The organism is Pseudomonas sp. Irchel s3b5 (assembly GCF_900187435.1).
Lineage (GTDB): Bacteria > Pseudomonadota > Gammaproteobacteria > Pseudomonadales > Pseudomonadaceae > Aquipseudomonas.
This window is the reverse complement of sequence record NZ_FYDY01000019.1, coordinates 1-57323: the sequence shown is the minus strand read 5'-3', so window position 1 is coordinate 57323 and position 57323 is coordinate 1. Positions and strand designations below refer to the sequence as shown.

Below are 57323 nucleotides of genomic sequence, written 5' to 3'. Positions count from 1 at the left end.
GAATCAATTGCTCCACGGTAGGCTGTTGCGTCATGGTGTTGATGAACTTGTTGGACACCACGGACAGGCGGTCAATACGGCCGTCCAGGTAGGCATCCAGCATCACCTTGACGCTGCCGATCAGATCATTGATCGACGGCTCTTCACCCAGGTGGCTGATAGCTGCAACGACGTTACCGCCGAAGTTGCGGAAAAAGGCCGCACCCTTGCTACCAACGACACACAGATCGATCTCGACGCCGTTTTCGCGGTTTACCGCCATGTCCTTGACCAGGGCCTTGAACAGGTTGGTGTTCAAGCCGCCGCACAAACCACGGTCACTGCTCACTACGACATAACCAACGCGCTTGATTTCGCGGTCGATCATGAACGGGTGGCGGTATTCCGGGTTGGCGTTGGCCAGATGCCCAATTACCTGGCGGATACGCTCCGCATAAGGACGGCTAGCAGCCATGCGCATTTGTGCCTTGCGCATTTTGCTGACCGCCACTTTTTCCATGGCGCTGGTAATCTTTTGCGTGCTTTTGATGCTCGCAATCTTACTGCGAATCTCTTTTGCGCCTGCCATGTAACACCTATCAGGTTAGCAAGCGGGAGCCTTGCGGCTCCCGCTGCGGCTTACCAGGTTTGGGTGGCCTTGAACTTCTCGATACCGGCTTTCATGCCAGCGTCGATTTCGTCATTGAAGTCACCTTTCACGTTGATCTTCGCCATCAAATCGGCGTGATCGCGGTTGAAGAAAGCAATCAGCGCTTGCTCGAAGCTGCCGATTTTGGCGATTTCAACGTCAGTCAGGAACCCACGCTCAGCGGCATACAGCGACAGCGCCATGTCAGCGATCGACATTGGTGCGTATTGCTTCTGCTTCATCAGCTCGGTAACGCGCTGACCATGCTCAAGTTGCTTACGGGTCGCTTCGTCCAGGTCAGAAGCGAACTGGGCGAATGCCGCCAGTTCACGGTACTGAGCCAGAGCGGTACGGATACCACCGGACAGCTTCTTGATGATCTTGGTCTGAGCGGCACCACCCACACGGGATACCGAAACACCGGCGTTCACTGCAGGGCGGATGCCCGAGTTGAACATGGCCGATTCCAGGAAGATCTGACCGTCGGTGATGGAAATCACGTTGGTCGGAACGAACGCGGAAACGTCGCCAGCCTGGGTTTCGATGATCGGCAGTGCGGTCAGGGAACCGGTTTTGCCGGTCACTGCGCCGTTGGTGAACTTCTCTACGTATTCTTCCGAAACGCGGGATGCGCGCTCCAGCAGACGGGAGTGGAGATAGAACACGTCGCCTGGGTAAGCTTCACGGCCTGGTGGACGGCGCAGCAGCAGGGAAATCTGGCGGTAAGCCACTGCTTGCTTGGACAGATCGTCATAAACGATCAGCGCGTCTTCACCGCGGTCGCGGAAGAATTCACCCATGGTGCAACCGGAGTACGGTGCCAGGAATTGCAGCGCAGGAGATTCCGAAGCACTGGCAGCCACGATGATCGTGTTGGCCAGGGCGCCGTTTTCTTCCAGCTTGCGAACCACGTTGGCGATGGTCGATTGTTTCTGACCGATGGCTACGTAGACGCAGAAAATGCCGCTGTTCTTCTGGTTGATGATCGCGTCGATCGCCAGAGCGGTTTTACCGATCTGACGGTCACCGATGATCAGCTCACGCTGGCCACGGCCGACAGGGATCATGGCATCGACAGCCTTGTAGCCAGTCTGTACAGGCTGGTCTACCGACTTACGCCAGATCACGCCTGGAGCAACTTTCTCGACCGCGTCGGTCTCGGTGTTGCCCAGTGGACCTTTGCCGTCAACAGGGTTACCCAGTGCGTCGACTACGCGACCCAGCAGTTCCTTACCAACCGGAACTTCCAGGATGCGGCCGGTGCACTTGGCGCTCATGCCTTCAGCCAAAGACTGGTATGCGCCCAATACAACGGCACCTACGGAGTCTTGCTCCAGGTTGAGTGCCATACCGAAGACGCCGCCCGGAAACTCGATCATCTCGCCGTACATTACGTCGGCCAGACCGTGAATCCGCACGATACCGTCAGATACGCTGACGACAGTGCCTTCGTTACGGGCTTGGGAGGTCACATCGAGCTTGTCGATGCGGCCCTTGATAATTTCACTTATTTCGGAAGGATTGAGTTGCTGCATTGCTCTGCTGCCCCTTCAAACTCAAGATTTCAATGCTTCGGCAAGTTTCGCGATTTTGCCGCGAATCGAGCCATCGATAACCAGGTCGCCGGCGCGGATGACGACACCACCAATAAGGGCAGCGTCCTCCGCAACTTGCAGGCGCACTTCCCGGTTGAGTCGTGCACTGAGAACCTTGGCGAGTTTGTCTTGCTGTTCTTGGTTCAATGCAAAAGCACTGGTGACTTCAACGTCTACCGACTTCTCTTGCTCGGCCTTGTACAGGTCGAAAAGAGCGGCAATCTCCGGCAACAGCGGGAGACGGTCGTTTTCGGCAACGACGTGGATGAAGTTCTGTGCCTTGGCATCAAACTTGTCGCCGCACACGTCAATAAACGTGGCGGCCTTTTCTGCGCTCGTCAGTCGCGGGGCCTTGAGCACGCGCTGCATGGTGTCGTCTTCCGACACCGCTGCAGCCAGGCCGAGCATGGCTGACCAATTGGCCAGTTGCTGGTGGGCCTGAGCGTGCTCGAAGGCCGCCTTAGCGTAAGGTCGGGCCAACGTGGTCAGTTCTGCCATGATCGCCCTCGCTTAGATTTCAGCAGCCAGTTGGTTAACCAGCTCTGCGTGCGCGTTTTGATCGATTGTGGCACCCAGGATCTTCTCGGCGCCGCCGACTGCCAGCAAGCCCACTTGGGCACGCAGCGCGTCTTTGACACTGTTCAGTTCCTGTTCGATCTCGGCTTGAGCCTGAACCTTCACACGGTCAGCGTCGACACGGGCTTTTTCAACAGCCTCTTCGACAATCTGGTTACCGCGTTTCTTGGCTTGCTCGATGATTTCAGCTGCCTGAGCTTTCGCTTCGCGCAGTTGGTGACCCGCTTTCTCTTGGGCCAACTCCAGGTCGCGAGCTGCACGGCTGGCAGCGTCCAGACCATCAGCGATCTTCTTTTGACGTTCGTGCAGTGCCGCAATGACCGGAGGCCATACGAACTTCATGCAGAACAGTACAAAAATCAGGAACGCAACGGACTGGCCAATCAGGGTCGCATTAATGTTCACGCCAACACCTCGCAGTTACGTTGTCCATCACACCAAATTACCCGGAAGATCCGAGTAATTAGCCAGCGATTTGACCAACGAACGGGTTCGCAAAGGTGAAGAACAGAGCGATACCAACACCGATCATGGTTACGGCGTCGAGCAGACCGGCAACGATGAACATTTTAACTTGCAGCATTGGGACCATTTCTGGCTGACGCGCTGCGCCTTCCAGGAACTTGCCGCCCAGCAGGCCGAAACCAATTGCGGTACCCAGTGCGCCCAGGCCGATCAACAGTGCAACAGCGATAGCGGTTAGACCAACTACAGTTTCCATCTTTCCTCCCGACTTTTACGTCGTATGGTTTAGGTTTTTTAGATTAAAGCGGTAAAACAAATCGTTTCAGATGCCCCGTAAGGAGCACCTTCCCGTTTTACCGGGAAGGACATCAGACTAGTCGAGACTGGTCTTAATGGTTTTCTTCGTGTGCCATCGACAGGTAAACGATGGTCAACATCATGAAGATGAACGCCTGCAGGGTGATGATCAGGATGTGGAACACAGCCCACGCCCACTGCAGAACAACGCCCAGGCCACTAAGCCAGAGCAGACCGCTGCCGAACATCACAGCAATCAGAATGAAGACCAGCTCGCCGGCATACATGTTGCCGAACAGACGCAGAGCCAGGGAGATCGGCTTGGCGATCAGGGTCACGAATTCCAGCAGGAAGTTCACCGGAATCAGCAGGGCCTGAACGAAGATGTTCTTGCTGCCGAACGGGTGCAGGGTCAGTTCGCCGATGAAGCCGCCGATGCCCTTGACCTTGATGCTATAGAAAATGATCAGTGCGAAAACCGAGATGGCCATGCCCAGAGTCGCGTTCGGGTCGGTGGTCGACACGGCGCGGAACGGGATGTGTGCATCGCCGGAGATCAGGATGGCCAGCTGAGGAATCCAGTCGACCGGTACCAGGTCGACGGCGTTCATCAGGAACACCCAGACGAAGATGGTCAGTGCCAGCGGTGCAATCACCGGGCTACGGCCATGGAAGCTGTCTTTCACGCTGCCATCGACGAATTCGACCAATACTTCAACGAAGTTCTGCAAAGCACCTGGCTGACCGGAGGTCGCTTTCTTCGCCGCCATGCGGAAAAGAAGAACGAAGATCAGACCCAATGCGACCGACCAGCCGAGGGTATCGACGTGGAAAGCCCAGAAGCCCATTTCCTTGGCTTCTGCTGCGGTGTGGGCAAAGCCCCAGCCGCCGGTAGGGTGCTGACCGAAGGTCAGGTTCTGCAAGTGGTGCTGGATATAGCCCGAAGCGGTTGTTTCTGCCATGGTTGCCTCAAACGCCCTAAGGTCTCGAAAGTCTTGTTCTCATCAGCAGGGGAGCGAACCAGCTGACCGACTGAGTCAGCACGAAGGCACCGAATACTGCAATCGGCGCCAGTGGCTTCACACCTGCAAACACCAGTGCAAACAGCACTGCCGTCAAAATCAGTTTGCCTGCCTCGCCGGCATAAAATGACCGGACGATGGACTGGGCTGCTCGGGCGCCGGAAAACCGAAATGCCCTGTGAGCAAAATAAACATTGGGTAGCAAGGCTATCAGGCCTCCGCAGAGTCCCGAGTACCCGGCAACGACTCCATATCGGTACCAGAGCGCCAAAGCGGCGATCAGCAACACGACAAATTGAGCCATTAACACCGGAAAAACTGCCAGACGATGGAAGGGCAAGCGGTTTGGCGTGCGGGTTTCCATCACTTTTACTCTCCAATGGTCGGCTGCCGAAATGCAATAACTTGGCATAATTTGTGCCGACAAAATGCGCGCAGAGTATAGGGGCGGTTCAGCCCCTATTCAACTGTCAGGTAGTGATTTCCGACTGCGCGCTACATGAGTAAATGTTTCAGCGAATATGTGCGAGTACGCCCTGGAGTTCATCCAGGGAGTTGTAGCCAATCACCAGTTGCCCTTTACCCTTCTTCCCATGGCGAATCTGCACCGCAGAGCCTAGGCGCTCGGCCAGACGCTGTTCGAGACGGGCGATATCCGGGTCCGGTTTTGTGGGTTCGACAGGCTCCGGTTTGCCACTCAACCACTGGCGAACCAGTGCTTCAGTCTGGCGCACGGTGAGCCCGCGTGCGACAACATGTCGCGCCCCTTCGACCTGTTGATTTTCCGGCAACCCGAGCAAAGCACGGGCATGGCCCATTTCCAGGTCACCGTGGGACAACATGGTCTTGATGACTTCCGGTAACGAAATCAGGCGCAACAGGTTCGCCACGGTAACCCGCGACTTGCCCACGGCTTCGGCCACCTGTTGCTGGGTCAGCTGGAACTCCTGCTGCAAACGCTGCAGGGCGACCGCTTCCTCGATCGGATTCAGGTCTTCACGCTGGATGTTTTCGATCAGTGCGATGGCGATCGCGGTTTCATCAGGCACATCGCGCACCATTGCCGGGATGGTTTCCTGCCCGGCTTGCTGGCTGGCGCGCCAGCGGCGCTCACCGGCGATGATCTCGAAACGACCGCCACCGATCGGGCGAACCACGATCGGTTGCATAACGCCTTGTGCCTTGATCGACTGCGCCAGCTCTTCGAGCGCCTGAGGATCCATATCACGGCGCGGTTGATACTTACCGCGCTGGAGCAGGTCCAGTGGCAGGTGCTGCAGCTCACGGTGGTCGGCATGCGCCGCCTGTTCTTCCAGCGAGCTGACTGTCGGACCACTCAGCAGTGCATCCAGTCCACGTCCGAGACCTCGTTTCTTGACGGCCATGGGGATTCCTTAAGTTGCCTGAGCGGCGGCGATGCGTGAGTTTTTGCGTTGGCGGCGAACCATCTCGCCAGCCAATGCCAGATAGGCGATGGCGCCCCGCGATGCTTTGTCGTATGCGAGCGCCGGCATACCGTAGCTCGGGGCTTCGGCCAGACGAATGTTGCGCGGGATGACGGTGTCGTAGAGCTGCTCGCCGAAGTGTTCCTTGAGCTGCGCGGACACGTCGTTCATCAGGCTCAGGCGCGGGTCGTACATCGTACGCAGCAAGCCTTCGACCTTGAGGTTCGGGTTCAGCAGTTCAGCGATGCGCTTGATGTTATCCACAAGGTCGCTCAAACCTTCCAGCGCGAAGTACTCGCACTGCATGGGGATAATCACCCCATCGGCGGCCACCAGCGCGTTCAATGTCAGCATCGACAGCGACGGCGGGCAGTCGATCAAAATGTAATCGTAGTTTTCCCGGATCGGCGCCAGCGCGCTGCGCAGACGGCTTTCCTTCATCTGCATTTCCAACAGAACCACTTCGGCCGCGGTCAGGTCGCGGTTGGCCGGCAATAGCTGGTAACCACCGTGTTCGGAGTAGTGCATGGCCTGGGCCAGGTCACATTCACCGATCAACAGGTCGTAGACCGAGTTTTCCAGGCCATGTTTATCCACACCGCTACCCATGGTGGCGTTGCCCTGTGGATCGAGATCGATCAACAACACCCGGCGCTTGGTTGCAACCAGGGATGCTGCGAGGTTGATGCAGGTGGTGGTCTTGCCCACACCACCCTTCTGGTTCGCTATCGCGAATACCTTAGCCATTCTTGCTTGTGTTCCCAATCATGCCGTGCGGCGCAGTATCAGCAGATGGCGTTGGCCTTGGCAACCGGGTACGGCCAGGGCGTGTTCGCTATCGAGGTGGAAGTCTGCCGGCAATGCTACCAGCTCATCGGCGGGATGAACGCCCTTCATTGCCAGCCAACGTGTTTCGGTATCGCCGAGGTGGCGAGTCCAGTTGCTGAAGTTCTCCATGCTGCTGAACGCCCGGGAAATAATCCCGTTGAATGGCAGTTCAGGCTGGAAGGCTTCGACGCGACTGTGGATAACTTGCAGGTTATCCAGTTTGAGTTCGAGTTTGACCTGGGTCAGGAAGCGGGTTTTCTTGCCGTTGCTGTCCAGGCAAGTCACCTGGGACTCTGGAAACAGGATGGCCAGCGGAATACCCGGCATGCCGCCACCGCTGCCAACATCCAGCCAGCGGCCATTTTCGATGAACGACATGACGCTCAGACTATCGAGCAAATGACGGGACACCATTTCGTCCGGATCACGCACGGCGGTGAGGTTGTAAGCCTTGTTCCATTTGATCAACAGGGCCAGGTAACCCAGCAGCTGCGCGTGCTGGGTTTCTGTCAGCGTGACACCAAGCTGGCGAGCACCTGTGGATAACTCTTCTGCGTGTTGCGAAGTGACCAACGAACTCAAGCGCTTTGCTCCAACTGACGGCCCGCGCCGCGTTTTTTCAAATGAATCATCAACAGCGAAATGGCTGCCGGCGTAACACCCGGGATACGTGACGCCTGGCCCAAAGTCTCTGGTCGGGTCGCGCCGAGTTTGCTCTGGATCTCTTTGGAGAGACCGGAAATATTCGTGTAATCGATATCCACAGGCAGTTTCGTGTCTTCGCTAGCGCGCAGACGGGCGATTTCATCCTGTTGACGATCGATGTAACCGGCGTACTTGGTCTTGATTTCGACCTGCTCGGCGACCTGTGGATCTTCTGCACCGCCACCGGTCACGGCGATCAGACCAGCGTAGTCGATTTCCGGACGGCTCAAGAGGTTGAGCAGGTTGTATTCGTGAGTCAGCGGCGTGCCGAATTTTTCGGCGATCGCATCGCCCTGTTCGGTGCCCGGGCGTACCCAGGTACTTTTCAGACGCTGCTCTTCCAGCTCAATGCTTTCGCGCTTTTTGCAGAAAGCCGCCCAACGCGCGTCATCCACCAGGCCCAGTTCGCGACCTTTTTCGGTCAAGCGCAGGTCGGCGTTGTCTTCGCGCAGAATCAGACGGTATTCGGCACGGGACGTGAACATCCGGTACGGCTCTTGGGTACCGAGCGTAATCAGGTCGTCGACCAACACGCCGATGTACGCTTCATCGCGACGCGGGCACCAGGCGTCTTTGCCCTGTGCACGCAGCGCCGCGTTGGTCCCGGCAAGCAAACCCTGGGCGCCGGCTTCTTCGTAACCGGTGGTGCCGTTGATTTGCCCGGCGAAGAACAAGCCGCCGATGACTTTGGTTTCCAGGCTGTATTTCAAATCCCGTGGATCGAAGTAGTCGTACTCGATCGCGTAGCCCGGACGCACGATATGCGCGTTTTCCATGCCGCGAATCGATTGCACGATCTGCAATTGCACGTCGAACGGCAAGCTTGTGGATATCCCGTTCGGATACAGCTCATGGGTGGTCAAACCTTCCGGTTCGATAAACACCTGATGGCTTTCCTTGTCGGCAAAGCGATGGATCTTGTCTTCAATCGACGGGCAGTAACGCGGGCCAATGCCTTCGATCTCACCGGCAGCGGAATACATCGGCGAACGGTCGAGGTTCGCGGCAATGATTTCGTGGGTGCGCGCATTCGTGTGGGTAATCCAGCAGCTGACTTGCTTCGGATGCTGCTCTTTGGACCCCATGAACGACATCACCGGGATCGGCGTATCGCCCGGTTGTTCGGACATCACCGAGAAATCCACAGACCGGCCGTCGATACGCGGTGGAGTACCGGTTTTCAAACGACCCACACGCAATGGCAGTTCACGCAGACGGTGAGCCAGGGCGATCGACGGCGGATCACCGGCGCGACCGCCGGAAAAATTCTGCAAACCGATGTGGATAAGTCCACCGAGGAACGTACCGGTGGTCAACACCACGGAATCGGCGAGGAAACGCAGACCCATTTGCGTGACAACACCACGGACTTGTTCCTGCTCGACGATCAGGTCATCAGCAGCCTGTTGAAATATCCACAGGTTCGGCTGGTTTTCCAGGATTTCGCGGACAGCGGCCTTGTACAGAATCCGGTCTGCCTGGGCGCGGGTTGCACGCACGGCGGGGCCTTTGCGGCTGTTCAATACGCGAAACTGGATGCCGCCCTTATCGGTAGCCATGGCCATCGCGCCGCCGAGGGCATCGATTTCCTTGACCAGGTGGCTTTTGCCGATCCCGCCAATGGCCGGGTTGCAACTCATGGCACCGAGGGTTTCCACGTTATGCGTCAGCAACAGGGTTTTGACCCCCATACGTGCTGAGGCCAGTGCTGCCTCGGTACCGGCATGACCGCCGCCGATGACGATCACTTCAAAACGGGAAGGGAAATCCACCACGCACCTCGTGCCTGCTTAAGTAGGTAATTCAGGAATAGTTTGAGCTCAGGTTTTTGGACCTGGTCGACAAGTATAGGGACTTCGCCGTTCCTAAAGAACCCTTTGCACAAAATTTAACCAGCTGTGGAAAAGTCGCGGTTATAGAAATTAAAAAGAGAGAAATTTATTAAATCTTTGTTTTTATGTTTATTTCTATGAAGCTACATTTCTGTGGATAGATTGACACAGCCCTTTATATTCAATGTGTACAGAGATTCAAAACCCTGTGTTCATGTACCAATGAGGCCCTTGGATAACCGGTGTAAGCCTGTGGATGAAAGGGGTGGTTATCCACAGAGGCAATTATATTCAGTTTTCGAGCCCTGTTATCAACTGACCTTAAGCGCTGTTATTCACAGGGCTTAATCCACAGAACAGCGTCGGAATGATCAAAATCCGGGCACACAAATGCCGCTCAAGCAGAAAGAATTCTCTCGGCACTCGGTGTTTGATCAAGAAAAGGAGAAAACAGACAGGCTCGAATGGCCTGTCTGTGGACAACGGAGGGCGTTATTTACCGATGCAGAAGCTGGAAAAAATCCTCCCCAACAGATCATCGGAGCTGAATGCGCCGGTAATTTCCCCCAGGGAATGCTGAGCCTGTCGCAAATCCTCCGCCAGCAACTCGCCGGCACCGGCCAGAGTCAGCTGAGCGCGACCATGTTCAAGGGCTGCACTGGCATGACGCAGTGCGTCCAGGTGACGCCTGCGTGCGCTGAAGCTGCTTTCCGATGTCTGTTCATAACCCATGCAGGCCTTGAGGTGATCACGCAATAGATCCAGGCCGTCACCGCCTGATTTTGCGCTCAGGCTGATAGTGACGTGCCCGTCATCGCTGACTTCCAGGGCGATGGCTTCGCCGGTCAGGTCAGCCTTGTTGCGGATCAGGGTGACTTTCGCAGGATCCGGGCGGGTTTCGAGAAACTCCGGCCACAATGCGAAGGGATCGAGCGCTTCAGGAGCCGTGGCATCAACGACCAGCAGCACGCGATCCGCCTCACTGATGGCTTTCAATGCACGTTCGACGCCGATTTTTTCCACATGATCATCGGTATCGCGCAGACCGGCGGTATCAACCACGTGCAACGGCATGCCGTCGATGTGGATATGTTCGCGAAGTACATCCCGGGTAGTCCCGGCAATTTCTGTCACGATCGCCGCTTCGCGCCCGGCCAGGGCATTGAGCAGGCTGGATTTCCCGGCATTCGGACGACCGGCAATCACTACCGTCATACCGTCACGTAGCAAGGCGCCCTGTCCGGCTTCACGCATCACGGTGGATAACTCGTCGTGTACTTTGTCGAGCATGCTCAGGACATGGCCATCGGCGAGGAAGTCGATTTCTTCTTCCGGGAAGTCGATCGCTGCTTCGACATAGATGCGCAGACCGATCAGTTGTTCGGTGAGGTTATGCACACGTGTCGAGAATGCACCCTGCAGAGAACGCAGCGCATTGCGCGCAGCCTGTGCAGAACTGGCTTCGATCAAGTCGGCGATGGCTTCGGCCTGGGCAAGGTCGAGCTTGTCATTCAGGAAGGCGCGTTCACTGAATTCACCGGGCCGGGCCAGACGGCAACCCAGTTCCAGGCAACGCTTGAGCAACATATCGAGAACAATCGGGCCGCCATGGCCCTGCAGTTCCAGCACATCTTCGCCAGTGAACGAGTTCGGTCCCGGAAAATACAGCGCGATGCCCTGGTCAAGCACCTCGTCGTTTTCACTGATAAAAGGGCCGTAATGGGCGTATCGCGGCTTGAGTTCGCGACCACTGAAGGCCTTGGCCGCAACGCTGGCCAACGGCCCGGAAATACGGACGATGCCCACACCACCACGACCTTGGGCAGTCGCGACAGCGGCGATGGTTTCACGAGGAGCGCTCATAAACCGGTATCCAGACAAAAGTGACAGATAGCAAAACGCCCCACTAGGGGGCGTTTTGAGTGGTTATCCACAGTGTAAATCAGGCAGCTGCATTAGCGGCGGCTTCGACCTTACGTGTGATGTACCACTGTTGGGCGATCGACAGGCAGTTGTTCACTACCCAATACAGCACCAGACCGGCCGGGAACCACAGGAAGAAGAAGGTGAAGATGATTGGCATCAGCTTCATCACCTTGGCCTGCATCGGATCCGGCGGTGTCGGGTTCAACTGCTGCTGGATGAACATGGTTGCACCCATGATGATCGGCAGAATGAAGAACGGATCCTTGATCGACAGGTCAGTAATCCACAGCATGAATGGCGCTTGGCGCATTTCAACGCTTTCCAGCAGAACCCAGTACAGCGAGAGGAAAACCGGCATCTGCACGAGGATTGGCAAGCAACCACCCAGCGGATTGATCTTCTCTTTCTTGTACAGCTCCATCATGGCTTGCGACATTTTCTGCCGGTCATCGCCATGTTGCTCTTTCAGCGCAGCCAGTTTTGGTGCCACTGCACGCATGCGCGCCATGGATTTGTAGCTGGCAGCCGACAGCGGGAAGAAGATCCCTTTGATCAGCATGGTCAGGAAGATGATCGACCAGCCCCAGTTACCCACAATGGCGTGGATATGTTGCAGCAACCAGAAGATCGGTTGAGCGATGAACCACAGAATGCCGTAGTCGACAGTCAGTTCCAGACCTGGGGACAACTCTTTCAGCACAGCCTGGCTTTTCGGGCCGGCGTACAGAACAGCGCTGGTTTCAGCTTTGGCACCCGGAGCAACGGTCAGCGAAGGACCGGTGTAACCGATGATGTAGTTGCCTTTACTGTCTTTGCGGGTCTGGACGATATTGTTTTCGCCCTTGGCCGGAATCCACGCCGTCACGAAGTAGTGTTGCAACCAGGCAACCCAACCGCCAGTAACGGTTTCTTTCAACGGCGCCTTGTCCATGTCCTTCATGGACACTTTCTTGTACGGCTCGGAACTTGTCCACAGGGCAGCGCCCAGGTAAGTCGCGGTGCCGGTGGCGGTGGTCGAAGATGGATCGGCGCTGGCGTCACGCTTGAGTTGCGCGAACATCGCACCGGACCAGGGCTGAGCGCTCTGGTTGTCGACCAGGTAAGAAACGGTTACGTCATACAGGCCGCGTTTCAAGGTGAAACGCTTGATGTAATTGACGCCGTCCTTGCTGAACTTCAGGTCCACGACCAATTGGTCCTGACCGTCAGCCAGTTGATAAACCTTCTTCTCCGAGGAATAAACCGGACGACCGGCTGGATTTGCATCCGGACCATTGGTGCCGATCAGACCGCTTTGCGCCAGATAAGTACGTTCGCTGCCGTTATCGAACAGCTGGAACGGAATTTCCGGATGATCCTGGCGGCGCGGATACAGCGGCAGCATCAACTGGGCAACATCACCACCCTGTGGATCGATAGCGAGTTCCAGTACATCCGTTTTGATCTGGATGAGGTCCTTGCTGGCGGCCACCGGCGTTTCGGCAGGTGCGCTGGTATCACTTGCGGCACGCGGAATATCGTCATTGGCGGAAGCGTTATTGCCAGTGGCGGTGTCCGGCAAACCGGATGTAGTCGTACTGGAAGCAACATTCTGAGTCGGCAGGGCAGCCTGGCCATAGTCCTGGTTCCATTTAAGAACCATAACGTAGGACACGATTGCCAGGGCGACGATCAGGATCGTGCGTTTGATATCCATGATTACTCGGCCATCGAAGAAGAACGGGAGGTAGGGATAGGTGGAACCGGGTCATAACCACCGGGATTCCACGGATGACAGCGACCTAAACGACGAAAGGTCAGCCAGCCACCGCGAAGAAGGCCATGATTTTCAATGGCTTCTAACGCGTAGCAGGAACAACTGGGGTAGAAACGACAGTGGTTGGCCATCAGGGGACTAATGGCATAGCGATAAAACTGGATCGGAACGAGTGCCAGTTTACGCATCTGGACTGTCTACCCCTACAGTTTCGGATTTGACTGCTGGTACCGGCGTGCTGCGAGCCAGACGTTTCCAGAGTTTGCCGAAATGCTGAATCAATTCGGGGTTTTCTACGTCACCCAAACCTTTGCGCGCGACGATAACAATGTCCCAACCGACCAGTGAATCCTGGTTCAGGCGAAACGATTCGCGCATCAGACGTTTGAGGCGATTGCGCTCGACGGAGAGCTTTACGCTCTTTTTCCCGATAACCAGCCCGAGACGGGGGTGATCAAGATCGTTGTTGCGCGCAAGGAGCAGGAGATTTTTCCCCGGAACCTTGCCGGTAGGGGAGTCAAAGACTGCCTTGAAATGCCGGGGGGTAAGCAGACGCTTTTCCCGACTGAAGTCCTGACTCACCTCCAGTGCCGGCTTATCAAACTGCCAGACGCGCACGACCTTTGGCGCGGCGACGCGACAGAACGGCACGGCCGTTCTTGGTAGCCATGCGAGCACGGAAACCGTGGGTACGAGCGCGTTTGATAGTGCTTGGTTGGAAAGTACGTTTCATTGTCGTGTTACCTGGTTCGTCCACAACGGGCCGGAATGGCCCCCGTTTTAAGAGACCGGGGATTCTAGAGAAAGCAAGCCTCTAGGTCAATTTCCAACCAACGTTTCCTTATAAATAGATTCCTGAGGTTTTTCAGCGTTTGATCCGGACCTAGATATAAGAATTAGAAAGGAAAGTATTTAAAGCTTTTCTGTAAAGCTTATAAAAGCTAGGCACGCCATCTGCTGTGGATAACTCAATTCAGGCCTTGTTTTACCTGATGTACAGAGAATGACAACTACCGTGGAAAACAGTGTTCAGCCTGTGCTGCGCTGTCGGATAACCTGTGTGTGGAATGGGCTGTTATCCACAGGCTGGTTATCCACCGAGTTTCGCCCCCACTTGTGCAACGATCTTAACCCCGGTTATCCACAGAGCTTATGCACAGACCATTGGTCGTCTTTTTTGAGCATGGAGCACAGATTCTTCCCTAAGGAGAGCCCACCTTCATGTGGATAAGTCGGCGTCTGGTCGCTACAATGGCCGCTTGTTTTTGCCTCACCGGCTTTCAACTTAGGGGATATCCGTGTCAGTGGAACTTTGGCAGCAGTGCGTGGAGCTTTTGCGCGAGGAGCTGCCTGCCCAACAATTCAACACTTGGATCCGTCCACTACAGGTCGAAGCCGAAGGCGACGAGTTGCGTGTCTACGCACCGAATCGCTTCGTGCTGGACTGGGTCAACGAAAAGTACCTGGGTCGCGTCCTTGAACTGCTTGATGAGCACGGCAACGGCATGGCGCCTGCGCTCTCCTTATTAATAGGCAGCAAACGCAGTTCGGCACCGCGTGCTGCGCCCAACGCGCCATTGGCTGCTGCCGCTTCCCAGGCTCAGGCATCTGCCAGTCCGCCAACGCCTGCTCCCGCTGCTGCGACGAAGCGCGCCCCGGCGAAAGTCGTTCAGGTCGCCGAGGAAGAACCTTCCCGTGACAGCTTCGACCCGATGGCAGGTGCGAGCTCGCAACAGGCCCCTGTCCGTTCGGAACAGCGCACGGTGCAGGTTGAGGGTGCGCTCAAGCACACCAGCTACCTGAATCGCACCTTTACCTTCGAGAACTTCGTCGAAGGCAAGTCCAACCAATTGGCCCGGGCCGCAGCCTGGCAAGTGGCGGACAACCCGAAGCATGGTTACAACCCGCTCTTCCTTTATGGCGGCGTCGGTCTGGGTAAAACCCACTTGATGCATGCTGTGGGTAACCACCTGTTAAAGAAGAACCCGAACGCGAAGGTTGTTTACCTGCACTCCGAGCGTTTCGTTGCGGACATGGTCAAGGCCCTGCAACTGAACGCAATCAACGAGTTCAAGCGCTTCTACCGTTCGGTGGATGCATTGCTCATCGATGACATTCAGTTTTTCGCCCGTAAGGAGCGTTCCCAGGAAGAGTTTTTCCACACCTTCAACGCCCTGCTTGAAGGTGGTCAGCAGGTCATTCTCACCAGTGACCGCTACCCGAAAGAAATCGAAGGCCTTGAAGAGCGCCTGAAATCCCGCTTCGGCTGGGGCCTGACGGTCGCCGTCGAGCCGCCGGAGCTGGAAACCCGCGTAGCGATTCTGATGAAGAAGGCCGACCAGGCCAAAGTCGAACTGCCTCACGACGCCGCGTTCTTCATTGCCCAGCGCATTCGTTCCAACGTCCGTGAACTGGAAGGCGCGCTGAAACGCGTGATCGCCCACTCGCACTTCATGGGTCGCGACATCACCATCGAGTTGATCCGCGAATCCCTGAAGGACCTCTTGGCGCTACAGGATAAACTGGTCTCTGTGGATAACATTCAGCGCACCGTCGCCGAGTACTACAAGATCAAGATCTCCGACTTGCTGTCCAAACGCCGTTCGCGTTCGGTCGCCCGTCCGCGTCAGGTCGCCATGGCGTTGTCCAAGGAACTGACCAACCACAGCCTGCCGGAAATCGGCGATGTGTTTGGTGGGCGAGACCACACGACGGTTTTGCACGCCTGCCGCAAGATCAATGAACTTAAGGAATCCGACGCGGACATCCGCGAGGACTACAAGAACCTGCTGCGCACGCTGACCACTTGATGACCAGCGCAGCTTATTAAGGCAAGGGACTAGACCATGCATTTCACCATTCAACGCGAAGCCCTGTTGAAACCCCTGCAACTGGTCGCAGGCGTCGTCGAACGCCGACAGACCTTGCCGGTGCTCTCCAACGTGCTGCTGGTTGTCGAAGGCCAGCAATTGTCGCTGACCGGTACCGACCTGGAAGTCGAGCTGGTCGGTCGTGTTCAACTCGAAGAGCCGGCAGATCCAGGTTCCATCACCGTGCCGGCGCGCAAGCTGATGGACATCTGCAAGAGCCTGCCAAACGATGCGCTGATCGACATCAAGGTCGATGAGCAGAAGCTCGTGGTGAAAGCCGGTCGTAGCCGTTTCACCCTGTCGACCCTGCCAGCCAATGACTTCCCGACGGTGGAAGAAGGCCCGGGTTCGCTGACGTGCAGCCTTGAGCAAAGCAAGCTGCGCCGCCTGATCGAACGCACCAGCTTCGCCATGGCCCAGCAGGACGTGCGTTATTACCTCAACGGCATGCTGCTGGAAGTTTCCGCTGGCGTGATCCGCGCCGTGGCCACCGACGGTCACCGTTTGGCCATGTGCTCGATGCAGGCGGATATCGGTCAGCCGGATCGTCACCAGGTCATCGTGCCGCGCAAAGGTATCCTTGAACTAGCACGCCTGCTCACCGAGCCGGACGGCAACGTCAGCATCGTGCTGGGTCAGCATCACATTCGCGCCACCACCGGCGAATTCACCTTCACCTCGAAACTGGTCGACGGTAAATTCCCGGACTACGAGCGCGTTCTGCCGAAGGGTGGCGACAAGCTCGTACTGGGCGACCGTCAGGCATTGCGTGAAGCGTTCAGCCGTACTGCGATTCTGTCCAACGAGAAGTACCGCGGTATCCGTCTGCAACTGGCGGCGGGTCAGCTGAAAATCCAGGCGAACAACCCGGAGCAGGAAGAGGCTGAAGAAGAAGTGGGCGTTGAGTACAACGGCGGCTCCCTGGAAATCGGCTTCAACGTGAGCTACCTGCTCGACGTATTGGGCGTGATGACCACTGAGCAGGTTCGTCTGATCCTGTCCGACTCCAACAGCAGCGCGCTGGTCCAAGAGTCCGACAACGACGACTCGGCCTACGTTGTCATGCCGATGCGTCTGTAATCATGTTCAGCAGAAGCTAGATGTCCTTAAGTCGCGTCTCGGTCACCGCGGTGCGCAATCTGCACCCGGTGACCTTCTCCCCCTCCCCCCGAATCAATATTCTTTACGGCGCCAACGGCAGCGGAAAAACCAGTGTTCTGGAAGCCATCCACTTGCTGGGGCTCGCCCGTTCGTTTCGTAGCACCCGCTTGTTGCCGGTCATTCAGTACGAGCAGTTGGCGTGTACGGTATTCGGGCAGGTCGAACTCGCCGAGGGCGGGCAGAGTGCATTGGGGATATCACGGGATCGCCAAGGCGAGTTTCAGATCCGCATCGACGGGCAGAACGCTCGCAGTGCCGCACAGCTGGCCGAGATCCTGCCTCTACAACTGATCAACCCTGACAGCTTCCGCTTGCTGGAAGGGGCGCCGAAGATTCGCCGACAGTTTCTTGATTGGGGTGTGTTCCACGTGGAACCTCGCTTCATGTCCACATGGCAGCGTCTGCAGAAGGCCCTGCGCCAGAGAAACTCTTGGCTGCGACATGGTACACTTGACGCCGTTTCGCAAGCGGTTTGGGACAGGGAACTGTGCCAGGCCAGCGCTGAAATCGATGAATACCGCCGCGCTTACATCAAAGCCTTGAAACCAGTCTTTGAACAGACCCTGAGCGACCTGGTTGAGCTTGAGGGTTTAACGCTCAGCTATTACCGCGGTTGGGATAAAGACCGAGAGCTGAGCGCTGTGCTCGCTGGGTCCCTACAGCGGGATCAGCAAATGGGTCATACCCAGGCTGGACCACAACGCGCTGATTTGCGTCTCAGATTGGGCGCACACAACGCAGCGGACATCTTGTCCCGAGGCCAGCAGAAGCTGGTGGTCTGTGCATTGCGGATTGCTCAAGGACACCTGGTAAGCCAGGCTCGCCGCGGGCAGTGTATTTATCTGGTGGATGACTTGCCGTCCGAATTGGACGAGCACCACCGTCGCGCCCTTTGCCGCTTGCTGGAAGACTTACGCTGCCAGGTGTTTATCACCTGTGTAGACCACGAATTATTGAGGGAAGGCTGGCAGACGGAAACGCCAGTCGCTCTGTTCCACGTGGAACAGGGCCGTATCACCCAGACCCACGACCATCGGGAGTGAAGGCATTGAGCGAAGAAAATACGTACGACTCAACGAGCATTAAAGTGCTGAAAGGCCTGGATGCCGTACGCAAACGTCCCGGTATGTACATTGGCGACACCGATGATGGTAGCGGTCTGCACCACATGGTGTTCGAGGTGGTCGATAACTCCATCGACGAAGCGCTCGCCGGCCATTGCGACGACATCAGCATCATCATCCACCCGGATGAGTCCATCACCGTTCGCGACAACGGCCGTGGCATCCCGGTAGACGTGCACAAAGAAGAAGGTGTTTCGGCAGCCGAGGTCATCATGACCGTGCTGCACGCCGGCGGTAAGTTCGACGACAACTCCTACAAAGTATCCGGCGGTCTGCACGGTGTAGGTGTGTCCGTAGTGAATGCGCTGTCCAAAGAACTGATCCTGACTGTTCGCCGTAGCGGCAAGATCTGGGAACAAACTTACGTCCACGGTGTTCCGCAAGAGCCGATGAAAATCGTTGGCGAGAGCGAAACCACGGGGACGCAGATTCACTTCAAGCCTTCGGCTGAAACCTTCAAGAACATCCACTTCAGCTGGGACATCCTGGCCAAGCGGATTCGTGAACTGTCGTTCCTGAACTCCGGTGTCGGCATCGTCCTCAAGGATGAGCGCAGCGGTAAGGAAGAGCTGTTCAAGTACGAAGGTGGTTTGCGTGCGTTCGTTGAATACCTGAACACCAACAAGACTGCGGTCAACCAGGTGTTCCACTTCAACATTCAGCGTGAAGACGGCATCGGCGTGGAAATCGCCCTGCAGTGGAACGACAGCTTCAACGAGAACCTGTTGTGCTTCACCAACAACATTCCTCAGCGCGATGGCGGTACTCACCTGGTGGGTTTCCGTTCCGCACTGACGCGTAACCTGAACACCTACATCGAAGCTGAAGGCCTGGCGAAGAAACACAAAGTCGCCACCACCGGCGACGACGCCCGCGAAGGCCTGACCGCGATTATCTCGGTCAAGGTTCCGGATCCGAAGTTCAGCTCCCAGACCAAAGACAAGCTGGTGTCTTCCGAAGTGAAGACCGCGGTCGAACAGGAAATGGGCAAGTACTTCTCGGACTTCCTGCTGGAAAACCCGAACGAAGCCAAGCTGGTCGTCGGCAAGATGATCGATGCGGCACGTGCGCGTGAAGCCGCGCGCAAAGCCCGTGAGATGACACGTCGTAAAGGCGCGCTGGATATCGCTGGCCTGCCGGGCAAACTGGCTGACTGCCAGGAAAAAGACCCTGCCCTGTCCGAGCTGTACCTCGTGGAAGGTGACTCTGCTGGCGGTTCCGCCAAGCAGGGACGTAACCGCCGCACCCAGGCCATCCTGCCACTCAAGGGCAAGATTTTGAACGTCGAGAAGGCGCGCTTCGACAAGATGATCTCTTCGCAAGAAGTGGGCACTTTGATCACCGCGCTGGGTTGTGGCATCGGCCGTGACGAATACAACATCGACAAGTTGCGCTATCACAACATCATCATCATGACCGATGCTGACGTCGACGGTTCGCACATCCGTACCCTGCTGCTGACCTTCTTCTTCCGTCAGTTGCCGGAGCTGATTGAGCGTGGCTACATCTACATCGCTCAGCCGCCGTTGTACAAAGTGAAGAAAGGCAAGCAAGAGCAATACATCAAAGACGACGAAGCCATGGAAGAGTACATGACGCAGTCGGCTTTGGAAGATGCAAGCCTGCACCTGAACGAAGAAGCCCCTGGCATCTCCGGTGAAGCGCTTGAGCGCCTGGTGAATGACTTCCGTCTGGTGATGAAGACCCTCAAGCGTCTGTCGCGCCTGTACCCTCAGGAGTTGACCGAGCACTTCATCTACCTGCCACCGGTGAGCATGGAGCAACTGTCCGATCACGCAGCAATGCAAGATTGGCTGGCTCAGTACGAAGTTCGCTTGCGCACCGTAGAGAAGTCCGGCCTGGTTTACAAAGCCAGCCTGCGTGAAGATCGTGAACGTAACGTCTGGCTGCCAGAGGTCGAGCTGATTTCCCACGGCCTGTCGAACTACGTCACCTTCAACCGCGACTTCTTCGGTAGTAACGATTACAAGACTGTCGTTTCGCTAGGCGCTCAACTGAGCACCCTGCTGGACGACGGCGCGTATATCCAGCGTGGCGAGCGCAAAAAGCCAGTGACCGAGTTCAAGGAAGCCCTTGAGTGGCTGATGGCTGAAAGCACCAAGCGTCACACCATCCAGCGATACAAAGGTCTGGGTGAAATGAACCCGGATCAGTTGTGGGAAACCACCATGGACCCAAGCCAGCGCCGGATGCTCAAAGTGACCATCGAAGACGCCATTGGCGCGGACCAGATCTTCAACACCCTGATGGGTGATGCGGTCGAACCTCGTCGTGACTTCATCGAAAGCAACGCCCTGGCGGTTTCCAACCTGGACTTCTGATCCCGGTCGGCACCAACGAAAAAAGGCCAACGCATATGCGTTGGCCTTTTTTATGCCCGGCGGTTCACTCGCTTGCCGGCGTCACACTTTCCAACCGATACCCATACCCGTAAATCGTCAGCAGCTGCCAGCCCCGGTCTGCCGTCAGCCCAAGCTTGTTGCGCAGGCGATAGATATGGGTGTCCAGAGGGCGCGACGAAGACATTTCCTCATGGGGCCAGAACCGCTCGTACAAGTAGTCTCGCGACAACGGTCGACCCAGGTTGCTGAACAAGCAGCTCGCCAGCTGATACTCACGTTCTGTCATGGCGATCGGTTTGCCGTCGCGAGTGACAGTGAGTTCTGCATCGTCAAACACCAGGTCGTTAAAGCTCAACTCTTCAGCGACCGCCCGTTGCTGATTGTGCCGACGCAGCACGGCACTAACCCGGGCTTTCAGTTCGTTGGGCCGGAACGGTTTACTGACGTAGTCGTCGGCACCCGCATTCAGGGCCAGGACGATATCGTTTTCACCATCACGGCTGGTGAGCATGATTGCAGCCGGTGGTGCCTTCATGTGTTCACGGGTCCAACGCAGCAGCGACAAACCATTGAGATCGGGTAATTGCCAGTCGAGGATCAGCAGATCGAATGTTTCCCGGCGCAGTTGGCGCAACAAGTCTTCCCCGCGTTCAAAACTGTGCAGTGACCACGGCTGTTCTCCGGGTTCAGCCATCTGTTGCAGGGTTTGTTCAACCCGGCGTAGTTCGGCGGGTTCATCGTCCAGTATCGCAACGCGCATATGCGGTGACTCCTTGTCGCTTGAGCAGTTGGTTGTCGACAATAGCGGCTTGATCAACACAGTGAAAGTAAGCGGTCCATGGTTGGTTAACGTCCGCTATGATTCTTCGGTGTCCGTCCTTAGATCTGAGCGCTATGAAATCATTCACCCCACCCTCCTCTTTATTCCATGAGTAAGTCATGGCGCCGCGAAAGTCGTGTGCCAAGTCAGGTACAGCACTTGTTCCGGCAATTGGTCCGTGAGTGGGTGTGGATAAGTTTAGTGTTACTGCCGTTGACTGCGCTGGTGTCTTATCGGGCACAAATCAAACTGAACGACGTGTCGCCGGGCTTGAGCGCATCGCTTTCCGTTGCCTGGGTGGCAGGTGTTCTGGGATTGCTGCTATGGCGTCCGCGTCTCGCACTTTGGCTGACGATGATTGGCATGGCGTGTACGCTGCTGACCAGCGCCGGTCTCGCTGAGTTGAACCGGTTGTGGTCGCCGATGCCGGCTGTACTCAGCATGCTGTTTGGTTACCTGATCTGGAACTGGCGGCGCCTCAGTGTGGTGCTGACCTATTTTGGCTGGGAGCTGGCGCGGCTCGACAGCGAACCGAAGGTTTTTCCGGAGCGGCGTCGAACCCGGTTTCCCCGTGGTGACCGTTTGCAGAAGCAGGTCATGGCCCTTGAACAGGCCATGAGCCGGACGCGCGATACCCATCGTTTCATCGCCGATGGTCTGGAGTATTTACCCGTCGCCACGTTGATCAGCGATCCCCGTGGACAAATTTTGCTCGGCAACCGCAAAGCCCGCGATTTGTTTGGCGCAAGTCTGGTGGGCGATGGCGTGGTTGAGCAGTTGCTACAACTCGGTTACCCCGACCTGATCCACGGCGCCATCGGGCAACTATCAACGCTGCCGTTGCTGGAGTTTCGCGACGTCAAAGAGCGTAGTTTGCGACTGGAACGCGCAGTGTTGCTGCCGGCAGACGGGGAAACGCCCGTTGGCTGGTTATGGAGCCTGATCGACCTGAGTATCGAACGCGATGCAGAAGAACAGCGGGCCGTTATGTTGCGCTTCTTGTCCCACGACTTGCGGGCACCGCACTCGGCGATTCTTGCGCTGCTCGATGTGCACCGGCATCAGGTCGGCGGTGACACGCGGCTCTTCGATCAAATCGAGCTTCAAGTGCGTCGGGCGCTGAGTTTGACTGACGGATTCGTTCAATTGGCAAAAGCCGAGTCCGACGCCTATCAATTTCAGCCGAGCCTGTTTGCGATGCTGGTGATGGATGTGTTCGATCAGGCACTTCCCCTTGCGCAACAGAAGCAGATCCAATTGGTGCATGACGTGCAGGATGAAGCGCAGGAAAGCCTGATCATGGCGGATCAGGCGCTGCTGACCCGGGCGCTGTTCAATCTGCTGGAAAACGCCATCAAGTACAGCGCTGCAGGAACTCGCGTCTGCTTGAGCGTCAGGCACAGCGACAGCTGGCTAACGTGTGAGCTCACCGATCAAGGCAAAGGCATCGCGGCCGCAGAGCTTCCCGCGCTGTTCACTCAGTATCGGCGTTTCTCTTCAGCCCAGGGGATCGATGGGGTGGGATTGGGGTTGTCGATGGTGAAAGCCGTCATGGATCACCATGGCGGACGAATTGAATGCCGCAGCGTGGTCGGCGAAGGCACGTGTTTCACGCTGGAATTCCCGTTGCTTGAAGAGTGAATGCAGGTCGTTCTCGCGGGCATAAAAAAACCGGCTATATCAGCCGGTTTTTTTGCGCCCCAAAAAAACTTATGCACGTTTTTATGGTTTTTATCATTCTATAAAATATGTAATAAAAACATAAAGTTAGAATAGAGAAATGACACTTTTCAATGAAACGGTACACAGCTTATCCACAGAATCTCAGACCGCCATCGAGTCGTTGGAGACCGGAGCTTGCGGAGCAGGTGGAATAGAGCCCATTTCCCGTTGCATTTGCTCGTTCCAGGCTTGAACCCGGTCGTTCAATTCGGCAATCGCACGCGGCCCGCTGCCTTCGGCATACATCGGAGCGCCGATGATGACCGTGATCACGCCCTTCTTCTTCGCCCAACCGGTTTTCGGCCAGAACTTGCCGGCATTGTGTGCGATCGGCAGTACGGGAAGATCGGCATTGACCGCCAGTGCGGTGCCACCCCGGGAGAATTTCCCGACGGTGCCGAAAGGAACGCGTGTGCCTTCAGGGAAAATCAGTACCCAGACATTGTCCTTGAGCAGTTCGTCGCCCTTCTTCGCCACATGCTTGAGTGCGGCTTTCGGGTTGTCCCGGTCGATGGCGATCGGCCGCAACATGGCCATGGCCCAACCGAAGAACGGAACAAAGAGCAATTCACGTTTGAGCACTTGGCTCAACGGTGAGAAGTAGGCGGAGAGAAAAAAAGTCTCCCACGTGCTCTGGTGGTTCGACTGAATCACGCAAGGCCGTTCAGGGACGTTCTCGGCGCCTCTGATTTCGTAGCTGATGCCCAGAAAGACTTTACTCAACCACAGGGCGCAGCGGCACCAATACACGTTGATGAAACGATAGCGCGCCTTGAAAGGCAGAAATGGCGCGATAAAAAAACTCAGGCTGCACCACAGCAAGGAGCTGGTGCCCAGCAGCAGGTAAAAGAGGAAGGTTCTGATCGCCTGCAATATCGACATGGTGACGTTTACCGTTGCGGGCAATACCCGCCTGTATAAAGCGCACCCCTGATCAATCCTTTATCAGGAAAACATCAGAAGCACTCTAATTGTGGATAAGTTCTGCGGCAATCGCCGCCAGATCGTCAAAAATCAATGTGCCAACCGGTAGGGTCTTGCCCAAAGTCTTTACGCCTTTTCCGGTCTTTACCAAAACTGGCTGTGAATCGACGGCTTTGGCGGCTTCCAGGTCACCAAGGCTGTCGCCGACGAACCAGAGATTGGTCAGCGACACGTTGTAATGCCCTGCGATGGTTTTCAGCATCCCGGGTTTCGGTTTGCGGCAATCACAACCGTCGTCCGGCCCGTGGGGGCAGTAGACGATCAGCCCGACTTCACCACCCTGCTCCGCCACCAGTGAGCGCAAGCGCTCGTGCATGGCATCGAGGGTGGCGAGGTCGTAATAGCCGCGAGCGATGCCCGACTGGTTGGTAGCGACGGCTACCGTCCAGCCGGCCTTGCTCAACTGCGCAATGGCTTCGATCGAACCGGGAAGTGGAATCCACTCCTCCACCGACTTGATGTAAGCGTCGGAGTCGTAGTTGATCACTCCGTCCCGATCGAGAATCAGCAGTTTCAACAGCAATTCCTCAGCCCAGCAGCGAAATGTCGGCGACACCGAGGAACAGCCCACGCAGACGCGCCAGCAACGCATAACGGTTGGCGCGGACTTTTGCGTCTTCCGCGTTGACCATTACGGCTTCGAAGAACGCATCCACTGGCTCGCGCAACGCAGCCAGACGTGCCAGCGATTCGCTGTACTGACGTGCTGCAGCCATCGGCTGAACCGCCTGGTCTGCCTGCTGGATTGCCGAGTACAGGGAGAACTCGTTGGCGTTATCGAAGTACTTGGCTTCCACGACGGTCGGAATGGAGCCTTCAACCTTGCTCAGCAAGTTCGACACACGCTTGTTCACGGCGGCCAGGGCTGCAGCTTCCGGCAATTGGCGGAAAGCCTGGACGGCTTGCACGCGCTGGTCGAAGTCCAGAGCCGAACCCGGCTTCAGGGCACGTACCGACAGGTAGGTCGCGACGTCGACACCTTCGTCTTCGTAACGAGCACGCAGACGGTCGAAGATGAACTCCAGCACCGAGTCGTTGAGGCCGGCAGCCTTGACCTTGGTACCGAACGCATTCACGGCGAAAGCCACGGCGTCGTTCAGGTCCAGATCCAGTTGCTTCTCGATGAGGATACGCAACACACCCAGCGCTGCACGGCGCAGGGCGTACGGGTCTTTGCTGCCGGTTGGCAGCATGCCGATACCGAAGATGCCGACCAGGGTGTCCAGCTTGTCAGCGATAGCGACGGCTGCACCGGTCAGGGTGGCAGGCAGCTCAGCGCCAGCACCGCGTGGCATGTACTGCTCGTTCAGCGCCAGTGCGACGTCTTCCGGCTCGCCGTCATTGAGGGCGTAGTAGTAACCGGCGACACCTTGCATCTCCGGGAACTCGCCGACCATTTCGGTCGCCAGGTCGCACTTGGACAGCAGGCCGGCACGAGCCGCCCACGAAGCGTTGCCGCCAATGCGCGCTGCGATGTAAGCGGCGAGTTTGGAAACACGTTCGGCCTTGTCGTAGACGCTGCCGAGTTTTTCCTGGAACACCACGTTTTGCAGGCGCTGGTTGAAGTCTTCGAGTTTCTGCTTCTTGTCTTGCTTGAAGAAGAACTCGGCGTCGGTCAGGCGTGGGCGAACCACTTTCTCGTTACCGGCGATGATCTGCTGCGGGTCTTTGCTCTCGATGTTGGCCACGGTAATGAAACGTGGCAGCAACTTGCCGTCGGCGTCCAGCAGGCAGAAGTACTTCTGGTTGTCCTGCATGGTGGTGATCAGCGCTTCTTGCGGCACGTCGAGGAAACGTTCCTCGAACGAGCACACCAGCGGTACCGGCCATTCGACCAGTGCGGTCACTTCGTCGAGCAGGGCTGGCGGAACGATTGCCGTGCCTTCCTGACGGGTGGCCAGCTCTTCGGTGCGCTTGCTGATGATCTCGCGACGTTCGTTGGCGTCGGCCAGCACGTAGGCGGCACGCAGGTCGGCCAGGTAGCTCGACGGCGAACCGATGCGCACGTTTTCCGGATGATGGAAACGGTGACCACGGGAATCACGGCCAGCCTTCTGGGCCAGGATGGTGCAGTCGATGACCTGGTCACCGAGCAGCATCACCAGCCATTGGGTCGGACGCACGAATTCTTCTTTGCGCGCACCCCAACGCATGCGTTTCGGGATCGGCAGGTCGTTCAGCGAGTCTTCGACGATGGTCGGCAGCAGGCTGGACGTTGGTTTGCCGGCGATGCTTTGGCTGTAGCGCAGTTTCGGGCCGCTCTGATCGATTTCGCTCAGGTCGACGCCGCACTTCTTGGCAAAGCCCAGTGCCGCTTGGGTCGGGTTGCCTTCAGCATCGAACGCGGCCTGACGTGGCGGGCCATCGAGGTTGATGCTGCGATCCGGCTGCTGGGTGGCCAGTGCGGTGATCAGCACGGCCAGACGGCGCGGCGCGGCATAAACGGTTTTGGTCTCGTAGTTCAGGCCGGCAGCTTGCAGGCCCTTGTCGATACCGGCGAGGAACGCCTCGGCCAAGGTGTTCAAGGCTTTGGGTGGCAGTTCTTCGGTGCCCAGTTCAACCAGAAAATCCAGAGCACTCATTGTGCAGCCTCCAGCTTGGCCAGTACTTCGTCACGCAGGTCCGGGGTCGCCATCGGGAAGCCGAGCTTGGCGCGGGCCAGCAGGTAGGCTTGCGCAACGGAACGCGCCAGGGTGCGTACACGCAGAATGTATTGCTGGCGCGCGGTCACGGAAATCGCCCGGCGTGCATCCAGCAGGTTGAAGGTATGGGAAGCCTTCAACACCATTTCGTAGCTCGGCAACGGCAGCGGCTGGTCGAGTTCGATCAGGCGCTTGGCTTCGCTTTCGTAGAAATCGAACAGTTCGAACAGCTTCTCGACGTTGGCGTGTTCGAAGTTGTAGGTCGACTGCTCCACTTCGTTCTGGTGGAACACGTCGCCGTAGGTCACTTTGCCCATCGGGCCGTCAGCCCAGACCAGGTCGTAGACCGAGTCGACGCCTTGCAGGTACATGGCCAGACGCTCGAGACCGTAGGTGATCTCGCCGGTCACCGGGTAGCACTCGATGCCGCCCGCTTGCTGGAAGTAGGTGAACTGCGTCACTTCCATGCCGTTGAGCCAGACTTCCCAGCCCAGACCCCAGGCGCCGAGGGTCGGCGATTCCCAGTTGTCTTCGACGAAGCGGATGTCGTGGACCAACGGGTCCAGGCCGACGTGCTTGAGGGAACCCAGGTACAGTTCCTGGAAGTTGTCCGGGTTTGGCTTCAGGACAACCTGGAACTGGTAGTAGTGCTGCAGACGGTTCGGGTTTTCGCCGTAGCGGCCGTCAGTCGGACGACGACTTGGCTGCACGTAGGCGGCGTTCCAGGTTTCCGGGCCAATGGCGCGCAGGAATGTTGCAGTGTGGAAAGTGCCGGCGCCTACTTCCATATCGTAGGGCTGAAGTACCACACAACCTTGCTCGGCCCAGTATTGCTGGAGGGCGAGGATCAAGTCTTGGAAGGTACGCACGGCTGGCGTAGGCTGGCTCACGAAATTCACCTGTTTCTTGGGCTGCGATTTAAAGAGCGGGAGTATACCCGATTCGTTGCTGCGCACGCCCCCTGGAGCCTTATGCCACGCTGCTTTTGGTGTTCCGAAGATCCGCTGTACATGGCTTATCACGATCAGGAGTGGGGCACGCCGCTACGCGATGCGCAGGGTTTGTTCGAGTTGCTTTTGCTCGAAGGGTTCCAGGCCGGCCTTTCCTGGATCACCGTGCTGCGTAAACGCGAGCATTATCGCCAGGTGATGTTTGGTTTTGATGTCCAGCGTATGGCGCAGATGAGCGACGCGGAAATCGATGAGTTGATGCTCGATCCGGGGATCATCCGCAACCGTCTCAAGCTCAACGCGGCCCGGCGTAATGCCCAGGCCTGGCTGGCGCTGGAGGACCCGGTGGCGTTTCTCTGGTCGTTCGTCGGTGGCCAGCCTGTGGTCAATCATTTCAAGGATCGCAGCGAAGTCCCGGCCGTCACGCCAACCGCGGTAGAGATGAGCAAGGGCCTGAAAAAAGCCGGTTTCACGTTCGTCGGCCCGACCATTTGCTACGCCTTGATGCAGGCTTCGGGCATGGTCATGGACCACACCCGCGATTGCGACCGCTACGCGCTGTTGGCGAACGGCGGTTAGAATGGCCGCCTCGCGCACAGCACAAGATCAGGAGTGACCTGTGGATAAGTTAAAAGGCGCCTTGCTGGTAGGCGCTCTGCGGCTGTTTGCCCTGTTGCCGTGGGGGGCCGTTCAGGCCGTCGGCTCGGCGATTGGCTGGATGATGTGGAAATTCCCCAACCGTTCTCGCGACGTGGTGCGGATCAACCTGTCCAAGTGCTTTCCGGACATGGACCCGGCCGAGCGCGAACGCCTGGTCGGCCAGAGCCTGAAAGACATCGGCAAGTCCCTGACCGAAAGCGCCTGCGCCTGGATCTGGCCGGCCCAGCGCTCTATCGATCTGGTACGCGAGGTCGAAGGCCTCGACATATTGAAAGAGGCCCTCGCCTCCGGCAAAGGCGTCGTCGGTATCACCAGTCACCTGGGCAACTGGGAAGTGCTGAATCACTTCTATTGCAGCCAGTGCAAACCGATCATTTTCTATCGCCCGCCGAAGTTGAAGGCGGTGGATGAATTGCTGCAAAAGCAGCGCGTGCAGTTGGGCAACAAGGTTGCCGCTTCCACCAAGGAAGGCATCCTCAGCGTCATCAAGGAAGTGCGCAGAGGGGGGGCAGTGGGCATTCCCGCTGACCCGGAACCGTCTGAATCCGCCGGGATCTTCGTGCCGTTCTTCGCCACCCAGGCGCTGACCAGCAAGTTTGTACCGAACATGCTGGCGGGCGGCAAAGCGGTTGGCGTGTTCCTGCATGCGTTGCGCCTGCCGGACGGCTCTGGCTATAAAGTGATCCTGGAAGCCGCGCCCGAAGCCATGTACAGCACCGATACCGCCGAGTCATGCGCGGCCATGAGTAAAGTGGTCGAGCGATATGTCGGGGCCTATCCGAGCCAGTACATGTGGAGCATGAAGCGCTTCAAGAAGCGTCCGCCAGGCGAAGCTCGCTGGTATTGATGTAAAAAATCAAAAGATCGCAGGCTCCTGCAAAGGCTCGGGCCGCGTTCGGACGATCTTTTGATTTTTATTGGCCTGCGTGCGCCTGACGCTCGAGCTTCTTCAGAAACACCGTCATTTCCTTCTCTGCCTGTTTGTCGCCATGGGCGCGGGCGGCTTCCAGGCCTTGCTCCCAGGCTTGGCGTGCGGCCGCATGGTCCGCCAGCGCCAGATGGGCCTTGCCCAACAACTTCCAGGCTGCTGAATACTTCGGATCGAACTCAACGCAGCGCTGGAAATGCTCCGCAGCCTTGGCGTTCTCCCCCAGATCCAGATAACCCTTGCCCAGGCCAAAGCGCAGCAGTGAGTTATCCACACCCTTGGCGAGCATTTTTTCCAGGGATTCGAGCATGGGGGAGTTTCCGAATGGTTGTCGTTTTCGAAATCGCCTTCGCTGGCAAGCCAGCTCCTACAGGTTATGCGCGATTCTCTGTAGGAGCTGGCTTGCCAGCGAAGGCGGTCTAAAGGATCAGAAGAAACTCAACCCCACATGGAACAGCTTCTCCACATCGCGGATATGTTTTTTATCCACAAGGAACAGAATCACATGGTCGCCCGCTTCGATCACGGTGTCGTCGTGGGCGATGATCACTTCTTCGTCGCGGATGATCGCGCCGATCGTGGTGCCCGGCGGCAAACCGATGTTCTCGATGGCCTTGCCGATCACCTTGCTCGATTTCGCATCGCCATGGGCAATCGCTTCGATGGCTTCTGCCGCGCCCCGGCGCAGTGAGTGCACGCTGACGATGTCGCCACGGCGCACGTGGGCCAACAGCGTGCCGATGGTCGCCAGCTGCGGGCTGATGGCGATGTCGATATCGCCGCCCTGGATCAGATCGACATAGGCCGGGTTGTTGATGATGGTCATCACCTTCTTCGCGCCCAGGCGCTTGGCCAGCAGCGACGACATGATGTTGGCTTCGTCGTCGTTGGTCAGGGCCAGGAACAGGTCCGCGTCGGCGATGTTCTCTTCCATCAGCAGGTCACGGTCCGAGGCACTGCCCTGCAACACCACGGTACTGTCGAGATGATCCGAAAGATGTCGGCAACGCGCCGGGTTCATCTCGATGATCTTCACCTGATAGCGGCTCTCGATGGCTTCGGCCAGACGTTCACCAATCTGCCCGCCACCGGCGATGACGATGCGTTTATAGGTCTCGTCGAGACGGCGCATTTCGCTCATGACTGCGCGAATGTTCGCTTTGGCGGCGATGAAAAAGACTTCGTCGTCGGCCTCGATCACCGTGTCACCCTGGGGCAGGATCGGCCGGTCGCGACGGAAAATCGCAGCGACGCGGGTTTCGACGTTCGGCATGTGCTCGCGCAACTGCCGCAGTTGCTGGCCCACCAGCGGTCCGCCGTAGTAAGCCCGCACCGCCACCAATTGCGCCTTGCCTTCGGCGAAGTCGATCACCTGCAAGGCGCCGGGGTGCTGGATCAGGCGCTTGATGTAGTTGGTGACCACTTGTTCCGGACTGATCAGCACGTCGACCGGAATCGCTTCGTTCTGGAACAGTTGTTCTTCGCGGGTCAGGTACGCGGCTTCGCGCACCCGGGCAATTTTGGTCGGCGTGTGGAACAGGGTGTGGGCCACCTGGCAGGCGACCATGTTGGTTTCATCGCTGTTGGTCACGGCGACCAGCATGTCTGCGTCGTCGGCACCGGCCTGGCGCAACACGGTCGGGAACGAACCGCGGCCCTGAACCGTGCGGATGTCCAGCCGGTCACCAAGGTCGCGCAGGCGTTCGCCATCGGTGTCGACCACGGTGATGTCGTTCGCTTCGCTCGCCAGGTGTTCGGCCAGCGAACCGCCGACCTGCCCTGCTCCGAGGATGATGATTTTCATCCAGTCACTCCATTGAATCCATTTAGTCGCGCGCGGCGGCGATCTTGATCAGCTTGGCGTAGTAGAACCCGTCGTGCCCGCCTTCCTGGGCCAGCAACTGGCGACCATGGGGTTGCTTGATCCCGGCCATGGTGGCGAGATCCAGTTCACGGGCGCCCGGTGTGCGGGCAAGGAACGCTTCGATGACTTCGGTGTTTTCGGTCGGCAATGTGGAACAGGTGGCGTAAAGCAGAATGCCGCCCACTTCCAACGTTATCCACATGGCGTCGAGCAATTCGCCTTGCAGTACCGCCAGCGCAGCGATGTCGTCGGGTTGGCGGGTCAGCTTGATGTCCGGGTGACGGCGAATCACACCGGTCGCCGAACACGGGGCGTCCAGCAGGATGCGCTGGAACGGCTTGCCGTCCCACCATACTTGAGTGTCGCGGCCGTCGGCGGCGATCAGTTCGGCGCTGAGCTTCAGGCGCTCGAGGTTCTCGCGAACCCGCACCAGACGCTTGGCTTCCAGATCCACCGCGACGACGCCGGCCAGCTTTGGCTCGGCTTCGAGGATGTGGCAGGTCTTGCCTCCCGGAGCGCAGCAGGCGTCGAGCACCCGTTGGCCAGGGGCCAGATCCAGCAGATCGGCGGCCAGTTGCGCGGCTTCGTCCTGCACGCTGATCCAGCCGTCGGCGAAACCTGGCAGGCTGCGCACGTCGGTGGCGGCTTCGAGCACGATACCGTCGCGGCTATAAACGCATGGCGTCGCGGCGATACCGGCGTCGGTCAATAATCCGAGGTAGGCATCACGGCTGTGATGGCGACGGTTGACCCGCAGAATCATCGGCGGATGCGCATTGTTGGCTGCGCAAATGGCTTCCCATTGCTCGGGCCAGAACGCCTTCAAGGATTTCTGCAACCAGCGTGGGTGGGCAGTGCGCACCACCGGATCACGTTCCAGTTCGGCGAAAATCGTTTCGCTTTCGCGCTGAGCATTACGCAGCACGGCGTTGAGCAAGGCCTTGGCCCAAGGTTTTTTCAGCTTGTCGGCGCAACCGACGGTTTCGCCGATGGCGGCGTGGGCCGGGACGCGGGTGTAGAGCAACTGATAGAGGCCGACCAACAGCAAGGCTTCGACATCGGCGTCGGCGGCCTTGAATGGCTTCTGCAACAGTTTGGCCGCCAGCGCCGACAAGCGCGGTTGCCAGCGCGCGGTGCCGAACGCCAGGTCCTGGGTGAAACCGCGATCACGGTCTTCGACCTTGTCCATCTGCGTCGGCAGTGAGCTGTTGAGCGAGGCTTTTCCGCTCAGGACAGCGGCGAGTGCCTTGGCGGCGGCCAGGCGCGGGTTCATTGAGCGTCCGCCGCTTGGCCGAGGACGATGCCGGTAGCGAACTTCTCGCGACGGCTGTTGAACAGGTCGCTGAAGTTCAGCGCCTTGCCGCCGGGCAATTGCAGGCGGGTCAGGCACAGGGCTTGTTCGCCGCACGCGACGATCAGGCCGTCCTTGCTGGCGCCGAGGATTTCACCCGGTGCGCCTTTGCCTTCGGTGAGCGTCGCGGCCAGCACTTTCAGGGCTTCGCCGTTCAAGGTGCTGTGGGTGATTGGCCATGGATTGAAGGCGCGGACCAGACGTTCCAGCTCAACTGCCGGGCGAGTCCAGTCGATACGTGCTTCGTCCTTGTTCAATTTGTGCGCGTAGGTGGCGAGGCTGTCGTCCTGCACTTCCCCTTCCAACGTGCCTGCGGCGAGACCGGCAATGGCCTGGATCACGGCCGGTGGGCCCATTTCCGCCAGGCGATCGTGGAGGCTGCCGCCGGTGTCTTCGGCGCTGATCGGCGTGCTGACTTTAAGCAACATCGGCCCGGTATCGAGGCCGGCTTCCATGCGCATCACGGTCACGCCGCTTTCGGCGTCACCTGCTTGCACGGCGCGCTGGATCGGCGCCGCACCACGCCAGCGTGGCAGCAGCGAGGCGTGACTGTTGATGCAACCCAGGCGCGGAATATCCAGCACCACTTGCGGCAGGATCAGGCCGTAGGCGACCACCACCATCAAGTCCGGCTTCAATGCGGCCAGTTCAGCCTGAGCCTCTTCATTGCGCAGGGTCGGCGGTTGCAGCACCGGAATATTGTTTTCCAGCGCCAGCTGCTTGACCGGGCTCGGCATCAGTTTTTGCCCACGACCGGCCGGGCGATCCGGTTGGGTGTAGACCGCAACGATCTCGTAAGGGCTGGCGAGCAGGGCCTTGAGGTGTTCGGCGGCGAATTCCGGGGTGCCGGCAAAGACGATGCGCAGTGGCTCAGTCATGGGTGTTCTCTATTGCAAAGCATCTTGAAAAGAAAAAGGCTTGCCGCAGCAAGCCTTTGAAGGAGGGCATCAAGCGTTCTGGCGATGCTGTTTTTCCAGCTTCTTCTTGATGCGGTCGCGTTTGAGCGTGGACAGGTAGTCGACGAACAATTTGCCGTTGAGGTGGTCGCATTCGTGCTGGATGCACACCGCGAGCAGGCCTTCGGCGATCAGTTCGTAAGGCTGGCCGTCACGGTCCAGGGCCTTGACCTTGATCCGTTGCGGGCGATCGACGTTTTCGTAGAAGCCCGGTACCGAAAGGCAGCCTTCCTGGTATTGCTCCATCTCGTCGGTCAGGGACTCGAACTCGGGGTTGATGAACACCCGAGGTTCGGTGCGGTCTTCGGAGAGGTCCATGACGACGATGCGTTGGTGCACGTTGACCTGGGTCGCGGCGAGGCCGATGCCTGGCGCTTCATACATTGTTTCAAACATATCGTCGACCAACTGACGCACTTCGTCGTCCACTACGGCCACTGGTTTGGCGATAGTGCGCAGACGCGGATCAGGAAATTCGAGGATGTTTAAAATGGCCATAAGCTTGATGACTGCACGTGTGAAGTAAGGTCGGGTCGATGGCCTGGCGGTCCGAAGATGCAGGCAACCGGTGTGAAACGTAGCTCCCTTCTTTTGATTGGCAAGCCGGGAGCGAGCCACGAAGACTTTGTCGTTTCACGCGAATGCACATAATAAAGGGATTCACCGCATGAGGAAATCACTACTCGCCCTGCTGCTTCTGGCCTCGGCCGGTTTCGCACAGGGCCAGGCGCTGCCCGGGCAAGACATTCCCACCGTAAAGCTGTCGCCCCAGGTGCGTGTCAGCCCGGTGACCGAGACCATTCCAGGCGTTGCGCTGAAGTCGATCAACAGTTTTTTATTGAGTAACCGCATCGTCGACAAGGCCGAGGATTTCGACCAGGCGCCCTACATTGTCGCCGGCGATGCCGAGCGCGTGCTCAGCGGCAGCGGTGACCGCATCTTCGCTCGGGGCCACTTCGACCCGACGCAGCCGGTGTATGGCATCTTTCGCCAGGGCAAGGTCTACACCGACCCGCAGAGCCACGAGGTTCTGGGGATCAACGCCGATGACATCGGCGGTGGCGAGGTGGTCGCCATCGAAGGCGACGTGGCTACGCTCGACGTGCAGCGCACGACTCAGGAAGTGCGACTGGGCGATCGATTGTTCCGTGGCGAGGAGCGTTCGATCCATTCGACCTTCACGCCCAGTGCTCCTAGTGCCGAAATCAACGGCTTGATCATTGATGTACCGCGCGGTGTGACGCAAATCGGTGCGATGGACGTGGTCACGCTGAACAAGGGGCAGCGTGACGGTCTGGTCGAGGGCAACGTGTTGGCGGTGATGAAAACCGGCGAAACCGTTCGCGACCGGATCACCGGCCAATCCCTGAAAATTCCCGATCAGCGCGCCGGTCTGCTGATGGTTTTTCGCACCTACGACAAACTCAGCTACGGGCTGGTGCTTGACGCCTCGCGCTCGCTGGCGGTGATGGATAAGGTGCGAAATCCGTAAGCGTGCTTCACAAGTTACCAACAGAGTTATCCACAGCTTGTTCCCGTATCGACGGGGACTCAAAACGATCAAGGATGATCCATGTCGCTGCCTGCCGTTACACCGGTTTCCCCTGCGGAACTGGAAGCCCGTTTACGTTTGCACCGGTTGCCCGAGCTCGGCCCGGCACGCTTCAAAAAGTTGCTGGAGGCCTTCGGCTCGGCGTCCAAAGCCATCAGCGCACCCGCCAGTGCCTGGCACGCGTTGGGTCTGCCGCTGGTCTGTTCCGAGGCTAGGCGCAGCACTGAAGTTCGTGATGGCGCCAGCCACGCATTGGCCTGGCTGGAGCGTCCTGGCCAGCATTTGCTGATGTGGGACCAGCCTGACTACCCGGCGATGCTGGCGCAAATCAGCGATGCACCGCCGCTGTTATTCGTCGCGGGCGATCCGGGCATTCTGGAAAAACCTCAGCTGGCGATGGTCGGCAGCCGACGTGCATCGCGACCGGGCATGGACACCGCCAGCGCGTTTTCCCGCAGCCTGGCCGGCGCCGGTTTTGTCATCACCAGCGGTCTGGCGCTGGGCATTGATGCCGCCGCGCACCAGGCTGCAATCGACATCGGCGGGCAAACGGTCGGAGTGCTGGGGACGGGCCTTGAGAAGTTTTATCCACAGCGCAATCGACGCCTGGCAGACGCCATGATCGCCTCGGGCAGCGCAGTGCTTTCAGAGTTTCCGCTCGATACTGGCCCCAGTGCTGGCAACTTCCCCCGACGCAATCGGATCATCAGCGGTTTGTCCCTCGGCGTGCTGGTGGTCGAGGCCAGTGTCGCCAGCGGTTCGCTGATCACCGCGAGGCTGGCGGCGGAACAAGGACGAGAAGTGTTTGCCATTCCCGGCTCCATCCATCATCCCGGCGCCCGGGGCTGCCATCAGTTAATCCGCGATGGCGCGGTGTTGGTTGAAACCATTGAGCACATCCTCGAAGCCTTGCGTGGCTGGCAGCAACAACCGTTGTTCACAGAGATGTGCGAAGTTACGACGACTCATCCCCTGTTGATGTTGTTGCATGCGGCTCCCCTGACCAGTGAAGCGCTGGTCGATGCCAGCGGCTGGGCCTTGCCGAAAGTGTTGGCGGCGTTGACGGAACTGGAAATGGACGGCCGTGCGGTGTGCGAAAACGGCCGCTGGTTTGCACGGGTGAGCTAGGTTTTATAAACAAGATCGGTAAACTGCGCAGAGCCTATTTCTGGAGAGTTTTTCATGGTCAACAGTTGGCGTGTGCAACAAGCCGCGCAAGCAGTTCGCGCCGGGGCGGTGATTGCCTACCCAACCGAAGCAGTCTGGGGCCTGGGTTGCGATCCGTGGGACCTGGATGCGGTGGAGCGACTGCTGGATATAAAGGGTCGTTCGGTGGACAAGGGCCTGATACTGGTGGCCGATAACATCCGCCAGTTCGACTTCCTGTTCGAAGACTTCCCGGAGCTGTGGATGGATCGCATGGCCAGCACCTGGCCGGGTCCGAACACCTGGCTGGTGCCGCATCAAAACCTGCTGCCGCCGTGGATTACCGGTGTGCACGAAACGGTGGCGCTGCGGGTCAGCGATCATCCCCTGGTGCGGGACTTGTGCGCGTTGGTCGGGCCGCTGGTGTCGACATCGGCCAACCCGCAGGGTCGTCCGGCGGCGCGCACGCGGATTCGCATCGAGCAGTATTTCCGGGGGCAGATAGATCTGGTGCTCGGCGGGATGCTGGGCGGGCGCAAGAACCCGAGTGTGATTCGTGATGTGGCGACCGGGCACGTTGTGCGCCCGGATTAAGACCGAGGTGCGCCCATCGCTAGCAGGCTAGCTCCCACATTGGGTCAGTGTGGGAGCTAGCCTGCTAGCGATGGCGTCCGTCAGGGCAGCAAAACAACCGAACCGGTCGTACGCCGCGCCGACAGCTCGGTCTGCGCCTTCGCTGCATCAGCCAGCGAGTAGCGTTGGCTGATGTCCACAGTCAGCTTGCCACTGGTAATCATCCCAAACAGTTCATCCGCCATACGCTGCAGGTTCTCGGCGTTGTTCGCATAAGTGCCCAGCGTCGGCCGGGTCACGTACAGCGAGCCCTTCCCCGCCAGAATCCCCAGGTTCACGCCGTCCACTGCGCCAGACGCATTACCGAAACTCACCACCAACCCACGCGGCGCGACGCTGTCGAGTGAGGTCAGCCAGGTGTCCTTGCCGACGCCGTCGTACACCACCGGGACTTTTTTTCCGTCGGTCAATTCCAGTACGCGTTGTGCGACGTTTTCATGGCTGTAGTCGATGGTCGCCCAGGCACCGTTGGCCTTGGCCAGTGCGGCTTTCTCCGCCGAGCTCACTGTGCCGATCAACTTCACGCCCAACGCCTTGGCCCATTGGCAAGCCAAAGAGCCGACACCACCGGCGGCGGCGTGGAACAGGATGGTTTCGCCACCCTTGAGTTCATAAGTCTGACGCAGCAGGTATTGCACGGTCAGGCCCTTGAGCATCACGCCCGCCGCTTGTTCGAAGCTGATGGCCTCCGGCAGTTTCACCAGATTGGCCTCGGGCAAGACGTGAAGCTCGCTGTAGGCGCCCAACGGGCCGCTGCCATACGCCACGCGGTCACCGACCTTGAACCGGGTCACGTCGCTGCCGATCGCTTCGACCACGCCAGCGCCTTCCGCGCCCAAACCCGAAGGCAGGGCTGGAGGTGGGTAGAGACCGCTGCGGTAATAGGTGTCGATGAAGTTCAGACCGATGGCCTTGTTGGCCACACGCACGTCCTTCGGACCTGGCTCGGCAGGCTGGTAATCCACATATTCGAGCACTTCTGGGCCGCCATGGGCGCGGAACTGGATACGCTTTGCCATCTGTTCTCTCCTGAGGTCGTGTTACCAAGCGCCCTATCGGACTCCGAAGCTTGATCTTCGTCAACTGCGAAGGGGTAACTTGCGGTGTTATGCTACGCGCCCATTTGCGCAGGCTGAGCTCCGATGGAGCGCCGCGTAGCTTTGCCCGATTCAAGGTGATGACATGACGACCCGCACCGAGGCCGTAAAGGCCTATTTGCTCGACCTGCAAGACCGTATTTGTGCTGCCCTGGAAGCCGAAGACGGTGGCACGCGCTTCGTTGAAGATGCCTGGACCCGGCCTGCCGGCGGTGGCGGTCGTACCCGCGTGATTGAAAACGGGGCGTTGATTGAAAAGGGCGGCGTCAACTTTTCCCACGTTTTCGGCAGCGGTCTCCCACCGTCCGCCAGCGCCCACCGTCCGGAACTGGCCGGCCGTGGCTTCGAGGCCCTGGGCGTGTCGCTGGTGATTCACCCGCACAACCCGCATGTGCCGACGTCCCACGCCAACGTGCGTTTCTTCATCGCTGAAAAAGAAGGCGAAGAGCCGGTCTGGTGGTTCGGCGGCGGCTTCGACCTGACCCCGTATTACGGCAATGAAGAAGACTGCATCCACTGGCACCGCATCGCCGAGCAGGCCTGCGCGCCGTTCGGTGCGGATGTCTACCCGCGTTACAAGGCCTGGTGCGACAGCTACTTTCACATCAAGCATCGTCACGAGCCACGGGGTATCGGCGGCTTGTTCTTCGATGACCTGAACGAGTGGGACTTCGACACCAGTTTTGCCTTCATGCGCGCTATCGGCGATGCGTACATCGACGCCTACCTGCCGATCGTGCAGCGCCGCAAGAACGACACGTACACCGAAAAACAGCGGGAATTCCAGGAGTTCCGCCGTGGGCGTTATGTCGAGTTCAACCTGGTTTATGACCGTGGCACGCTGTTCGGCCTGCAATCGGGCGGGCGTACCGAATCGATCTTGATGTCGCTGCCGCCGCACGTGCGCTGGGGTTACGACTGGAAAGCCGAGCCTGGCAGCGAAGAAGCGCGTCTGACCGAGTACTTTCTGCAAGACCGCGATTGGTTGGCCAAAGGCTGACATCAAGGTTTTGGCTTACGTCGTCGAGGCTGCGAACAAGATCGCAGCCTTCGGCCGCTCCTACGGGTGAGGGTGTGTAGATGGATCGTTACGTCGTATTCGGTAACCCGATTGGCCACAGCAAGTCGCCGCTGATCCATCGCCTGTTCGCTGAACAGACTGCGCAGCAGCTCGACTACAGCACGTTGCTGGCGCCCCTGGACGACTTTTCCACCTGCGCCCGCTCCTTTTTCCTCGAAGGTCGCGGGGCGAACGTGACGGTGCCGTTCAAGGAAGAGGCCTATCGATTGGCCAACACCCTGACGGCGCGGGCGCAGCGGGCAGGCGCGGTGAATACCCTGAGCAAACTGGCGGATGGCAGTCTGTTGGGTGACAACACCGATGGCGCCGGGCTGGTGCGGGATTTGACGGTCAACCTGGGTTTCAGCCTCAAGGGCAAACGTATCCTGTTGCTCGGTGCGGGTGGTGCGGTGCGCGGCGCGTTGGAACCGTTGCTGGCCGAGCAGCCGGCATCGGTGATCATCGCCAACCGCACGGTGGAAAAAGCCGAGTTGCTGGCCGAGCTGTTTGCCGATCTGGGGCCGGTGGCGGCCAGCGGATTTGACTGGTTGCGCGAGTCGGTGGACCTGATCATCAACGCGACATCCGCCAGCCTGACCGGTGACGTGCCGCCGATTGCCAGCAGCCTGATCGAACCGGGCAAGACCGTGTGCTACGACATGATGTACGGAAAAGAGCCGACCTCGTTCTGCCGTTGGGCCAGTGAACACGGTGCGGCGGTGGCGATGGATGGGTTGGGGATGCTCGCCGAGCAAGCGGCGGAAGCGTTCTTCCTGTGGCGCGGCGTGCGTCCGGACACGGCGCTGGTGCTGGCTGAACTTCGCCGGCAGTTGGCCCTTTAACGTCAAAAGATCGCAGCCTGCGGCAGCTCAGGGTGAATTCCAATCCCATGTAGGAGCTGCCGCAGGCTGCGATCTTTTCAGTCTTCAAACCGGATCGGGCATTTCTCCGCGCCTTCCAGCTTCCTCAACTCTTCCACCACCTGCGGCCGCGCCCGGCGCAAGGTCAGGCTACGATCCTGGCGCAGCAATCGCCGCGCTTCCTGATGCAGCATTTCCACGCCTGAATAATCGATGAAGTTGATCTGCTGTGCCTCGATCACCACCCGCGCGCCGTGCATCCGTTGCAGGCGCACTTGCAGGTAATGGCTGGCGCCGAAGAAGATCGAGCCGCCGACCCGCAGGATGTCTTCTTCACCGTTGCGCCAATGCTGCACCCGCGGTTGCGAAGTGCGCTTGAGGTAGAAGAACAGCGACGCCAGCACGCCAGCGTAAATAGCGGTCTGCAACTCCAGCAGCAACGTGGCGAGGCAAGTCAGCGCCATCACCAGAAACTCGGCGCGGCTGACGCGCAACAACGCACGAATGCCGCGATGATCGACCAGACCCCAGGCAATCAACAGAATGCTGCCGGCCATGGCCGGGATCGGAATGTGCGCGATCAACTGGGCGCCAAAGATCGCAAACAGTGCCACCCACAACGCCGAAAAAATCCCGGCCAGCGGAGAGCAGGCTCCCGCTTCGTAGCTCAGGCCCGAGCGGGTGAATGACCCGGCCGACAGCGACCCGGAAAAAAACGCTCCGACGATGTTGGATAAGCCTTGAGCGCGGACTTCCTGATTAGCGTCGAGTAACTGCTGAGAGCGTGCGGAAATCGAGCGGGCAATCGACAGACTGGTCACCAACGCCAGCATGCCTACCGCCACTGCACTGGGTAGCAGGCGCAGGATCAGGTCGAGGTCCAGCGGCAACGGGCTGAAGGGCGGCAACTGACCGACAAACGCACTGACCAATTGCACATGCCCAAACATCGATGGCCAAAGCCAGACCAGCAATGCGCCCAGGACCAGCGTGATCAACAGCGTCGGCCAACGCGGTAACCACAGTTTCAGGATCACCCCCACGATCACGGTCGCCAACCCCAGGGCCAGCGAGGGCTTGTCCACTTCGCCGAGGTGTTTACACAGCAGGATAAAGCTGTCCAGCGCGGTGGCCTGGCTCGGCAAATCCAGCCCTAGCAGGTTGGGCAATTGGCCGATGGCAATCACCACGGCGGCGCCAAGGGTGAAACCGAGTACCACCGAGTGCGAGACGAAGTTCACCAGCGCGCCAAAGCGCAGCAGCCCCAGCAACCATTGGAAAACACCGGCCAGGAATGTCAGCAGCAGGATCAGCGTGACGTAGTCCTGCGAGGCCGGAACGGCCAGAGGACTGACGCTGGCGTACAGGACAATGGAGATGGCCGCTGTAGGACCGCAGATCAAATGCCACGACGAGCCCCACAGGCAGGCGATCAAAACCGGGATGATCGCAGCGTATAAGCCGTATTCCGGTGGGAGACCGGCAATCAGCGCGTAGGCGATGGATTGCGGCAACGCGAGAATCGCGCCGCTGAGGCCGACGATCAGGTCACGCCCGACGCTGGCGCGGGTTTGCCGGGGCAACCAGGAAAGGAAGGGGAAGAGTGAATGGCGGCTTGGCAGGGCCATGGGGCCTCTCGGGTTGGGTTTGGCGCAAGGGTAGCAGGACCACGCAATCATTGTGGCGAGGGAGCTTGCTGTGGCGAGGGGGCTTGCCCCCGTCCGATTGCGGAGCAATCGTAAAACCTTTGCATGCGGTGGACCTGATAAACCTGATGCAATGGTTTTGGGACCGCTGCGCGGTCCAGCGGGAGCAAGCTCCCTCGCCACAAAGGCACCTCCACGAAGGCTCTTTCACAGAGGCACTTATAGTTTGGCTTTGACCGCCGGCAACGCATCCTTGCCATCCAAGGTCTTGACCCCATCCAGCCACTTATCCAGCACCGCCGGGTTGGCCTTGATCCATGCCTTGGCGGCATCCGCGTTGCTGACTTTTTTGTTCACCACCTCGGACATGATGCTGTTCTCCATCTCCTGAGTGAAACTCAGGTTGGTCAGCAACTTGCCGACATTCGGGCAGGCCTGTGCATAACCTTTGCGGGTCAGGGTGTAGACGCTGCCGGTGTCGCCGAAGTATTTCTCGCCACCCTTCAGATAATGCATTTTCAGCTGCACGTTCATTGGGTGCGGGGTCCAGCCGAGGAAGGTTACGAACTTCTGTTTTTTCACCGCTCGGGATACTTCCGCCAGCATCGCCTGCTCGCTGGACTCGACCAGTTTCCACTGGCCCATGTCGAAGTCGTTCTTCTTGATGATCTCTTGCAGCGAAAGGTTCGCCGGCGCGCCGGAGCCGATGCCGTAGATCTTCTTGTCGAATTTGTCCGCGTACTTGTTCAGGTCGGCAAAGTTATGCACGCCGGCGTCCCAAACGTAATCCGGAACCGCAAGCGTGAACTCGGTGCCATCGAGGTTTTTCGCCAGTTGCGTGACATCGCCGGTCGCCACGAACTTGTCGTAGAAACCCTGCTGCGCCGGCATCCAGTTACCCAGGAACACATCCACCTGGCCGTCCTTCAACCCGCCAAAGGTGATCGGCACCGCGAGGGTATCGACCTTGGCCTTGTAGCCCATGCCATCCAGCAGAAACCCGGTGATGGCGTTGGTCGCGGCGATGTCGCTCCAGCCCGGGTCGGCCATCTTCACCGTCTCGCAGCTCTGATCGGCAAACGCCGATGCGCTGCCCAGTGCCAGGAGCCCGACCGTCAGTACTGTGGATAACTTTTGCATGGGCTTCCCCTTAACATTATTGGTTTTGGCAGGGTTGTGGATAACGTGCTTTACGTTCCAGATCGTCGAGGTCGATGTGGTTGCGCATGTATTGCTGACTGGCGTCCACCAGCGGCTGGTGATCCCAGCTCTTCAGCTTGCCGATCGTCAGGGCGTCGGCCACGAAACGCCGACGTCGCTGGCTCGCGAGCACTTGTTGGTGGATCGTCGGGATGTCCCACTTGGCCCGCGCTTCGGTGAGAAAATCTTCGAAAAGTTGGCGATGTTGTGGTGATTGGCTGAGTTCTTCAATTTCACGCGGGTCATTTTGTACATCGAAAAGCAGGCAAGGGTCGTCTTCGCTGTAGATGAACTTGTAGGCGCCACGGCGGATCATCATCAACGGGCTGATCGTGCCTTCGGCCATGTATTCGCCGAACACTTCGTCGTGACCGCCCTGCCCTTGCAGGTGCGGGACCAGCGAGCGGCCATCGAGTGGCAAGCCTGGCTCCAGCGAGCCTCCGGCCAGTTCGACGAAGGTTGGCAGCAAGTCGGCGGTGGATACCGAAGCACTGACTCGACCGGCACCGAACTGCCCCGGCGCACTGATCAACAGGGGCACCCGGGCGGCCATTTCGTACCAGTGCATTTTGTACCAGAGCCCGCGTTCGCCGAGCATGTCACCGTGGTCCCCGGAGAACACGATGACAGTGTCTTCGATCAACCCGGTTTCTTCGAGGGTTTGCAGGAGTTTGCCGACGTTGCTGTCGATATAGCTGCACGCGCCGAAATACGCACGGCGAGCGTCGCGGATCTTATCCACAGGCAGCGGCTTGTCCCACAGGTCGTAGACCTTGAGCAAACGCTGGGAATGCGGGTCGAGGTCATGCGGGTGCGGCGTTGTAGGCAACGGGATATCAGCATCGTCGTACAGATCCCAAAATGCCTTGGGAATCGTGTACGGGTCGTGGGGGTGGGTCATCGACACGGTCAGGCAGAACGGCTGATCGCCGTCTTCGCGAATGTGATCGAACAAATACTGTTGAGCCTTGAACACCACCTCTTCGTCGAAATCCAGCTGATTGGTGCGTACGCATGGTCCGGCTTGCAGCACCGACGACATGTTGTGGTACCAGGTCGGACGTACATCCGGTTTATCCCAGTTCACCGCCCAACCGTAATCGGCCGGGTAAATGTCACTGGTCAGGCGTTCTTCGTAGCCGTGCAACTGATCGGGACCGCAAAAGTGCATCTTTCCCGACAACGCGGTGCGGTAGCCGAGGCGACGCAGGTAGTGGGCATAAGTCGGTACATCGGCAGGGAAATCGGCCGCGTTGTCGTAGGCGCCAATCTTGCTCGGTAACTGGCCACTGACCAGGGTGAAGCGCGACGGCGCGCACAACGGGCTGTTGCAGTAAGCGGAGTCAAACACCACGCCTCCGGCGGCGAGGCGGCTCAAATTAGGCAGTTTGATAGGCGAAGGGCCATAGAACGGCAACATTGGCGCGGCCATTTGATCGGCCATGATGAAAAGAATGTTCTTGCGCTTCATGTGATCGCGGCATTCCATAGTGGATGTTTATGCGAGAGTGCTGGGATCGAGGATGTAACCCATGCACTTTGCGGTAAAGCCCATGCGCGGCAATGACTAGGATAAGCACAGCTTATGTATGACGCCCTCGGTGACCTGTCTCTGGATTTGCTCCGCGCCTTTGAAGCGGCGGCTCGCCAGCGCAGCTTTACCGCTGCCGCCAATGAACTTGGAACCACGCAACCGGCCATCAGCCAGCAGATCAAACGCCTGGAAGAACAGTTGGCGACGCGTTTGTTCGACCGCATTTATCGCGGCATCGAACTGACTGAGGCGGGAATGATCCTGTTCGAGCAAGTTCAGCTGGGTTTGCAGAACATAGACGCAGGATTGAGCGCGATCAGCTCACAGCAACAGCATGAAGTGCTGCAAGTCGCGACCGACTTTGCGTTCGCCGCTTATTGGCTGATGCCGCGCCTGCACCGTTTTCACGCGGCCAATCCTCAGGTGGACGTGAGCCTGGTCACCAGTGAACGCAGCCACAACATGCTGCGCACGGATATCGACGTGGCAGTGCTGTTTGGCGATGGTCGTTTCAAGCAAGGCGAAAGCCATTGGCTGTTCAGCGAAGAAGTGTTTCCGGTGTGCAGCCCGCAATTGTTGATTGATCGTCCACTGCCTCTGCCGACCCAATCCTTGTTGGAGTTTCCGCTGCTGCACCTGCGCGGTGAGAACAGCAGCAACTGGTTCGACTGGAGCGGCGTGTTCCGCGAACTGGGGATTACGTCACCGCCAGCCCCCGGGCAGTTGCGCTTCGATAACTACACCTTGCTGATTCAGGCTGCGATTGGCGGTCAGGGCGTGGCCATTGGCTGGCGGCACCTTGTGGATAACTTGCTGGCGCAGGGATTGTTGTGTCGACCGATTGCCGAGACGGCGATGTCCAGGCTTGGATATTACGTGGTACTGCCCCAGCGCAAACGGCGTGGGGCGTTGATTCAGCAATTCGTGGATTGGTTGATGGCCGAGCAGGCCAGCAGTGCGCAATCGCTGACAGGGCTGTCGTTTCCTTCGATTGCCGTTTGAACGTTAAAAGATCGCCCGAGCGCGGACCGAGCCTTCGGCAGCGCCTACCCAGGTTTACCGTGGCGTAACCGCCACAAAGTTCACATGTTCACCAACGTGCAGATTCAGCCGCAATTCATCGGCAATCCCCACGGCGACCCGGTTCAGTCGCTCCAGGGTTTCTGCCAGGCCCGGTTCCAGGCTGCTGCTGATGTGGGTGAAATGTTCGATACCGAGCCCTGCGACCGCCCACGGCGCGTTCACCATTGTCCACCGCAACGGGCTGCTTTGCAGGGCCTCGCGAATTTCTTCGGCAGCATGCAATTGCAATTGGTCTTCGGCCTCCGGGTCGTCCAGAACATCGAAATCGCCCACTAGAAATAACCGCGCAATGCCCGCCGCCTGCATGCCGTCAATCAACGCGTCCACCGCGAGCACCTGTTCGACCGGGCCGGGCACGAGGGTTTTCTCCACCGATTCGCTGTTGAACGGCAAACCTGGCGCGCCCAGCAGGCAGACGACCACAGAGCTGCCCGCCACGCTTTGTTTCACTCGTTTTGCGTCGAACAGATCGCCGGTCTTGGTGCGCAAACCGGGGCGCGGTGCGAGCGCGGTCAGGTCATCTAGGATGGCGATCACTTCATGTTGGCGGTGCAGCATTTCAGCCATCAGCGCACTGCCCAGGCTACTCATGGCACCATAAAGCACCACTTTCACCACCGGGGTTTCGGCATTTTTCATGCTGAGCTCCATTCTTTCCTGCCTATATGGCGTGTGACTCGCAGGAAACGGTGAGGGTTCGACCCGCTTCAGAGGGATTTCCATGCATCAGATCAAGGGCTATCACGCTCACGTGTATTTCGACGCCAATACGATCAATCAGGCGCGCACCTTGTGTGAGCTGGCGGCGCAGTTGTTCGTCCTGAAAATGGGCCGCGTGCATGAGCGCCCGGTCGGCCCGCACCCGGACTGGAGTTGCCAACTGGCATTCGGTCCGGAACTGATCGGCGAGGTGTTGCCGTGGCTGGCGCTCAATCGCAAAGGCTTGGTGGTGTTTCTGCACCCGGACACCGGCGACGATCTGTTGGACCACACCGAGCACGCGATCTGGATGGGCGCGATGCGCCCGCTCGACCTGTCTGCTTTTTGATCAGAGGGTTTCTTCTGGCTCGCCGGGCAAGTGATCCAGGTGGTCACGATGCCGCCGCTGACCCGACGGCAGATCGGGCAGCTCCTACAGATGTGATCAGTGCCGTAACGCCTCATGCCCCAACCCGACGACCGGCTGTAATTCCGCTCAACGCTTTCATCGCCGAAAGCTGGCTGAAAGCTTCCCCGATTAGGATCGCCCTCACTACCGGCAACAGACCGGTCGGCCAATGCCAGTGTTTTATCGCTCGCACAGCCCATTTAACAACAACAATGGTGACCCTGATGTCCTTTACTACCCGCCGCTTCGCTGCAACTCCGCCCGTACGTCTCGTGCTTCCCGTTCTGCGCTGATCCCCGCGATCCGCCCATTCCCTAGCCGCGCTACGCCTGGAGTATTCCCATGCTGACTTTCCTTGGCTTCGCCATGGTCATCACGTTCATGTTCCTGATCATGACCAAGCGCCTGTCCGCGCTGATCGCCCTGATCCTTATTCCAATCATCTTCGCCCTGTTCGGCGGCTTCGGTCCGAAAATCGGCCCGATGATGCTCGAAGGCATCACCAAACTTGCGCCGACCGGCGTGATGCTGATGTTCGCGATTCTGTACTTCGCCCTGATGATTGACTCCGGCCTGTTCGACCCGGCCGTGCGCAAGATTCTCAAAATGGTCAAGGGCGACCCGCTGAAGGTTTCGGTCGGCACCGCCGTGCTGGCGCTCGTCGTTTCCCTCGATGGTGACGGCGCGACCACTTACATGATCTGCGTGGCCGCCATGCTGCCGCTCTACAGCCGTATCGGCATGAGCCCGCGGATCATGGCCGGCCTGATCATCCTCGCCGGTGGTGTGATGAACATGACCCCATGGGGTGGCCCGACCGCCCGTGCGGCCAGTGCACTGCACGTGGACCCGTCCGACATCTTTGTGCCAATGATCCCGGCCATGGCCGCTGGTGTGATGGCGATCCTGGCCATTGCTTACTTCTACGGCAAACGTGAGCGTGCGCGCCTGGGCGAACTGCACCTGGTGGGCGATGAAGTCGACCACAGCGAAATCAGCGTGTCGCAGTTCCCGGATGCCCGTCGTCCGAAACTGATCTGGTTCAACGGTGCCCTGACCCTGGGCCTGATGTGCACCCTGGTTGCCGGCCTGCTGCCGTTGCCGGTGCTGTTCATGGTGGCGTTCAGTATTGCGATGATCGTCAACTACCCTTGCCTGCAACAACAGAAGGATCGCGTTGCGGCCCACGCCGGCAGCGTGCTGGCGGTGGTCGGTCTGATCTTTGCGGCGGGCATCTTCACCGGTATCCTGTCGGGCACCGGCATGGTCGATGCCATGTCGAAAAGCTTGCTGGCGGTGATTCCGGACTTTCTCGGCCCGTACCTGGCGGTGATTACCGCGCTGGTGAGCATGCCGTTCACGTTCTTCATGTCGAACGATGCATTTTATTACGGCGTGTTACCGGTACTTGCCGAAGCCGCCAGCCATTACGGTATAACCGCGGTGGAAATGGCACGTGCCTCGATCGTCGGTCAGCCCGTCCACCTGTTGAGCCCGCTGGTACCATCGACTTACCTGTTGGTGGCTTTGGCCGGCATCGACTTCGGTGACCACCAGCGCTTCACCCTGAAGTGGGCAGTGCTGGTTTGTATCTGCATACTGATTGCTGCGCTGCTGTTGGGGACTTTCCCGATGTTCAGCACTCTATAAGCCCAAGACTCGCCACTTCGGGTCCAGGCTTCGTGATAAGAAGCCGGGCCCGCTTTGGTTTAAACAATCGCTCAAAGGAATACACATGGAATGGCTGACCAACCCTGAAATCTGGGTTGCCTTCTTCACCCTGACCGCCCTGGAAATCGTCCTGGGTATCGATAACATCATCATGATTTCGATCCTGGTCAGCCGCATGCCCAAGCACATGCAGGCGCGCACCCGGATTTTCGGTCTGGCGCTGGCCATGATCACGCGAATCCTGCTGCTGCTGTCGATCACCTGGGTCATGCGCCTGACGACCGACCTGTTCGAAGTGTTCGGCCAGGGCATTTCCGGGCGTGACCTGATCCTGTTCTTCGGTGGCCTGTTCCTGTTGTGGAAGAGCTCGCAAGAGATGTACCACGCGCTGGAAGGTGAAGACGAAACCAACGATACACCGGGCGGCAAGGGCGGCAACTTCCTCTACACCATCGTCCAGATCGCGATCATCGACATCGTGTTCTCGCTGGACTCGGTGATTACTGCGGTCGGCATGGTTTCCCATGTTCCGGTCATGGTCGCGGCGATCATCGTGGCGGTGCTGGTGATGATGCTGGCTTCGGGCAAGATCAGCGAATTCATCGAAAGGCACCCGTCGCTGAAAATGCTGGCGCTGTCGTTCCTACTGATCGTCGGTACCGTGCTGATTGCCGACTCCCTGGGCGTGCATGTGCCAAAAGGCTACGTCTACTTCGCCATGGCGTTTTCGCTGGCGGTTGAAGCGATCAACATCAAGATGCGCTCTTCCATCGCGAAAAAGCGCAAGCAGAAGGATCCGGTAAAACTGCGCAAGGATATTCCGGGGCAGTAACCCTGTGGCAACGAAGCTCTCTGAAAGATGAGCTTTTGTGGCGAGGGAGCTTGCTCCCGCTCGGCTGCGCAGCAGTCGTGAACCATTGCATGCGGTATGTCTGACAAATTGCATGCAATGGTTTCAGGGGCGCTTCGCGACCCAACGGGAGCAAGCTCCCTCGCCACAGTCCTTCGGTGGTTATCAGGACGTGCGAAAAAGGAGCCTTCGCAGGCTCCTTTTTTATGGCCCGCATAAATCTCATTTCATGACAGTTCTGTTTCAATCCCTTCTTTAGCTATGCGATGCTGGCGCTCAGTCCGTTAGCCAACTACAGCTTAAGTACCAGAACGTAAAACGTCGCGCGGTACCGTCAATTTGCTCCTTTGGGGCGCTACACCACAGGGGGTCTGTATGCTCACCCTGCTCAATCTGCTTTCCGCCGTGGCCCTGTTGATCTGGGGCACGCACATCGTCCGAACCGGCATCCTGCGGGTCTACGGCACCAACTTGCGTCATGTCATCAGCCATAATATGACCAACCGCTGGCTGGCTTTCCTCTCCGGCATCGCCGTGACGGCGATGGTCCAGAGCAGCAATGCCACCGCCATGCTGGTCACCTCGTTTGTCGGCCAGGGCCTGATGGCGCTGACCCCGGCGCTGGTCACCATGCTCGGTGCGGATGTCGGCACGGCGCTGATGGCGCGGGTGCTGACGTTCGATCTGTCGTGGTTGTCGCCGCTGCTGATTTTTGTCGGGGTGATTTTCTTTCTGTCCCGCAAGCAGACCCGACTCGGGCAGATGGGCCGTGTCGCCATTGGCTTGGGGCTGATCATTCTGGCGCTGCAACTGATTGTCGAAGCGGCGCACCCGATTACCCATGCCAAAGGGGTGAAGGTGATTTTCGCCTCGCTGACCGGCGACATCTTGCTCGACGCCTTGGTCGGCGCGCTGTTCGCGATGATTTCCTACTCCAGCCTGGCTGCCGTGCTGCTCACCGCGACGCTGGCTGGCGCCAATGTGATCAGCCTGCCAGTGGCCATCGGGCTAGTGATCGGCGCCAATATCGGCAGCGGCGTGCTCGCCTTCCTCAGCACCAGCATGCAGAACGCCGCCGGGCGCCAAGTGGCATTGGGCAGCCTGCTGTACAAACTGATTGGTCTTGTATTGATCATCCCGGTACTCGGTCCGTTGGTGCGCTGGCTCGATGGCCTCGACTTCAGCCCGCAGGAACTGGTGATTGGCTTCCACTTGCTCTACAACACCGTGCGCTGTCTGATCCTGTTGCCCACCGCCGCGCCGATGGCCAGGTTTTGTGCCTGGGTGTTGCCGGAGCGCCCAGTGGCCAACGGCATGGCTAAACCCCGGCACCTCGACCCGACGGCGCTGGTGACGCCGGGTTTGGCACTGGCCAACGCGGCCCGGGAAACCCTGCGCATGGGCGACCTGATCGACAGCATGCTCGAAGCCATGCTCGACGTTTTGCAGGGCAAGCAAACTGCCGTCACCCAGGAGATGCGCCGTCTGACCGACGATGTCGAAGCGCTCTACAGCGCGATCAAACTGTATCTGGCGCAAATGCCTCGGGAAGATCTCAGTGATCAGGACAGCCGGCGCTGGGCGGAAATCATCGAGCTGGCGATCAACCTGAAACTGGCCAGCGACTTGATCGAACGCATGCTGCGCAAGGTCCAGCAGCAGAAAACCTCGCAACGTCGGTCGTTTTCCGAAGTCGGGCTGGACGAATTGACCGTGCTGCAAACTCAGTTGATTTCCAACTTGCGGCTTGGGATGTCGGTATTTCTCAGCGGTGATCCGGAAAGCGCGCGCCAGCTGGTGCGTGAAAAACGTCGTTTTCGCGCACAGGAACGCCGTCTGGCCCACGCTCATGTCAGCCGTTTGCAACGTAAGATCGTGCAAAGTATCGAAACCAGTTCGTTGCACCTGGAGTTGATTGCCGACATGAAGCGCCTGAACTCGCTGTTTTGCAGCAGTGCCTATGTGGTGCTGGAAACGCACGACACCGGTGCGCTGGTGGTCGACGATTTGGCGGACATCACGCATTCTCCCTGAACGTCCACAGTGGCCTGAAGTCTGTTGAATTCACGCAAGCCGTATGGAAGCTCGTTATGCGTTGTCTGTTGTTCGCCTGTCTGTTGCTGGGTTCTTTTCCTTCGTTTGCCCTGGATCGCTTCCAGGTCGAGGGCTACACGCTGCGCAACGGTTTGCAGTTGCTGCTCAAACCCGGCACTGAGCGCGGGCACGTGGCGATCCGCCTGGTGGTCGGCGTGGGCCTGGATGATTTCAGCTGCGATGAAAAAGAGCTGCCGCATTTGCTCGAACATTTGCTGTTCAGCGGCATCGATGCCAGTGGCGAAGGTGGCCTGGAAGAACGCATGCAGTCGCTGGGCGGTGAGTGGAACGCCTTCACCAGCAACGCCGACACCACGTTTGTGATCGAAGCCCCGGCGAAGAACCAGCGCAAGGTGCTCGACCTGTTGCTGGCGCTGCTGACCCAGACCCGCTTCGACGACAACGCCATCAACGCCGCCAAGCAAGTGGTCGAGCGCGAGGATGGCGGGCACTACACGCACCTGCAACGCTGGCTCGATCGCCAGGACCTGGGCCACACCGCCAGCAACCAGCTGGCCGTGGAACTGGGCCTCAAATGCCCCGAGCGGGCGCAGGTCAATCACCTGACCCGCGAACAGCTGGAGCGTGTGCGCAAGGCCTGGTATGCGCCGAACAACATGACCCTGATCGTGGTCGGCGACCTCGACAAGTTGCTGCCGGCCTATCTGGATCGCACCTACGGCGCTCTCGACGCGATCAACCCCAGCGAACATCCGCCGCTGCCGCAAATCCAGGCCAGCGCTGCCCATGAGCGCACCCTGACGCGCGGGTTCGTGGGCGATGGCGCCAAGTTGCACTGGTTGGTACCGGAGCCGGTGCTGCAGGATCAGCACGACGAAACCTTCGACCTGCTCAAGGATTACCTCGACTGGGCGCTCTATCGCCAGTTGCGCCTGGCGCACAGCTTGTCTTATGGACCGTGGGCCGAGCGCGAGGTGTTCGGTGGCGTCGGCTTCATGAGCCTCAATGCCGACCTGGAGCGCGAGGATGTGGCCGAAGCCGAACAGGTGCTGGAGGAGTTGAAAGCCCAATTACTCAAGGATGGTCTCAACGCCGAGACCTTCAACCGCCTCAAGCAGGCCGCCATTGCCCGCCAGGCCTGGGCCGTGCAGGGCAATAGCGCACTGGCCGATTACTACTGGAGCGCCATTGGCGACTACGAGGACGACCGTTTCGCCAACCCGGCCAGGGAACTGCAAGCGGTGTCGTTGCAAGAGGCGAACAAGGCGATGCGCGAATTGCTCTTGCAGCCGGGGTATCTGCGGGTCGAGAAGCCTTTGTTGAGTGATGATCAATTGGTGTGGACGATTGCCGGGGTGTTGGGGTTGATCGTCTTGATGTTGGTGGGCTGGCGTTTGCACCGCAGAAAGTGACCATTCCTGGTGGCTGGTTACTCACTGTGGCGAGGGGGCTTGCCCCCGTTGGGCCGCGCAGCGGCCCCAAAAACAGCAGGCCCTGATCCATCAGGCCCATAGGGTAACTCTGATTTGGGGCTGCTTCGCAACCCAACGGGGGCAAGCCCCCTCGCCACAGGGGCGCGCCAGCGGTACCCTGTCGAGGATTTTCCCCACGACTACTGTGAAACGCCGAATGCCGAACCTGACCCTTTTCTTACAGCGCATCCTCGAATTGATGAAGCGCTATCCGGGGGTCATTGCGCTCGGTGGTTTTGTCTCCGGGGTCGGTAGCTTCATTCTGGTCGACCGCCAGCAAGGCCTGGCGAGCTGGATCACCACCATCATGCTGATCAGCTGGATCTGGCTGATGCTGGAAAACAGCCTGACCAAGCTGTTCACGCGCATCTTCAAGCGTGAAATCCCGCAGCCGCTGTTGCGTTACGCGACGCAGATGATCCATCAGGAAAGCTTGTTCTTCGTCCTGCCGTTCTTTTTCATCACCACGACCTGGAACAGCGGCCAGTTGTTTTTCACCGGACTGTTGAGCATCGCGGCACTCATTTCGATCATCGACCCGCTCTACTACAAGTGGCTGGCCCCGCGGCGCTGGGCGTTCCTGGCGCTGCACACCCTGACCCTGTTTGCCGCCCTGCTCACGGCGTTGCCGGTGATCATGCACCTGACCACGTCGCAGAGTTTCAAATGGGCGCTGGGCATCGCCGTGCTGTTGTCGTTCCCGAGCCTGGCGTCGATTTTCCCGATCCGCACCGTGCGCAACGCCCTGGCGATCCTGATTATCACCGTGGGCATCGGCGGCGTCGGCTGGGTGTTGCGTTCATGGGTGCCGCCGGCCACGTTGTGGATGACCGACGTGGCCATCAGCACGCAAATGCAGGACCGCATCCCTGGCGCCAGCCTCGACGAAGTCAGCGTCGAGCAGATCCGCGGTGGCGGGCTTTATGCGTACACCGCGATCAACGCCCCGCGTGGCCTGGACGAGCGGATTTACCATGTGTGGAAATTCAACGGCAAAGAGGTCGATCGCATCCCGCTGGATATCCATGGCGGGCGCAAGGAAGGTTACCGGGCGTGGACCCACAAGCAGAATTTCCCCGGCAATCCGGCCGGTAAATGGCAGGTCCGGGTGTTGACCGAAGACGGCCAGTTGATCGGCGTACTGCGCTTCGTCGTCACGGACAGCACAGCGATCAAAGAAAAGTAACCGGGTTCGTGCTATTACGTAGATCTGCCTGATAGCCGAACAAGCAAGGAGCTTATGACCAGCAGCTCAATGGCCGGCGATGCCCGACTGGATACTTCGCTCACCCCTGCATGGTTGCGGGTGACGGGCGACTGGACGCTTGCCCACTACGCCGACCTCAAGCAGCTGAGCGAAAAACTCCGCGGCCAGTATGACACCGATACCCAGATCGATCTCAACGGTCTTGGCACCCTCGATACGGCGGGCGCCTCGTTGTTGGTGGAACTGCTGGGTTCCGAGCGCATCGGCCGCTCTGCCCAGCATCCCGATTGCACCCTTTCTTCCGCTGATCGCGCGTTGCTGCAAACGGTGTACTGCTCGCTGACCGACTTCTGCGTTCCGGTCAAAGAACCGGAAATCAGCGTCAGCATTCAATTGCTCACCCGCATCGGCCGCGCCGTGGACACCGTCTGGCAGGACACCCTGCAACTGCTGGGCTTCGTCGGCCTGATCATCGAAACCATCGCCCGCGGCCTGTTTCGTCCCAAGTGCTGGCGCATCACACCGATGGTCTCGCACATCGAACAAACGGGCCTGGACGCCGCGCCCATCGTGGCCCTGCTGACCTTTCTGGTCGGTGCCGTGGTGGCGTTTCTAGGGGCGACGGTGCTGGCGACGTTCGGCGCCAGCGTGTTTACCGTGGACCTTGTGGGGTTTGCCTTCCTGCGCGAATTCGGTGTGTTGCTGACCGCGATCCTGATGGCCGGGCGAACCGCCAGTTCGTTCACGGCGCAGATCGGCTCGATGAAGGCCAACGAGGAAATCGACGCCATCCGCACCCTGGGTCTCGATCCGATGGAGTTGCTGGTGGTGCCGCGTGTGTTGGCCCTGCTGGTTGCGCTGCCGATGCTGACCTTTCTGGCGATGATTTCGGGGATTATCGGTGGCGCCGTGGTCTGCGCGGTGTCGCTGGATATTTCGCCAGCGATGTTCCTGTCGCTGCTGCAATCGGACATCGGTGTTCAGCACTTTCTGGTGGGCATGGTCAAAGCGCCGCTCTTCGCCTTCCTGATCGCCGCCATCGGTTGCCTCGAAGGCTTCAAGGTCAGCGGCAGCGCTGAATCCGTGGGTGCCCACACCACGTCGAGTGTGGTGCAGTCGATTTTCGTGGTGATCGTGCTCGACGCGGTGGCCGCGCTGTTTTTCATGGAGATGGGCTGGTGAGTCGTGAACCCCGAGCGCCCTCCGAGGCGGTGATTGAAGTGCGTGGTCTGTGCAATCGCTTTGGCCGCCAGAGCGTGCACGAAAACCTTGACCTGGATTTGTACAAGGGCGAAATCCTCGCCGTGGTCGGCGGTTCCGGCAGCGGCAAATCGGTGCTGCTGCGCAGCATTGTCGGTTTGCGTCAGCCCAGCGAAGGCATGGTGAAAGTCTTCGGCAAGAACCTGCCAAGCTTGTCTGAGCATGAGCGCTCATTGGTGGAACGGCGCTTTGGCGTGCTGTTCCAGAAAGGCGCGCTGTTCTCGTCGCTGACGGTGACCGAGAACGTTGCCCTGCCCTTGATCGAGCACGCGGGTTTGAGCCGCAACGACGCCGAGCACCTGGCGGCGGTGAAAATGGCCCTGGCCGGGTTGCCGTTGTCGGCGGCGGACAAGTATCCGGCGTCGCTATCAGGCGGCATGATCAAACGTGCAGCCCTCGCCCGTGCACTGGCACTGGACCCGGACATCCTGTTTCTCGACGAGCCCACCGCCGGCCTCGATCCGATTGGCGCCGCGGCGTTCGATCAGTTGATCCTGACCCTGCGCGACGCATTGGGCTTGAGTGTGTTTCTGGTGACCCACGACCTCGACACGCTCTACACCATCACCGACCGGGTGGCGGTGCTGGCGCAGAAAAAAGTGCTGGTGGCGGACGCCATCGACAAGGTCTCGGAAACCGACGACGCGTGGATTCACGAATACTTCCATGGCCCTCGCGGCCGCGCGGCGCTGACGGCCGCCCAACAGCTTCACGAGGTCTGACATGGAAACCCGAGCCCATCATGTGTTGATCGGCCTGTTCACCGTGATCGTGGTGGCAGGCGCCCTGCTTTTCGGTTTGTTCCTGGCCAAGTCCAGCGTCGACACCGAGTTCAAGGATTACGAAGTCGTGTTCAACGAGGCGGTCAGCGGCCTGTCCAAGGGCAGTTCCGTGCAGTACAGCGGGATCAAGGTCGGCGACGTGGTGACGCTGCGCCTGGACCCGAAAGACCCGCGCCGGGTGCTGGCACGGATCCGTCTGGCCGGCGATACCCCGGTCAAGGAAGACACCCAGGCCAAACTGGCCCTGACCGGCGTCACCGGAACCTCGATCATCCAGCTCAGCGGCGGTACACCACAAAGCCCGACGCTCAAGGGCAAGGACGGCAACCTGCCGACCATCGTCGCTTCGCCGTCGCCCATCGCCCGTTTGCTCAATGACAGTGAAGACCTGATGGCCGGGGTGAGCACGCTGATGCATAACGCCAACCGGATGTTCTCCACGGCCAACATCGAGAACATCAGCAAGACCCTGGCGCATCTGGAGCAAACCACCGGAGCCATTGCCGATCAGCGCGGCGATATCCGTCAGGCCATGCAGCAACTGGCCTCGGTCGGCAAGCAGGCCAACAGCATGCTCGAGCAGACCACGGCCCTGATGCGTAACGCCAACGGTCTGCTCAATGACAACGGTAAACAGATGTTCAGCAGCGCCGAGCACGCCATGAAGTCCCTGGAGCAGAGCACCGCCACCATCAACAAATTGCTCGCCGCCAACGAAGACTCAATCAACAGCGGCATGCAGGGCTTCAACGGCCTGGCCCCGGCGGTGCGCGAGCTGCGCGAAACCCTGACGTCCTTGCGCACCATCTCCCAACGCCTGGAAGCCAACCCCAGCGGTTACCTGCTGGGCAGTGACAAGACCAAGGAATTCACACCATGAAGCTGTCCCGAATGGCCTTGCTCGCCAGCGTTACCCTGATTTGTTCGTGCTCGATCCTTCCCAAGCCTGAGCCCTTCGAGATCTATCGATTGCCGTCGGCCCAGAGCGCATCGGCCAGCCATGCCACGCCGCAGCACTGGTCGCTGCGCCTGACAAAATTCCAGTCCAGCGAAGCGTTGAACAGTCCGAACATTGCAGTGATTCCCCAGGGCGATGTGTTCAGCCACTACAAGGGTTCACGCTGGAGCGACCCGGCGCCGGTGTTGCTGCGCAATCGTCTGCTGGACGGTTTTCAGCGTGACGGACGGGTGGCGCTGTTGAGCACCGATGACAGCCTTTTTCATGGCGACCTGGAACTGGGCGGCAATCTGCAGGCCTTCCAGACCGAGTACCAAGGTACCTCGGCGAGCGTGGTCGTGCGCCTGGATGCTTTGCTGGTGCGCGGTTACGACCAGCGCATCCTCGCCAGCCGCCGCTTTGAAGTGCGCCAGCCGCTGAATGATGTGCAGGTGCCAGCAGTGGTGGCCGGGTTTGGTCAGGCGAATGATCAGTTGACCACGCAGGTGGTGAACTGGGCGGTTGAACAAGGGCAGAGGCTCGCCCCGCCACCCAGACCCTGATGCAGTCCTCTGTAATTGGATGGACTCGCCCACGCCGAGGCGTCAATGCGCCACGGTGGCAGTCTAAGAAGCCAACGGCAGCGAGGGCGAGTCCATGAAAAAGAATACGACGCTTAAACAGTCCCTGTCTTCAACCG

The 57323-nt window shown here is 58.9% G+C and carries 53 protein-coding genes and 1 pseudogene (1 of these 54 running past the window's edge); 23 read left to right on the top strand and 31 right to left on the bottom strand.

Features of this window, described 5'->3' with window-relative positions:
- The 16 genes from atpG to rpmH all read right to left on the bottom strand — a co-directional run.
- Positions 1–568, bottom strand: the 5' portion of a protein-coding gene (gene atpG / locus CKW15_RS19015) for a F0F1 ATP synthase subunit gamma (RefSeq protein ID WP_095057929.1). It extends 293 nt beyond the left edge of the window; 568 of the gene's 861 nt are visible here — the first part of the coding sequence; its start codon is at positions 566–568; its stop codon lies beyond the left edge, outside the window.
- A gap of 50 nt (positions 569–618) precedes the next feature.
- A complete protein-coding gene (atpA, locus tag CKW15_RS19010; protein WP_030132553.1) occupies positions 619–2163 on the bottom strand; it encodes a F0F1 ATP synthase subunit alpha in 1545 nt (514 codons plus the stop codon).
- A gap of 21 nt (positions 2164–2184) precedes the next feature.
- The gene (locus CKW15_RS19005) at positions 2185–2721 is read right to left on the bottom strand and encodes a F0F1 ATP synthase subunit delta (protein WP_008045680.1); all 537 of its coding nucleotides are present in this window, start codon (positions 2719–2721) and stop codon (positions 2185–2187) included.
- Positions 2722–2733: 12 nt separating this feature from the next.
- Positions 2734–3204, bottom strand: a complete 471-nt coding sequence (locus CKW15_RS19000; RefSeq protein ID WP_008045681.1) for a F0F1 ATP synthase subunit B — start codon at positions 3202–3204, stop codon at positions 2734–2736.
- Between the two features lie 58 nt (positions 3205–3262).
- Positions 3263–3520 carry a F0F1 ATP synthase subunit C gene (atpE, locus tag CKW15_RS18995; RefSeq protein WP_003097235.1) on the bottom strand — a complete coding sequence of 86 codons (258 nt, stop codon included), beginning with the start codon at positions 3518–3520 and terminating at the stop codon, positions 3263–3265.
- Between the two features lie 133 nt (positions 3521–3653).
- Positions 3654–4523 (bottom strand): F0F1 ATP synthase subunit A, encoded by an 870-nt coding sequence (gene atpB / locus CKW15_RS18990; RefSeq protein WP_053164051.1) that lies wholly within the window; start codon positions 4521–4523, stop codon positions 3654–3656.
- Between the two features lie 16 nt (positions 4524–4539).
- Entirely contained in the window at positions 4540–4947 is a 408-nt protein-coding gene (locus CKW15_RS18985) for a F0F1 ATP synthase subunit I (RefSeq protein ID WP_008045685.1), read from the bottom strand.
- 148 nt (positions 4948–5095) lie between these two features.
- The gene (locus CKW15_RS18980) at positions 5096–5968 is read right to left on the bottom strand and encodes a ParB/RepB/Spo0J family partition protein (protein WP_095057930.1); all 873 of its coding nucleotides are present in this window, start codon (positions 5966–5968) and stop codon (positions 5096–5098) included.
- Positions 5969–5977: 9 nt separating this feature from the next.
- Positions 5978–6775, bottom strand: a complete 798-nt coding sequence (locus CKW15_RS18975) for a ParA family protein (protein WP_053164056.1) — start codon at positions 6773–6775, stop codon at positions 5978–5980.
- Between the two features lie 18 nt (positions 6776–6793).
- Positions 6794–7438 (bottom strand): 16S rRNA (guanine(527)-N(7))-methyltransferase RsmG, encoded by a 645-nt coding sequence (gene rsmG, locus CKW15_RS18970; RefSeq protein ID WP_095057931.1) that lies wholly within the window; start codon positions 7436–7438, stop codon positions 6794–6796.
- Positions 7435–9333 carry a tRNA uridine-5-carboxymethylaminomethyl(34) synthesis enzyme MnmG gene (gene mnmG, locus CKW15_RS18965; RefSeq protein WP_095152581.1) on the bottom strand — a complete coding sequence of 633 codons (1899 nt, stop codon included), beginning with the start codon at positions 9331–9333 and terminating at the stop codon, positions 7435–7437. The genes rsmG and mnmG overlap by 4 nt, the downstream gene beginning before the upstream one ends.
- A gap of 552 nt (positions 9334–9885) precedes the next feature.
- On the bottom strand, positions 9886–11256 hold the full coding sequence (gene mnmE / locus CKW15_RS18955; protein ID WP_095152580.1) for a tRNA uridine-5-carboxymethylaminomethyl(34) synthesis GTPase MnmE: 1371 nt from the start codon (positions 11254–11256) through the stop codon (positions 9886–9888).
- 79 nt (positions 11257–11335) lie between these two features.
- Positions 11336–13015 carry a membrane protein insertase YidC gene (gene yidC, locus CKW15_RS18950; protein ID WP_095057934.1) on the bottom strand — a complete coding sequence of 560 codons (1680 nt, stop codon included), beginning with the start codon at positions 13013–13015 and terminating at the stop codon, positions 11336–11338.
- 2 nt (positions 13016–13017) lie between these two features.
- Positions 13018–13263, bottom strand: a complete 246-nt coding sequence (gene yidD / locus CKW15_RS18945; protein WP_003213574.1) for a membrane protein insertion efficiency factor YidD — start codon at positions 13261–13263, stop codon at positions 13018–13020.
- Positions 13256–13657, bottom strand: a complete 402-nt coding sequence (gene rnpA, locus CKW15_RS18940; RefSeq protein WP_218232067.1) for a ribonuclease P protein component — start codon at positions 13655–13657, stop codon at positions 13256–13258. Before rnpA ends, yidD begins: the two co-directional genes overlap by 8 nt.
- A 16-nt stretch (positions 13658–13673) precedes the next feature.
- Positions 13674–13808 carry a 50S ribosomal protein L34 gene (rpmH, locus tag CKW15_RS18935; protein ID WP_003213577.1) on the bottom strand — a complete coding sequence of 45 codons (135 nt, stop codon included), beginning with the start codon at positions 13806–13808 and terminating at the stop codon, positions 13674–13676.
- A gap of 565 nt (positions 13809–14373) precedes the next feature.
- Between rpmH and dnaA the strand changes: the two genes are divergently transcribed.
- From dnaA to gyrB, 4 genes are read left to right on the top strand one after another with little or no spacing between them, the layout of a single operon-like run.
- Entirely contained in the window at positions 14374–15885 is a 1512-nt protein-coding gene (gene dnaA / locus CKW15_RS18930; protein WP_095057936.1) for a chromosomal replication initiator protein DnaA, read from the top strand.
- 36 nt (positions 15886–15921) lie between these two features.
- On the top strand, positions 15922–17025 hold the full coding sequence (gene dnaN, locus CKW15_RS18925) for a DNA polymerase III subunit beta (RefSeq protein WP_053164067.1): 1104 nt from the start codon (positions 15922–15924) through the stop codon (positions 17023–17025).
- A 20-nt stretch (positions 17026–17045) separates the two neighbouring features.
- The gene (recF, locus tag CKW15_RS18920; protein WP_095057937.1) at positions 17046–18149 is read left to right on the top strand and encodes a DNA replication/repair protein RecF; all 1104 of its coding nucleotides are present in this window, start codon (positions 17046–17048) and stop codon (positions 18147–18149) included.
- A gap of 5 nt (positions 18150–18154) precedes the next feature.
- Positions 18155–20572 (top strand): DNA topoisomerase (ATP-hydrolyzing) subunit B, encoded by a 2418-nt coding sequence (gene gyrB / locus CKW15_RS18915; protein ID WP_095057938.1) that lies wholly within the window; start codon positions 18155–18157, stop codon positions 20570–20572.
- Positions 20573–20636: 64 nt separating this feature from the next.
- On the opposite strand, the gene CKW15_RS18910 is transcribed toward gyrB, so the two are convergent.
- Positions 20637–21353, bottom strand: coding sequence for a response regulator transcription factor (locus CKW15_RS18910; protein WP_095059778.1), 717 nt, complete (start codon positions 21351–21353; stop codon positions 20637–20639).
- Between the two features lie 168 nt (positions 21354–21521).
- Between CKW15_RS18910 and CKW15_RS18905 the strand changes: the two genes are divergently transcribed.
- On the top strand, positions 21522–23054 hold the full coding sequence (locus CKW15_RS18905; RefSeq protein ID WP_095152579.1) for a PAS domain-containing sensor histidine kinase: 1533 nt from the start codon (positions 21522–21524) through the stop codon (positions 23052–23054).
- Positions 23055–23237: 183 nt separating this feature from the next.
- Here the strand turns inward: CKW15_RS18905 and CKW15_RS18900 are convergent, their stop codons facing one another.
- From CKW15_RS18900 to glyQ, 4 genes are all read right to left on the bottom strand, one after another.
- Positions 23238–24017, bottom strand: a complete 780-nt coding sequence (locus CKW15_RS18900; RefSeq protein ID WP_095152578.1) for a 1-acyl-sn-glycerol-3-phosphate acyltransferase — start codon at positions 24015–24017, stop codon at positions 23238–23240.
- Positions 24018–24102: 85 nt separating this feature from the next.
- Positions 24103–24642, bottom strand: coding sequence for a D-glycero-beta-D-manno-heptose 1,7-bisphosphate 7-phosphatase (gmhB, locus tag CKW15_RS18895; protein ID WP_177408843.1), 540 nt, complete (start codon positions 24640–24642; stop codon positions 24103–24105).
- A gap of 4 nt (positions 24643–24646) precedes the next feature.
- On the bottom strand, positions 24647–26701 hold the full coding sequence (gene glyS, locus CKW15_RS18890; protein WP_095059774.1) for a glycine--tRNA ligase subunit beta: 2055 nt from the start codon (positions 26699–26701) through the stop codon (positions 24647–24649).
- Entirely contained in the window at positions 26698–27651 is a 954-nt protein-coding gene (gene glyQ, locus CKW15_RS18885) for a glycine--tRNA ligase subunit alpha (protein WP_008155694.1), read from the bottom strand. Before glyQ ends, glyS begins: the two co-directional genes overlap by 4 nt.
- Before the next feature lie 81 nt (positions 27652–27732).
- On the opposite strand from glyQ, the gene CKW15_RS18880 reads away from it, so the two are divergent.
- Entirely contained in the window at positions 27733–28290 is a 558-nt protein-coding gene (locus CKW15_RS18880; protein ID WP_095152577.1) for a DNA-3-methyladenine glycosylase I, read from the top strand.
- 40 nt (positions 28291–28330) lie between these two features.
- Positions 28331–29218, top strand: a complete 888-nt coding sequence (locus CKW15_RS18875) for a lysophospholipid acyltransferase (protein WP_095059772.1) — start codon at positions 28331–28333, stop codon at positions 29216–29218.
- A gap of 67 nt (positions 29219–29285) precedes the next feature.
- Here CKW15_RS18875 and CKW15_RS18870 read toward each other — a convergent pair whose 3' ends face one another.
- The 5 genes from CKW15_RS18870 to def all read right to left on the bottom strand — a co-directional run bounded on the left by CKW15_RS18870 (position 29286) and on the right by def (position 33968).
- Positions 29286–29609, bottom strand: a complete 324-nt coding sequence (locus CKW15_RS18870; RefSeq protein ID WP_095059771.1) for a tetratricopeptide repeat protein — start codon at positions 29607–29609, stop codon at positions 29286–29288.
- 117 nt (positions 29610–29726) lie between these two features.
- A complete protein-coding gene (gene trkA / locus CKW15_RS18865) occupies positions 29727–31103 on the bottom strand; it encodes a Trk system potassium transporter TrkA (protein ID WP_046042728.1) in 1377 nt (458 codons plus the stop codon).
- Positions 31104–31125: 22 nt separating this feature from the next.
- Positions 31126–32436 carry a 16S rRNA (cytosine(967)-C(5))-methyltransferase RsmB gene (gene rsmB / locus CKW15_RS18860; RefSeq protein ID WP_095152576.1) on the bottom strand — a complete coding sequence of 437 codons (1311 nt, stop codon included), beginning with the start codon at positions 32434–32436 and terminating at the stop codon, positions 31126–31128.
- Complete coding sequence (gene fmt / locus CKW15_RS18855; RefSeq protein ID WP_095152575.1) at positions 32433–33392, bottom strand: methionyl-tRNA formyltransferase; 960 nt, start codon at positions 33390–33392, stop codon at positions 32433–32435. The genes rsmB and fmt overlap by 4 nt, the downstream gene beginning before the upstream one ends.
- 69 nt (positions 33393–33461) lie before the next feature.
- Positions 33462–33968 (bottom strand): peptide deformylase, encoded by a 507-nt coding sequence (gene def, locus CKW15_RS18850; protein WP_095059768.1) that lies wholly within the window; start codon positions 33966–33968, stop codon positions 33462–33464.
- A 238-nt stretch (positions 33969–34206) separates the two neighbouring features.
- Between def and CKW15_RS18845 the strand changes: the two are divergent.
- From CKW15_RS18845 to CKW15_RS18835, 3 genes and pseudogenes are all read left to right on the top strand, one after another.
- Positions 34207–34962: pseudogene (locus CKW15_RS18845) on the top strand (peptidoglycan-binding protein); the annotation flags it as partial.
- An 81-nt stretch (positions 34963–35043) separates the two neighbouring features.
- Complete coding sequence (dprA, locus tag CKW15_RS18840; RefSeq protein ID WP_095152573.1) at positions 35044–36150, top strand: DNA-processing protein DprA; 1107 nt, start codon at positions 35044–35046, stop codon at positions 36148–36150.
- 54 nt (positions 36151–36204) lie between these two features.
- Positions 36205–36762, top strand: a complete 558-nt coding sequence (locus tag CKW15_RS18835; protein WP_095059765.1) for an L-threonylcarbamoyladenylate synthase — start codon at positions 36205–36207, stop codon at positions 36760–36762.
- 80 nt (positions 36763–36842) lie between these two features.
- On the opposite strand, the gene CKW15_RS18830 is transcribed toward CKW15_RS18835, so the two are convergent.
- Entirely contained in the window at positions 36843–37820 is a 978-nt protein-coding gene (locus CKW15_RS18830; protein ID WP_095152572.1) for an NADPH:quinone reductase, read from the bottom strand.
- A gap of 163 nt (positions 37821–37983) precedes the next feature.
- On the opposite strand from CKW15_RS18830, the gene hemF reads away from it, so the two are divergent.
- On the top strand, positions 37984–38898 hold the full coding sequence (gene hemF, locus CKW15_RS18825) for an oxygen-dependent coproporphyrinogen oxidase (protein WP_095059763.1): 915 nt from the start codon (positions 37984–37986) through the stop codon (positions 38896–38898).
- 80 nt (positions 38899–38978) lie between these two features.
- The gene (gene aroE / locus CKW15_RS18820) at positions 38979–39800 is read left to right on the top strand and encodes a shikimate dehydrogenase (protein ID WP_095152571.1); all 822 of its coding nucleotides are present in this window, start codon (positions 38979–38981) and stop codon (positions 39798–39800) included.
- Between the two features lie 77 nt (positions 39801–39877).
- On the opposite strand, the gene CKW15_RS18815 is transcribed toward aroE, so the two are convergent.
- The 3 genes from CKW15_RS18815 to betC form a co-directional block, all read right to left on the bottom strand.
- A complete protein-coding gene (locus CKW15_RS18815) occupies positions 39878–41446 on the bottom strand; it encodes a SulP family inorganic anion transporter (protein WP_095152570.1) in 1569 nt (522 codons plus the stop codon).
- Between the two features lie 237 nt (positions 41447–41683).
- Positions 41684–42604: a choline ABC transporter substrate-binding protein gene (gene choX / locus CKW15_RS18810; RefSeq protein WP_095059760.1), complete on the bottom strand. Its 921-nt coding sequence runs from the start codon at positions 42602–42604 to the stop codon at positions 41684–41686.
- A 16-nt stretch (positions 42605–42620) separates the two neighbouring features.
- Complete coding sequence (betC, locus tag CKW15_RS18805) at positions 42621–44135, bottom strand: choline-sulfatase (protein ID WP_095152569.1); 1515 nt, start codon at positions 44133–44135, stop codon at positions 42621–42623.
- Between the two features lie 114 nt (positions 44136–44249).
- On the opposite strand from betC, the gene CKW15_RS18800 reads away from it, so the two are divergent.
- A complete protein-coding gene (locus CKW15_RS18800) occupies positions 44250–45200 on the top strand; it encodes a LysR family transcriptional regulator (protein ID WP_095152568.1) in 951 nt (316 codons plus the stop codon).
- 54 nt (positions 45201–45254) lie between these two features.
- Here CKW15_RS18800 and CKW15_RS18795 read toward each other — a convergent pair whose 3' ends face one another.
- Entirely contained in the window at positions 45255–45920 is a 666-nt protein-coding gene (locus CKW15_RS18795) for an NAD(P)-dependent oxidoreductase (RefSeq protein ID WP_095152567.1), read from the bottom strand.
- A gap of 82 nt (positions 45921–46002) precedes the next feature.
- Between CKW15_RS18795 and CKW15_RS18790 the strand changes: the two genes are divergently transcribed.
- From CKW15_RS18790 to CKW15_RS18745, 10 genes are all read left to right on the top strand, one after another.
- A complete protein-coding gene (locus tag CKW15_RS18790) occupies positions 46003–46329 on the top strand; it encodes a DOPA 4,5-dioxygenase family protein (RefSeq protein WP_095152566.1) in 327 nt (108 codons plus the stop codon).
- A gap of 402 nt (positions 46330–46731) precedes the next feature.
- Positions 46732–48039, top strand: coding sequence for a CitMHS family transporter (locus CKW15_RS18785; RefSeq protein WP_095059755.1), 1308 nt, complete (start codon positions 46732–46734; stop codon positions 48037–48039).
- An 85-nt stretch (positions 48040–48124) separates the two neighbouring features.
- On the top strand, positions 48125–48892 hold the full coding sequence (locus CKW15_RS18780; RefSeq protein ID WP_095059754.1) for a TerC family protein: 768 nt from the start codon (positions 48125–48127) through the stop codon (positions 48890–48892).
- A 393-nt stretch (positions 48893–49285) separates the two neighbouring features.
- The gene (locus tag CKW15_RS18775) at positions 49286–50944 is read left to right on the top strand and encodes a Na/Pi cotransporter family protein (RefSeq protein ID WP_095059753.1); all 1659 of its coding nucleotides are present in this window, start codon (positions 49286–49288) and stop codon (positions 50942–50944) included.
- 56 nt (positions 50945–51000) lie between these two features.
- Positions 51001–52377 (top strand): pitrilysin family protein, encoded by a 1377-nt coding sequence (locus CKW15_RS18770; protein WP_095152565.1) that lies wholly within the window; start codon positions 51001–51003, stop codon positions 52375–52377.
- Positions 52378–52594: 217 nt separating this feature from the next.
- On the top strand, positions 52595–53623 hold the full coding sequence (locus CKW15_RS18765) for a DUF5924 family protein (RefSeq protein WP_095059751.1): 1029 nt from the start codon (positions 52595–52597) through the stop codon (positions 53621–53623).
- Positions 53624–53677: 54 nt separating this feature from the next.
- Positions 53678–54826, top strand: coding sequence for an ABC transporter permease (locus tag CKW15_RS18760; protein ID WP_095059750.1), 1149 nt, complete (start codon positions 53678–53680; stop codon positions 54824–54826).
- Complete coding sequence (locus CKW15_RS18755; RefSeq protein WP_095059749.1) at positions 54823–55626, top strand: ABC transporter ATP-binding protein; 804 nt, start codon at positions 54823–54825, stop codon at positions 55624–55626. The genes CKW15_RS18760 and CKW15_RS18755 overlap by 4 nt, the downstream gene beginning before the upstream one ends.
- A gap of 1 nt (position 55627) precedes the next feature.
- The gene (locus CKW15_RS18750; RefSeq protein WP_095059748.1) at positions 55628–56566 is read left to right on the top strand and encodes an MlaD family protein; all 939 of its coding nucleotides are present in this window, start codon (positions 55628–55630) and stop codon (positions 56564–56566) included.
- Entirely contained in the window at positions 56563–57186 is a 624-nt protein-coding gene (locus tag CKW15_RS18745; protein WP_095152564.1) for an ABC-type transport auxiliary lipoprotein family protein, read from the top strand. The genes CKW15_RS18750 and CKW15_RS18745 overlap by 4 nt, the downstream gene beginning before the upstream one ends.
- The last annotated feature ends 137 nt before the right edge of the window (positions 57187–57323 follow it).

Bases quoted from the DNA above. Each gene is read 5' to 3' on its own strand.
- CKW15_RS18790 (WP_095152566.1), top strand. From the start codon at position 46,003: ATGCATCAGATCAAGGGCTATCACGCTCACGTGTATTTCGACGCCAAT.
- CKW15_RS18900 (WP_095152578.1), bottom strand. From the start codon at position 24,017: ATGTCGATATTGCAGGCGATCAGAACCTTCCTCTTTTACCTGCTGCTG.
- betC (WP_095152569.1), bottom strand. From the start codon at position 44,135: ATGAAGCGCAAGAACATTCTTTTCATCATGGCCGATCAAATGGCCGCG.
- fmt (WP_095152575.1), bottom strand. From the start codon at position 33,392: ATGACTGAGCCACTGCGCATCGTCTTTGCCGGCACCCCGGAATTCGCC.
- recF (WP_095057937.1), top strand. From the start codon at position 17,046: ATGTCCTTAAGTCGCGTCTCGGTCACCGCGGTGCGCAATCTGCACCCG.
- dnaN (WP_053164067.1), top strand. From the start codon at position 15,922: ATGCATTTCACCATTCAACGCGAAGCCCTGTTGAAACCCCTGCAACTG.
- CKW15_RS18775 (WP_095059753.1), top strand. From the start codon at position 49,286: ATGCTCACCCTGCTCAATCTGCTTTCCGCCGTGGCCCTGTTGATCTGG.
- trkA (WP_046042728.1), bottom strand. From the start codon at position 31,103: ATGAAAATCATCATCCTCGGAGCAGGGCAGGTCGGCGGTTCGCTGGCC.
- CKW15_RS18770 (WP_095152565.1), top strand. From the start codon at position 51,001: ATGCGTTGTCTGTTGTTCGCCTGTCTGTTGCTGGGTTCTTTTCCTTCG.
- CKW15_RS18830 (WP_095152572.1), bottom strand. From the start codon at position 37,820: ATGGCAAAGCGTATCCAGTTCCGCGCCCATGGCGGCCCAGAAGTGCTC.
- CKW15_RS18905 (WP_095152579.1), top strand. From the start codon at position 21,522: ATGAGTAAGTCATGGCGCCGCGAAAGTCGTGTGCCAAGTCAGGTACAG.
- CKW15_RS18835 (WP_095059765.1), top strand. From the start codon at position 36,205: ATGGTCAACAGTTGGCGTGTGCAACAAGCCGCGCAAGCAGTTCGCGCC.
- CKW15_RS18815 (WP_095152570.1), bottom strand. From the start codon at position 41,446: ATGGCCCTGCCAAGCCGCCATTCACTCTTCCCCTTCCTTTCCTGGTTG.
- mnmE (WP_095152580.1), bottom strand. From the start codon at position 11,256: ATGAGCGCTCCTCGTGAAACCATCGCCGCTGTCGCGACTGCCCAAGGT.
- hemF (WP_095059763.1), top strand. From the start codon at position 37,984: ATGACGACCCGCACCGAGGCCGTAAAGGCCTATTTGCTCGACCTGCAA.
- aroE (WP_095152571.1), top strand. From the start codon at position 38,979: ATGGATCGTTACGTCGTATTCGGTAACCCGATTGGCCACAGCAAGTCG.
- def (WP_095059768.1), bottom strand. From the start codon at position 33,968: ATGGCCATTTTAAACATCCTCGAATTTCCTGATCCGCGTCTGCGCACT.
- CKW15_RS18910 (WP_095059778.1), bottom strand. From the start codon at position 21,353: ATGCGCGTTGCGATACTGGACGATGAACCCGCCGAACTACGCCGGGTT.
- atpB (WP_053164051.1), bottom strand. From the start codon at position 4,523: ATGGCAGAAACAACCGCTTCGGGCTATATCCAGCACCACTTGCAGAAC.
- CKW15_RS18870 (WP_095059771.1), bottom strand. From the start codon at position 29,609: ATGCTCGAATCCCTGGAAAAAATGCTCGCCAAGGGTGTGGATAACTCA.
- yidD (WP_003213574.1), bottom strand. From the start codon at position 13,263: ATGCGTAAACTGGCACTCGTTCCGATCCAGTTTTATCGCTATGCCATT.
- CKW15_RS18880 (WP_095152577.1), top strand. From the start codon at position 27,733: ATGCCACGCTGCTTTTGGTGTTCCGAAGATCCGCTGTACATGGCTTAT.
- atpE (WP_003097235.1), bottom strand. From the start codon at position 3,520: ATGGAAACTGTAGTTGGTCTAACCGCTATCGCTGTTGCACTGTTGATC.
- CKW15_RS18980 (WP_095057930.1), bottom strand. From the start codon at position 5,968: ATGGCCGTCAAGAAACGAGGTCTCGGACGTGGACTGGATGCACTGCTG.
- CKW15_RS18745 (WP_095152564.1), top strand. From the start codon at position 56,563: ATGAAGCTGTCCCGAATGGCCTTGCTCGCCAGCGTTACCCTGATTTGT.
- CKW15_RS18780 (WP_095059754.1), top strand. From the start codon at position 48,125: ATGGAATGGCTGACCAACCCTGAAATCTGGGTTGCCTTCTTCACCCTG.
- CKW15_RS18975 (WP_053164056.1), bottom strand. From the start codon at position 6,775: ATGGCTAAGGTATTCGCGATAGCGAACCAGAAGGGTGGTGTGGGCAAG.
- CKW15_RS18985 (WP_008045685.1), bottom strand. From the start codon at position 4,947: ATGGAAACCCGCACGCCAAACCGCTTGCCCTTCCATCGTCTGGCAGTT.
- choX (WP_095059760.1), bottom strand. From the start codon at position 42,604: ATGCAAAAGTTATCCACAGTACTGACGGTCGGGCTCCTGGCACTGGGC.
- atpA (WP_030132553.1), bottom strand. From the start codon at position 2,163: ATGCAGCAACTCAATCCTTCCGAAATAAGTGAAATTATCAAGGGCCGC.
- glyS (WP_095059774.1), bottom strand. From the start codon at position 26,701: ATGAGTGCTCTGGATTTTCTGGTTGAACTGGGCACCGAAGAACTGCCA.
- CKW15_RS18750 (WP_095059748.1), top strand. From the start codon at position 55,628: ATGGAAACCCGAGCCCATCATGTGTTGATCGGCCTGTTCACCGTGATC.
- dprA (WP_095152573.1), top strand. From the start codon at position 35,044: ATGTCGCTGCCTGCCGTTACACCGGTTTCCCCTGCGGAACTGGAAGCC.
- CKW15_RS18800 (WP_095152568.1), top strand. From the start codon at position 44,250: ATGTATGACGCCCTCGGTGACCTGTCTCTGGATTTGCTCCGCGCCTTT.
- rpmH (WP_003213577.1), bottom strand. From the start codon at position 13,808: ATGAAACGTACTTTCCAACCAAGCACTATCAAACGCGCTCGTACCCAC.
- rsmB (WP_095152576.1), bottom strand. From the start codon at position 32,436: ATGAACCCGCGCCTGGCCGCCGCCAAGGCACTCGCCGCTGTCCTGAGC.
- CKW15_RS18760 (WP_095059750.1), top strand. From the start codon at position 53,678: ATGACCAGCAGCTCAATGGCCGGCGATGCCCGACTGGATACTTCGCTC.
- CKW15_RS18795 (WP_095152567.1), bottom strand. From the start codon at position 45,920: ATGAAAAATGCCGAAACCCCGGTGGTGAAAGTGGTGCTTTATGGTGCC.
- yidC (WP_095057934.1), bottom strand. From the start codon at position 13,015: ATGGATATCAAACGCACGATCCTGATCGTCGCCCTGGCAATCGTGTCC.
- CKW15_RS18765 (WP_095059751.1), top strand. From the start codon at position 52,595: ATGCCGAACCTGACCCTTTTCTTACAGCGCATCCTCGAATTGATGAAG.
- CKW15_RS19005 (WP_008045680.1), bottom strand. From the start codon at position 2,721: ATGGCAGAACTGACCACGTTGGCCCGACCTTACGCTAAGGCGGCCTTC.
- CKW15_RS18785 (WP_095059755.1), top strand. From the start codon at position 46,732: ATGCTGACTTTCCTTGGCTTCGCCATGGTCATCACGTTCATGTTCCTG.